This window comes from Isoptericola sp. NPDC057559, assembly GCF_042801555.1.
In the GTDB taxonomy this organism is placed as follows: domain Bacteria; phylum Actinomycetota; class Actinomycetes; order Actinomycetales; family Cellulomonadaceae; genus Isoptericola.
On sequence record NZ_JBHVFQ010000024.1, the window covers coordinates 1 to 57671 of the forward strand.

Consider the following 57671-nt stretch of genomic DNA (forward strand, 5'->3'; position numbering starts at 1 on the left):
GGTTCGCCGCCGGGGTTGCCGTCGGGGTCGCTGAGCTGGACGGTGACGTCCTCGCCCGGGGTGAAGCCGTCGCCCGTGACCGTGGTGCTGCCGCCCGCGGTCACGGTGCCCGGGTCCACGGCGACGGTCGGGGCCGCCGTGACGGCCAGCGGGCCCTCGGCGGTGGCGCCCGAGGAGTCCGTGGCGACGACGGTGTGGTCGCCGGGCTCCGCGTCCGCGGGGACGGGGACCTCGGCGGTGATCGTGCCGTCGTCGCCCGCGGTCACGGTCACCAGGTCTCCGACGGGGTTGCCGTCGGGGTCGGTGAGCTGGACGGTGACGTCCTCGCCGGGGGTGAAGCCGTCGCCGGTGACGGTCGTGGTGCCGCCGGCCGGGACGGTGCCCGGGTCGACGCCGATCGTCGGCGCCGCGGTGACGGTCAGCGGGCCCTCGGCGGTGGCGCCGGACGGGTCCGTGGCGACGACGGTGTGGTCGCCCGGCGTCGCGTCGGCCGGTACCGGGACGTCGACGGTGAATCCGCCGTCGTCGCCCGCGGTGACGGTGACGGGGTCGCCGACGGGGGTGCCGTTGGGGTCGGTGAGCTGGACGGTGACGTCCTCGCCCGGGGTGAAGCCGTCGCCGGTGACGGTGGTGGTGCCGCCGGCCGGGACGGTGCCCGGGTCGGCGGTGACCGTCGGGGCCGCGGTCACCTCGAGCGGCGCGGTGGCCGTGGCGCCGCTGACGTCCTGCGCCGTGACCGTGTGGTCGCCGGCGGGGGCGTCGGAGGGGACGGGGACGTCGACGACGAAGCCGCCGTCGTCGCCCGCCGTGGCCGTGACCGGGTCGCCGACGGTGTTGCCGTCCGGACCGGTGAGCTGCACCGCGACCTCGGAACCCGGTGTGAAGCCGGAGCCCGTGACGGTGGTGGTGCCGCCAGCCGGGAGCGACCCCGGGTCGGGGACGAGGGCCGGCGCGGCGGTGACCACGAGCCCGGTCTCCGCGGTCGCGCCGGAGGAGTCCTCCGCCACGACGGTGTAGTCGCCGGGCTCCGCGTCCGCGGGGACGGGGATCTCGGCGGTGATGGTGCCGTCGTCGCCCGCGGTGACGGTGACGGGGTCGCCGACGGGGGTGCCGTCGGGGTCGGTGAGCTGGACGGTGACGTCCTCGCCCGGGGTGAAGCCGTCGCCGGTGACGGTGGTGGTGCCGCCGGCCGGGACGGTGCCCGGGTCGACGTCGATCGTCGGCGCGGCGGTGACCACGAGCCCCGCCTCCGCGGTCGCGCCGGAGGAGTCCGTGGCGACGACGGTGTGGTCGCCCGGGGTGGCGTCGGCGGGGACGGTGAGGTCGGCGGTGATGGTGCCGTCGTCGCCCGCGGTGACGGTGACGGGGTCGCCGACGGGGGCACCCGCGTCGTCGGTGAGCTGGACGGTGACGTCCTCGCCGGGGGTGAAGCCGTCGCCGGTGACGGTGGTGGTGCCGCCGGCCGGGACGGTGCCCGGGTCGACGCCGACCGTCGGGGCGACGGTCACCTGGAGCGGGGCGGTGGCCTCGGCGCCGGTGACGTCGGTCGCGACGACCGCGAGGTCGCCCGGGGTCGCGTCCGCCGGGACGGGGACGTCGACGGTGATGGTGCCGTCGTCGCCCGCGGTGGTCGTGACGGGGTCGCCGACCGGGTCGCCGCTCCCGTCGGTCAGCTGCACCGAGACGTCGGAGCCCGGCGTGAACCCGGAGCCCGTGGCGGTGGTGGTGCCGCCGGCCGGCACGGTGCCCGGGTCGACGGCGACGGTCGGGGCCGCCGTGACGACCAGCGGTGCCTCGGCGGTGGCGCCCGTGGCGTCCGTGGCGACGACGGTGTGGTCGCCCGGGGTGGCGTCGGCGGGGACGGGCAGGTCGACGGTGATGGTGCCGTCGTCGCCCGCGGTGGCCGTGACGGGGTCGCCGACCGGGTCGCCGTCGCCGTCCGTGAGCTGCACCGTGACGTCGGAGCCCGGCGTGAACCCGGAGCCCGTGGCGGTGGTGGTGCCGCCCGCCGGGACGGTGCCCGGGTCGGCGACCAGCGTCGGCGCCGCGGTGACCGTCAGGGGAGCGTCGGCGGTGGCGCCGGTGGAGTCCGTGGCGACGACGGTGTGGTCGCCCGGGGTGGCGTCGGCGGGGACGGTGAGGTCGGCGGTGATGGTGCCGTCCTCACCCGCGGTGGTCGTGACCGGGTCGCCCACGGGGGCACCCGCGTCGTCGGTGAGCTGGACGGTGACGTCCTCGCCGGGGGTGAAGCCCCCGCCCGTGACGGCGGTGGTGCCGCCGGCCGGGACGGTGCCCGGGTCGACGGCGACCGACGGCGGACCGGTCACGGCGAGGTCCGCCTGCGCGGTGGCGCCGCTGACGTCGGTCGCCACGACCGTGTATGGGCCGCTGGGCGTGTCGCCCGCGACGGTCAGGGGCGTGGTGATCGCTCCGCCTGGCCCGGCGGTCACGGTGACCGGGTCGCCGACCGCGCCGCCGCCGGCGTCGGTGAGCTGCACGGTGACGTCGGAGCCCGGCGTGAATCCTTCGCCGGTGACGGTGGTGGTGCCGCCGGCCGGGACGGTGCCCGGGTCGGCGGAGAGCGTCGGGGCGGCGGTGATGGTCAGGGCCGCGGAGGCGGTCGCCCCGGTGACGTCCGTCGCCACGACCGAGTGCGGGCCCGGGTCGGTCCCCGCGCCCGTGGGCAGGGACACTTCGATCGCGCCCGCGTCGTCGGCGGTCGTGGTGACCGGGCCACCGACGGGCACGCCGTCGGAGTCGGTGAGCTGCACGGAGACCTCGGAGCCCGGGGTGAACCCCGTGCCCGTCACGGTCGTCGTGCCGCCGGCCGGGACGGTGCCCGGGTCGACGGCGACCGTCGGGGCGTCGGTGACGGCCAGAGGCGTCTCGGCGGTGAGGCCCGAGACGTCGGTCGCGACCACGGTGTACGCGCCGGGCGTCGTGCCCGCGCCGGTGGGCAGGTCGACCTCGATCGCGCCCGCGTCGTCGGCGGTCGTGGTGACGGGGTCGCCGACGGCGGCGCCGGTCCCGTCCGTGAGCTGCACGGTGACGTCCCCGCCGGGCGTGAACCCGGTCCCGGTGACGGTGGTGGTGCCGCCGGCCGGGACGGTGCCCGGGTCGGCGGCGACGGCCGGGTCGATGACGGAGAGGTCGGCCTGCGCGCTGGCGCCGGTGACGTCGGTCGCGACGACGGTGTACGCACCCGGGTCCGCGCCGTCCGGCACTGTCAGCGGCGTCGTGACCGCGCCGTCGGCGGTCGCGGGGACGGTGACGGGGTCGCCGACGGCGTTGCCGTCGGGGTCGGTGAGCTGGACGGTGACGTCGGAGCCCGGGGTGAAGCCCGCCCCGGTGACGGTCGTCGTGCCGCCCGGGACCACCGTCGCCGGGTCGAGCGCGACCGAGGGCGCGTCGGTCACCGTGAGGGTCGTGTCGGCCGTGGCGCCCGTCGAGGCGTCCGTGGCCACGACGGTGTACCCGCCGGCGGCGGTCCCCGCCGCGGTGGGCAGGTCGACGGAGAGGGTGCCGTCGTCGCCGGCCGTGCCGGTCACGGGGTCGCCGACGGGGGCGCCGGAGCCGTCGGTCAGCTGGACCAAGACGTCGCCGCCGGGGGTGAAGTTCTCGCCCGTGACGGTGGTGGTGCCGCCGGCCGGGACGATGGCCGGGTCCGCCACGATGGCGGGGGCGGCCGTGACGGCCAGCGGCGTGGTCGGCGTGACGCCGGACGGGTCGCCGGAGGCGGTCACCGCGTAGTCGCCGGCCGGGGTGGCCGCGGCCACGGGCAGCGGGACCGTGAAGGTGCCGGACCCGTCCGTGGTGACGGGGACCGGGTCGCCGACGGGAGCGCCGTCGGAGTCCGTGAGCTGCACGGTCAGGTCGGTGTCGGGGGAGAAGCCCGTGCCCGAGATCGCGGTCTGGGCGCCCGCCTGGACCGTCGTGGGGTCGGCGGCGATCGTCGGGGCCTCCACCGCGCGCACGCTCGCCGAGGCGAGGTTCACGGTGGCGAGGTCGTCACCCGTGCCCAGCGAGAGCAGGCGCAGCGACAGGGCGCGCTCGGTGAACGACTCCGTGCCCGTCGGGTCCTGGTCGGGCAGGTCGCCCGGCTGCTCCTGCACGTTGCCGGTGAGGGAGACGACGCCGGTGAGCACGTCCAGCACGGGGCCGACCACGTCCGCCGCGAGCGATCCCGTGATGCCGTCGAGCGTCGTCTCCAGCGTGTCGACCAGGGTGAACACCGCCCCGACCGGGGCGAGGAGGGCGTTCACGACGGCGGACGCGAGCGCCTGGGTGGAGCCGAGCCCGAGGGCCCCGAGCAGGGTGTTGACGAGCGCCGTGCTGCCGAGGACCTCGATGTCCGCGGTCGCCTGGCCGGCGTCGATCTCGCCGAGGCTGGCGTCCAGGTCGATGTTCAGGACGTCCTGCCACGTCAGGGCGAACGCCTGGAAGGCGATGTGCACGTCGACCGCGGTGGCTTCGACGGCGCCCCGGACGCCGTCGGCGACGTCCTGCACGACGGAGGTGATGGTGCTGGTCACCGCGTCGGAGATCGCGGCGACGACGTCGCCGTCGAGGATCTCGTAGTTCGCGGGCAGCGCGTTGAGGTCGGGCAGGTCGGGGTTGTCGTTGAGCAGCTGCTCGAGGTCGACCCTGACCTCGCCGGTCTGGAGGTTGACCTGGACCGCCCCGTCGCCCACGAAGCCCGTGGGCAGGGCCTGCGTGAGGTTGGGGACGGTCACGTCCACGGTGCCGGTGGAGCGCGCGACACCGAGGTTGACGTTGATCAGCCCGTTGAGGGCCGTGGTGAGCGTCGTCTCGAGCCCGTTCAGGGACGTCTGCACGGGGGTGATGGCGTCCTGCAGCTGCGTGTAGACGTCGCCGACCAGCGGGCTGGTCAGGTCCACGGTGGCGCCGGCGACCTGGTAGGCCCCGGTCGCGGCGGCGCCGGGCTCGGCCTGCGCGGTCGCGGACAGCGCGCCGAGCGACAGGTCGAGCTGCGAGACGGTGGAGTCGCGGAGGGCCTCGGGCACCAGGGGCGTCAGGGTCACGGTGGCGTCGGCCGGGAACTGCTCCGACCCGCCGACCGAGATCGCGCCCTGGTCGGTCACGGCCCCCGAGGCGGAGGTCGACCCGTCGGCGTCGGCACCCGCGTACTGGTTCACGGCCCCGAGCTCGATGATGCCGCCCGGGCCGAACAGCTGGAGCGTGTCGGTGAGGTCGACGTCGAGCGTGTTGAGCACGTCGGCGGCGAGCGGGTTCGTCTCGGGCGAGGCGCCCGACGGGTAGGCGGCGTCGGCGCCCTCGACCGTGGCGATCGAGTCGAGGTCCACGTTCCCGAGGACGACGTCGCCGCCGAGGAACTTGCCCAGCGACTCCGACACGTCGGTGGGCGCCGCGGACGCGCTCGGGGCGCCCGCGAAGGCGAGCGCCCCGAGCACGGCGGCGGAGGTCACGCCGGCGGTGAGGTTCCGCAGGGCGCCCCCGCGCCGTCGGGAGCGTGGCGGGGGAGCCGCACCGTTCCCGTGAGCTGTCGAACGACCCTGCTTCGCATGACGGCGCGCACGTGCCATCGGTCTCCCCCTTGGACCTTGACTGCGGCACACCGTCGTTGGTGGCCTCGGGCGCCAACATAGGTTGCTCGGGTCATGCAGGCATCGCGAAGGACAAATGCACCCGGGTGCAACATTCGGGCATCGGGGGCAGGTGTCGCGGAGGGGGCGACGGGGGCGGAACGGACCTCTCAGGCGTTGGTGACGGTGAGTGCCACGTTGTGCCCGCCGAACCCGAACGAGTTGTTGATCGCGACGATGTCGCCGTCGGGGAGCCGCTCGGGGGTGTCGCGCACGAGGGGCACCTGGAGCTCGGGATCCGGGTTCTCCACGTTGATCGTGGGCGGCGCGAGGCGCTCCGACACGGCCTTGACGGTGAAGAGGGTCTCGAGCGCGCCGGCGCCGCCCAGCAGGTGGCCGGTCATCGACTTGGTGGCCGAGAGGCGCACGTGGTCGGCCTCCCCGCCCATGAGGGTGCGGATCGACGCGGTCTCGGTGAGGTCGCCGACCTTGGTGGACGTGGCGTGCGCGTTCACGTGGACGACGTCGAGCGAGGTGGCACCGGCATCCTCGAGCGCGCGACGCATCGCGGAGACCTGCCCGGTGCCCTCGGGGTCCGGGGAGGTGATGTGGTAGGCGTCGGCGGACAGGCCCAGGCCGGCGATCTTCGCGTAGACGCGCGCCCCGCGGGCCACGGCGTGCTCGGCGCTCTCGAGCACCAGCACGGCGGCGCCCTCGCCGATGACGAAGCCGTCGCGGTCGATGTCGTAGGGGCGCGACGCGTGCTGCGGGTCGTCGTTGCGCAGCGAGAGGGTGCGCGAGGCCGCGAAGGCGGCGATCGGCATCGGGTGGATCGTGGCCTCGGTGCCGCCGCACACGACGACGTCGGCGCGGCCGTTGCGGATCATGTCCACGCCGTACCCGATGGCCTCGGCGCCCGAGGCGCAGGCGGAGACGAGGGCGTGCGCCCCGGCCTTGGCGCCGAACTCGAGCGAGACGTACGCGGCGGGGGAGTTGGGCATGAGCATCGGGACCGTCATGGGGAGCATGCGGCGGGCGCCGCGCTCCTTGAGGGTGTCCCAGCCGTCCAGCGTGGTCCAGATGCCGCCGATGCCGGACGACACGACCGCGCCGAGACGCTCGCCGTCGACCTCGGGGGCGCCGGCGTCCTGCCAGGCCTCGCGGGCCGCGACCATCGCGTACTGCGTGGACGGGTCCATGCGCTTGGTCTCGGGGCGGGAGAGCACCTGGTCGGGTGTGACCTTGATGGTGGCGGCGAAGGTGACCGGGAGCCCGTACTTCTCCGCCCAGTCGTTGTCGAGGGGGCGCGCACCCGACTCTCCCGCGAGGGCCGCGGCCCAGGTGCTGGGGGCGTCGCCACCGAGCGGGGTGGTGGCGCCGAGGCCGGTGACGACGACGTCGCGCGAGGCGGGGGCGGCAGTCATGGGTGGGTCACTCCTGAGGTGAGAGCGGGTGTGGGGTGAGGGCTGCTCGATCAGGTTGCCGGGCGGGCCGGGTGCTCCCGGCCCGCCCGCGCGGCGGGGCGTGCGCCCCGCGGGCGTCACGCGGCCTGCGCACCCTCGATGTACGAGACGGCGTCGCCGACGGTGGTGAGGTTCTTGACCTCGTCGTCCGGGATGCGGACGCCGAACTTGTCCTCGGCGTGGGTCACGATCGTCATCATCGACAGCGAGTCGATGTCGAGGTCGTCCGTGAAGGACTTCTCGCTCGCGACCGCGTCCGTGGGCAGACCGGTCTCCTCGGCGACGATCTCGGCAAGACCCTCGAGGATCTCCTGGGAGGTGTAAGCCATGGGGTGCGTCTCTCCTTGAACGGGGTACCGGCCGTCCGGCACCGTGGGGTGTTGCGGTGCGATTGTCCCGCACCACGGGGGTCGGTCACGACCTCGGGCGCAGATCCGGGCGGATCCTGGCCGGGGCGGAACCGGAGGCTAGGGCAGCACCACGACCTGTGCCGCGTAGACGAGGCCCGCGCCGAAGCCGATCTGCAGGGCCAGGTCGCCGGAGCGGGCCTGCCCCTCGGCCAGCAGCCGCTCGGTGGCGAGCGGGATCGACGCGGCCGACGTGTTGCCGGTGTCGGCGATGTCACGCGCCACGACGACGCTCTCGGGCAGCCGCAGCTGCTTCACGAGCTGGTCGATGATGCGCATGTTCGCCTGGTGCGGCACGAAGACCTGGACGTCCTCGGGCTCGACGCCCGCCTCCGCCATCGCCTTGGCCGCGATCGGGGCCATCTGGAAGCTGGCCCACTTGAACACGGTCGGGCCGTCCTGGCGGAGCGTCGGCCAGCCGGCCGTGGGCTCCGCGCGCAGGTCGGACCAGCCGCGGGTCTGCGAGATGGCCTGCGACTTGGCGCCGTCCGAGCCCCACACGGTCGGGCCGATGCCCGGGGTGTCCGACGGGCCCACGACGGCGGCGCCCGCGCCGTCGCCGAGCAGGAACGAGATCGACCGGTCGGTGGGGTCGACGAAGTCCGACATCTTCTCGGCGCCGATCACGAGCACGTTCCGCGCGGCGCCGGAACGCACGAGGGCGTCGGCCTGGCCGATCCCATACGCGTAGCCGGCGCAGGCGGCGGACACGTCGTAGGCCGCGGCGGGCGTCGCGCCCAGGCGCTCGGCGAGGACGGCGGCCCCCGCGGGCGTCTGGTGGAAGTACGTCACCGTGGACAGGATCACGACGTCGACGTCGGCGCCGGTGAGCCCGGCGGCGTCGAGCGCCCTGCGGGCCGCGGCCTCCGCCAGGTCGAGCACGTCGACGTCCGCGGCGGCGTACCGACGCGTGACGATCCCGGTGCGCTGGCGGATCCACTCGTCCGACGAGTCGATCGGGCCGGCCACGTCGTCGTTGGTCACGACGCGCTCGCCGCGCTCGCCGGCCACGGCCAGGATCCGCGAGAAGCGGACGGGCTCGGCCTGGCGGAGCGTCGGGCGGGCCCCGGTGCGGGGGTGGGTCACGCGGAGGTCTCCGCGCCACCCGCGACGGAGTGGCGGGCGATGAGGTCGCGGGCCGCCTCGATGTCCTCGGGGGACTTCACCGCGACCGACTCGACGCCCTTGAGCGCGCGCTTGGCCAGGCCGGTGAGGACGCCGCCGGGGGCGAGCTCGAGGATGCCGGTGACGCCGCGCTCGGCGAGCGTCGCCTGGCAGAGGTCCCAGCGCACCGGCGCGGTGACCTGGGCCGCGAGGCGGGCCAGGACGTCCGTGGCGGTGCCGTGGCCGTGCGAGCCCGGCGCGAGCGCGTCGTAGGAGGCGCCGTCCGCGTCGGACAGCAGCGGCAGGCGCGGGTCGGTGGCGAGCCAGCCGGTCGCGACCTGCTCGAACGCCACGCGGGCCGTCTCCATGAAGGGCGTGTGGAACGCGCCGGCGACCTGCAGGGGGATGACGCGGGCGCGCGTCGGCGGGTCGGCGGCCAGCGCGGCGAGGCGCTCCAGGTCGCCGGCGGCCACGACCTGGCCGCCGCCGTTGACGTTGGCCGGGAACAGCCCGGCCGCCTCGATGGAGGCGAGCACCTCGTCGGGGTCGCCGCCCACGACGGCGCTCATGCCCGACGGCGCGGCCGCGGCGGCCTCCGCCATCGCCCGGGCGCGGTGGGAGACCAGGCCGACGGCCCCGGCGTCGTCGAGCGCGCCCGACACGGCGGCCGCGCTGAGCTCGCCGACGGAGTGCCCGGCGGTGACGTCCACGACCTCGGTCGTCGGGCGCCCGTCGAGGATCGCGCGGAGCGCGAGCAGCGAGGTCGACACGATGAGCGGCTGGGCCACGGCGGTGTCACGGATCGTGTCGGCGTCCGACGTCGTCCCGTGCTGGGCGAGGTCGGTCCCGGCCGCGGCCGAGAAGGAGTCGAGCAGGTCGGCGGTGCCGGGCAGCTCCAGCCAGGGGCTGAGCATCCCGGGGGTCTGAGAGCCCTGTCCAGGGCAGACGACGGCGAGCACGGACCCACGGTGCCACCCCGGGCGCCAGGAGCGTCGTCGCGACCCGCACGAACCTCGCGGAAGGCGATTGTGGGAATCCTCCAACGGCGGGGTCAGCCGGCGACGGCGCCGCCCTCGAGCTGGCCGAGCGCCAGCGCGATCTGCAGCACGAACGACTCGCGCGCGTCGAGGGGGTCCCACCCGGTGATCTCCGAGACCTTGCGCAGGCGGTACCGCACCGTGTTGGGGTGCACGTAGAGGCGGCGCGCCGCCGCCTCGAGCGAACGGCCGGTGCCGAGGTAGGCGGACAGGGTCTCCAGCACCGACCCGGACGCCTCCTGCAGCGGCCGGAAGGCCTGGGCCACCAGGGTGCGCCGGGCCGTGACGTCGCCGGTCAGGACGCGCTCGGGCAGGATCTCGTCGGCCAGCACGGGGCGCGGGGCCTGCGGCCAGGCGGGCGCGGCGGCGAGGCCGGCCAGGGCGGCGGCGGCGGACGCCGGCGCGTCGGAGACGTCGGGCACCACGCCGCCGATCACCACGGGGCCGGGGCCGAACCGGTCCAGCAGCGACGTGGCCGCCGCGACCAGGTCGCCCTCGCCGCCCAGCACCAGGACCAGCCGGTCGCCGTGGATCCCGACGAGGGCGTCGCCCGCGGCGCGGCGGGCCAGCCGGCGCAGCTCGGCCGTACGGACGTCGTCGAGCCGCGTCGTCGCCTCGCCCACGACGACGAGCGCCTGGCCACGACCGCTCCAGCCGAGCGCCGAGACGCGCGAGCGCAGCGAGTCGTCGCCGTCGCCCCGCACGAGGGCGTCCACGACCAGGGCCTCGAGGCGTGCGTCCCAGGCGCCGCGGACCTCTGCCGCCCGGGCGTACACCTCGGCGGCGGAGAACGCGATCTCGCGGGAGTAGCGCAGCACCGCCTCGCGCAGCTCGCGCTCGTACCCGGGGGCGGCGATCTCGTCGGAGTGCTGCTCCACGACGTCGACCATGAGGCGGACGAGCTGCAGGGTGTGCTGCAGGGAGATCGAGCGCGTGAGCTCGGGCGGCGCCGCCGCGAACATCTCGCCCACGCCGTGGGGGGTGGGCGTGGGCTCGGCGAACCAGCTCACGAAGGCGTTGATGCCGGACTGCGCCACGAGGGCCACGTAGGAGCGGTCCTCGGCCGGGAGCTGCCGGTACCAGTGGACCTCCTCGTCGAGGCGGCGCATCGCCGCCGAGGTGAGCACCCCCAGGTGCTCGCGCACCCGCGCGACGTTCTCGCCGCGGCTGACGGGCGTCGGCCCCCCACCCGTCGAGGTGCTGCCGTCGCCGGCGTCCGTCCCGCTGACCGTGGACGTCGGTGTGCCGCTGCTCGTCATGGGTCGAGGATACGGGCGAGGTTGTGGGGAGTGCACAAACGGACCCGGTCGGCGCGGGCCCCGGCCGGTGCGGGGGACATTGGATAGTGTCGGTCCATGGCCCTCTTGCCCCGGCTCCGGCAGCTGCTGCGTCGGCCCTTCTCCGCGTCCACGGTCGCGGCACGCCGTCCGACGCCCTCGCAGCCGCACGGCGAGCACCTGCACGAGGACGCCCTGCGCACCATCCTCACCGACGACCCGAACGACGCCCGCGCGTTCCGGGCGCTCGCCGAGATCGTGCGCCGGCGGGCGGCGCAGACCCCGAACCCCGAGGACCCGCTCACCGCGCCGCCGGAGGAGGCCCGGCAGCGGGCCGCCGACCTCGCCGTCTGGTCGCTGGCGGAGGAGCTCGCCGGCCACCCGCGCGCCTGGCGCCCGCTGCTCGAGCTGGGGCGCCTGTCCGTGGCCGACGACCCGGAGGGTGCCTCCCGCCGGCTGGCCACGGCCGCCTCGCGGGAGCCGAGCGGCGAGGCGCTCGCCGAGGGGCTGGCGATCCTGCGCGAGGCGGGCATGCCGACCGAGGCGCTCGGGCTGGGCGTCGGCCACTGGCGGGCGCGCGAGCACACGCCGGAGGTGGGCCGCCACCTCGTGCTGGCCGCCCTCGAGGCCGACCGCGTCGCCGAGGCCCGCCAGCACCTCGCGTCGCTCGAGCTGCACCCCGGCACGGAGGAGCTGCGCGCCGAGCTCGGCCGCGCCGTCGCCGCGCGCGAGCAGACCTCGCCGCGGTAGCCCTGGCGGGGCTGGCGGGTCCCCGGACGCGAGGAGGCCCCGAGCCGTACGGCTCGGGGCCTCCTCGCTACCTCGGCGGGCGGGTCAGCTGTCGCCGCCCGCGACGCCGGAGGTGCCGGCGTTCACGTCGAGCAGGCGGTACTTCTCGACCGCCTTGGCGACCACGTCGGCCGGGACCTCGCCGCGGCGGGCGAGCTGCTGCAGCGTCTTCACGACCATCGACGGACCGTCGATGAGGAAGAAGCGGCGCGCGGCGGCACGCGTGTCGGAGAAGCCGAAGCCGTCCGCCCCGAGCACCGCGTAGTCGCCGGGCACCCAGGCGCGGATCTGGTCGGGCACCAGGTGGTCGTAGTCGCTCGTCGCGACGAACGGGCCCTGGGCGCCCGACAGCTTCTGCGTCACGTACGGGGTACGCGGCTCGGCGGCCGGGTCGACGAGGGCGTCCTTCTCCGCGGCGAGCGCGTCACGACGCAGCTCGTTCCAGGAGGTCACCGACCACACGTCGGCCGACACGCCCCAGTCCTCGGCGAGGAGCTGCTGCGCCTCGAGCGCCCACGGCACGCCCACGCCGGAGGCGAGGAGCTGCGCCTTGGGGCCCTCGGCGCCGGACGTCGAGATCCGGTGGATGCCGCGGAGGATGCCGTCGACGTCCACGTCCTCCGGCTCGGCCGGCTGGATCATCGGCTCGTTGTACACCGTGAGGTAGTACATGACGTTCTGGTCGCGGCCGTCGGACCCGTCGCCGTACATGCGCTCGATGCCGTCGCGCACGATGTGGCGGATCTCGTAGCCGAACGCCGGGTCGTACTGGACCATCGCCGTGTTGGTGCCGGCGATGAGCGGCGAGTGGCCGTCGGCGTGCTGCAGGCCCTCACCCGTGAGGGTGGTGCGGCCGGCCGTGGCGCCGATGATGAAGCCGCGGGCGAGCTGGTCGCCGGCCGCCCAGAACTGGTCGCCGGTCCGCTGGAAGCCGAACATCGAGTAGAAGATGTAGACCGGCACCATGGCCTCGCCGTGCGTCGCGTACGACGTGCCGACGGACTGGAACGCGGCGGCCGAACCCGCCTCGTTGATGCCGGTGTGCATGATCTGCCCGGCCTCGGACTCCTTGTAGCTCAGCATGAGCTCGCGGTCCACGGCGAGGTAGTTCTGCCCCTGCGTGTTGAAGATCTTGGCGCTCGGGAAGATCGCGTCCAGACCGAAGGTGCGGGCCTCGTCGGGGATGATCGGCACGATGCGCTTGCCGAACTCCTTGTCCTTGATGAGGTCCTTGAGCAGGCGCACGAAGGCCATGGTGCTGGCGACGTGCTGCGTGCCCGAGCCCTTCTTGAGGATCTCGTAGGCCTTCGGCTCCGGGAGCGTGAGCGGCTTCGGCGTCGCGCGACGCTCGGGCAGGAACCCGCCCAGGTGCCGGCGGCGCTCCAGCATGTACTGGATCGCCTCGTCGTCCATCCCCGGGTGGAAGTACGGGGGCAGGTACGGGTCGGCGTCGATCTGCTCGTCCGTCAGCGGGATGCGCAGGTTGTCGCGCAGCGCCTTGAGGTCCTCGTTCTTGACCTTCTTCATCTGGTGCGTGGCGTTGCGGCCCGCGAAGCTCGAGCCGAGGGCGTAGCCCTTGACCGTCTGCGCCAGGATGACCGTCGGCTGGCCCGTATGGGCGCGCGCGGCCGAGTACGCCGCGTAGATCTTGCGGTAGTCGTGGCCGCCGCGCTTCATGTTCCAGATGTCGTCGTCGGTCATGTTCTCGACGAGCGCCTTGGTCCGCGGGTCGCGGCCGAAGAAGTGCTCGCGGATGAACGCGCCGGACTCCGCACGGTAGGTCTGGTAGTCGCCGTCGGGCGTGGCGTTCATGAGGTTGACCAGCGCGCGGTCCTTGTCCGCGTTGAGCAGGGCGTCCCACTCGCGGCCCCAGATCACCTTGATGACGTTCCAGCCGGCGCCCTTGAACTGGGCCTCCAGCTCCTGGATGATCTTGCCGTTTCCGCGGACCGGGCCGTCGAGGCGCTGCAGGTTGCAGTTCACGACGAAGGTCAGGTTGTCCAGCGACTGGTGCGCCGCGAGCTGCAGCATGCCGCGCGACTCCGGCTCGTCCATCTCGCCGTCGCCGAGGAACGCCCAGACGTCCTGCTGGCTCGTGTCCTTGATCCCGCGGTTGTGCAGGTACCGGTTGGTCCACGCCTGGTAGATCGCGGAGGCCGGGCCGAGGCCCATGGAGACCGTCGGGAACTCCCAGAAGTCCGGCAGCATCCGCGGGTGCGGGTAGGAGGGCAGGCCGCCGCCGGCGTGCGACTTCTCCTGGCGGAAGCCGTCCAGCGTCTCGGCGGACATGCGGCCCTCGAGGAAGCTGCGGGCGTACTGGCCGGGCGAGGAGTGGCCCTGGAAGTACACCTGGTCGCCGCCGCCGGGGTGGTCCTTGCCGCGGAAGAAGTGGTTGAGGCCCACCTCGTACAGCGTCGCCACCGACGCGTACGACGAGATGTGGCCGCCCACCGCGACCTCCGGGCGCTGCGCGCGCGTCACCATGACGGCGGCGTTCCAGCGGATCCACGAGCGGTAGCGCCGCTCCATGGCCTCGTCGCCCGGGAAGTACGGCTCGTCGTGCACGGCGATCGAGTTGACGTACGGCGTCGCCACCGACGCGGGGATGTGCACGTTGCGCTCCCGCGCGCGGCGCAGCAGGTTCAGCATGACGTAGCGCGCCCGCGGGCCGCCCTTGTCGTCGATCAGGCCGTCGAACGACTCGACCCACTCGCCGGTCTCGGCGGGGTCGATGTCCGGGACGGCGCTGAGCAGGCCGTTGATCAACGGTCCGGTCTCGTCGTACGAAGCCACCAGCAACCTCTCTCATCTGCGGACGGTGTGCGGCACATGGTCGCCGCCCCGGTCCGTGTCAGGCATCCCGTCGTGAGGGCACCGCGACGCGTGGTCGCGACGGTGCGGCCCCCGAACGGGTGGTCATCACTCATTGTGTCCCCAGACGGCTCGGGGGAACACCATCAGGCGGTCAAGGATCCGTGATCTACGTCATGCCGGGCCTACCGGTTGTTGCGGAGGTCACTGTCCCGTCCCGGCATCCGGCAAACCTGGAGGCCACCCGGGGGTTGCCGGGCGGCGCCGCTTCCGGTGGACTACGTTGGCGCACACGACCGAAGAGCGCTTCGCGCGCGCGTCGGTATTCGTCAGACGGAGAGGAACGAAGGTCCAACGTGGGTAAGCAGGCGGAATCCCCGGTAGCTCGATTCGGGTTCGCCCCCGGCCAGGTGGTGCAGGAGTTCGGATGGGGCGACGACGTCGACGACGCGCTCCGTGCGGCGGTCGAGGAGGTCGTCGGCGGTGAGCTCGTCGACGAGGACTACGACGACGTCACCGACGGCGTCATCGTGTGGTGGCGTGACGACGACGGCGACCTCACGGACATGCTGGTCGACGTGCTGACCGTGCTGGACGACGGCGGGCTGGTCTGGCTGCTCACGCCGAAGCCCGGACGCGACGGCCACGTGGGGCACGACGAGATCCAGGAGGCCGCGACCACGGCCGGCCTGCACGCCACCAGCACCTTCGCCGTCGCGCCGGACTGGTCGGCCACGAAGCTCGCCAACCGCGGTCGCGGGCGCTGAGCCGGTGAGCGGTACCGCCCCCGAGGTGCGGTGGCGGCCCGGCGACCCCGCCCCCGACTTCACGCTCCCGGACACGCACGGGACCCCCGTGCACCTGGCCGACCTCCGGGGCGAGAACGTGCTGGTCGTGTTCTACCCGTTCGCCTTCTCGGGCATCTGTACGGGCGAGCTGTGCGAGCTGCGCGACAACATCGAGGACTTCGAGGCCGCGGGCGTGCGCCTGCTGGCCGTCTCGACCGACCCCGTCTTCGCGCTCAAGGCGTGGCAGGAGCAGGAGGGGTTCGGCTTCGACCTGCTCAGCGACTTCTGGCCGCACGGGGCCGTCGCGGAGTCCTACGGCGTCCTCGACGCCGGCAGCGGGCACGCCCTGCGCGGGTCGTTCCTCGTCGACGTCGACGGGATCGTGCGCTGGTCGGTCGTCAACCCGCGCGGGCAGCGTCGTGACCTGGAGTCCTACCGGGCGGCGCTCGCCGAGCTCTGACGCGGCCGGCGCCGGCGGCGGCGCGGCGCTGGTACCGGCGGGACCCCGGCGCCCGGTATTCTTTCCTGCGCTGCCCAGGGCCTGTAGCTCAGCTGGTCAGAGCGCCACGCTTACACCGTGGATGTCGGGGGTTCGAGTCCCTCCGGGCCCACCCTCGGCGCCGCCGCGCCGCTGACCTGCCGCTTCACCCGCCAGCGCCGCCGGGAGCGATGGTGACCCGCCCGGCGCGGGGGTAGAACGAAGCCATGGAGCGGGTGCGGGTCTACCTCCTCGACGACCACGAGCTGGTGCGGCGCGGTCTGGAGAGCCTGTTCGAGACCGAGGACGGCCTCGAGGTCGTGGGCAGCTCCGGGACGGCGGCCGAGGCGATGCGGGAGATCCCGCGCGCCCGGCCCGACGTCGCGCTGCTCGACGTGCGGCTGCAGGACGGCTCCGGGATCGAGGTCTGCCGCGAGCTGCACTCGTCGGTGCCGGGGCTCCGGGCGCTGATGCTCACGTCGTACGACGACGACGAGGCGCTGTTCTCGGCGATCATGGCGGGCGCGGCCGGCTACCTGCTGAAGGTGATCAGCGGGTCCGACGTCGTCGACGCGGTGCGCCGGGTGGCCGCCGGCCAGTCCTTGATCGACCCGGCCCTGACGGCGCGCGTGCTGGAGCGGCTGCGCGCCGGGCCCGCGCAGGCTCCCGCGCTGGCGGTGCTGAGCGCGCAGGAGCACAAGGTGCTGACCCTGATCGCGGAGGGCCTGACGAACCGGCAGATCGGGGCGCAGATGTTCCTCTCCGAGAAGACGGTGAAGAACTACGTGTCGAACATCCTCACGAAGCTCGACCTGGAGTCGAGGACGCAGGCCGCCGTCCTGGCGACCCGGCTGCTGGGAGCGCCCGAGAACGGCCCTGCCTGACGGGCGCCCCTCAGGCGGGGGCGGCGGGGCCGCCGGCACCGCGCACCGGCACGCGCCAGGTGAGCACGCTGCCGCGCGGCGCGCGGGGCGCGAGCTCGAGGGTCCCGCCGAGCTCGCGGGCACGGTCGGCGAGGTTGAGCAGCCCGCCGCGCGCCGCCGCGGGGTCGAAGCCGCGGCCGTCGTCGCCGACCGTGCAGGTCAGCTCGCCGGTGGTCGCGACGACGTCGACCCAGACGGTGCCGGCGGCCGCGTGCCGCGCGCTGTTGGACAGCCCCTCGCGCAGGACCGCGACCACGTGGTGGTGCAGCGCGCCGTCGACGACCGTGTCGACGGGCCCCTCGATCCGCAGCACCGGGGGGCGGTCCAGCACCCGGGCGTACTCCGCCACGAGCGTCTGGACCTTGGAACGCAGGGAGTCCTGCCGGCCGTGGGCCGGCCGCAGCTCGGCGATCGAGTGCCGCACCTCGCGGATGGTGGCGTCGAGGTCGTCGGTCACGGTGCGCAGGCGCTCGCGCACGTCCGGCGGGGAGCGCCGCTCGATGGCCGTGATCTGCAGCCCGAGCGCGAACAGCCGCTGGGTGACGACGTCGTGCAGGTCGCGCGCGATGCGGTTGCGCTCCGCGAGGACGGCGATCTCCTGCTGCATGGCCCTGGTGTGCCGCCGCTCCAGGACGAGGGACGCCTGGCCCGCGAAGGCGGTGACGAAGTCGGACTCCTCGGTGAGGTTCTCCGCGTAGCCGCGGCCGGGCAGCACGACGACGAGCGCGCCCCGGGTGAGCGTGTCGATGGAGAGCCGGGTCATGACGGCCTCGCCGTCGTCCGGCACCTCGGCCCAGCGGGTCTCGCTGCTCGCCATCGCGAGCATGAGGGCGGGGTGCAGGTCGGCCAGCGTGCGCGCGGGGTCGCGGGACAGGTCGCCGACGGCGGCGCGGACCGTGAACGTCCGCAGCGCGTCGGCCGGGTCGGGGGCGATCGCCAGCGCGGTCCGGCCGCCCGACGCCCGCAGGGCCGCGCGCAGCACGGCGTCGACGGCCTCGTCCGTCCCCGCGGCGCGCAGGACCGCCGCGGGCACGGCGGCGGTCGCCTCCAGCCAGCGCGCGCGCCGCTCGGCCGTGAGGAGCAGGTGGGCGTGGTCGACGGCGAGGCCGGCCAGGCTCGCGAGCGCGGCGACCGCGCGCTCGTCGTCGGCCGTGAAGGTCGGGCCGGTGGTCTTGTCCGTGAGGTACAGGTTGCCGAAGACGTGGCCCCGCACCTTCACGGGCAGCCCGAGGAAGGTGGTCATCGGGGGGTGCCCCGGCGGGAAGCCCGAGGACGACGGGTGCCGGGACAGGTCGTCGAGGCGCAGGGCCTCCTGGTGGACGATGAGGTGGCCGAGGAGCCCGCGCCCCGTCGGCAGGGGCCCGATCCGTGCGCGCTCCTCGTCGGTGACACCCTCGGCGACGAACTCGACGAGGTGCCGCCGGGAGCGGCCGATCACGCCGAGCGCCCCGTAGCGCGCGCCGGACAGCGCGCACGCGGCCCGCACCACGCCGACCAGCAGGTCGCGCAGGTCGAAGTCGGCCGCGGGGCCGCTGACCGCCTGCAGGACGGCGTCCTGCACCTCTTCCGAGGTCCTGTCCACGTGTGGAGCGTATTCCGGCCGTTCCCGCCGGGCACGGCCGACCCCCGGGGGGCGCCCGGGGGCGGTCGGGTGCGGCCCCGTCACACCAGGACGGGCCATCGACGGACCAGCGACGTGCGCTGCCACCAGCCGCCGAGCCCGAGGGTGCGTCCGGCGTCACCGAGCGCGAGGGCGACCAGGACCAGCGCGTAGACCAGGTGGTCGTCCATGAACGGGTTGTTCGCGGGCGGCAGGACCGCGGACCACATGAGCACCAGCAGGAGGGCGCCGGTCACGGCCGCGACACGCATGCCGATGCCGAGGATCAGCGCCAGACCGAGGCCCAGCAGCCCGACCATGAACAGCCAGTCCACCCACGCCTGACCGGCGAGGCCCTGGTAGAAGTCGGCGAACGGGCCGGCCGTGGCGTTCCCGAGGAACCCGGCGGTGGGCTGGCCGCCCTGGAGCCAGGCGCCGTCGGCCGGCGTCTCGTGGCCGAGGCCGAACAGCTTGTCGAGGAAGGCCCACAGGAAGATCCAGCCGAGGCAGATCCTGATGACGCCGCCGACGTACCGCAGGGCCCGCCGCGCCCCCGGCGAGATCCCGGTCGACGCCTCGTCGGGGCCGCCCGGTCGCGCGACGACCGGGGGAGCCGCGTCGTGACGACTCTCGTGCGTGCTGCTGCTCATGATGGCGATCCTCCTGAGGACGGGCCGCCGACCGACGCGGCGGCGGGGGCTCCGGCGACCGGGGCGGTGGCCGGGACGAGGAGCTGTCCGTCGTCGGCGGGCTCCGTCGCCCGCCCTTCCTCGGCGTGCGCGCGGGACGCCTCCATCGGCGGCCGCGGCGGGACGACCTCGACCGGGCACCGGGCGTGCTGGAGCACGGCCCGGGTCACGCTGCCGAGGACGGCGGCCATCATCCGCGCGCCGAGGGCGCCGTGCCCGTGGCGGCCCATGACCAGGAGGTCGGCGTCCGCGGAGCGGCGCACCAGGGTGTCGGCCACGCCCGCGTACTCGAGGTGGTTCTCGAACGGCACGTCGGGGTGCGCGCGGGCGGCGTCCGCCACGAGGGCGTCGACGATGCCGTGCGCCTGCGCGCCCCACTCCTCCTGGACCGCCCACTCGTCGACGAGGTAGCTGTAGAACGGGTCCAGGCGCCAGCAGTGCAGGACCTCCACGCGGGCGGAGCGCTGCGCGGCCACCGCGAAGGCGTGCGCGAGGACCTCCGGCGAGCACCGCGACCCGTCGACGGCGGCGACGACCCGGCCGCGGTCGTCGTCCTGCGCCCAGCCCTCGGGCACGCTCACGACGGGGCAGACGGCCCTCGCCACGACGCCGAATGTCGTGCTGCCCGTGAACATCCGCTCGACGAAGGGTGCGGAGCGGTGGCCGAGGACGACGAGGCGCGCCTGACCGCCCGCCGCGGCGAGGAGCTCGACCGCGGGCCCGAGGGCCACCTGGAGCCGCGTCGCGACCCTGCCGTCCGACAGGTCCTCCACGAGGTCGCGCGCCTCGGCGAGCAGCTGGTGCCCGACGTCGACCAGCGGGTCGCCGCGGAGCACGGGCAGCATGGGGCCGACCGGCACGACCTCGTGGATCGCGTTGATCAGCCACAGCGAGCACCCGTCCCGCTCGGCCTGGCGGACGGCGAACGCCAGGGCCCGTGCGGACTCCGGCGACCCGTCGACGCCGACGACGATCGGGCGGTCCTGCCTGGTGTCCATCGGAAGCTCCGGTCCCTCGTGGGTCGTGGACGTCTCGCTGACCCCACTCTTCGCCGGGGCGGGCCCGCTGGGCAGGGCCGTCGGCCGGGTCCCCGCCAGGGCCGTTGGTCACGGCGCGGACCCTGCCCGCGCTCCGTGGTGGCCCGGCCGGCCGGGACCTTCGCCTCTGGCAGCCCGCCGGTCGCGCGTCGCACCGTGGGACCCATGGCGGGCGACGACGGGCGCATCGGACGGATCATCGACGCGGGGACGCGGGCGCCGAGCGTGCACAACACCCAGCCCTGGGCCGTGCGGGTGCACGACGAGCGGCACCTGAGCCTGCGGGCCGACCCGGCGCGCCGGCTGCCGCGCACGGACCCGCAGGGCCGGGAGATGTTCGTCAGCTGCGGGGCGTTCCTCCTGAACCTGCGCGTGGCCGCCGCGCACGAGGGCCTGGACGCGCACGCCCGGCTCGTGCCGGACCCCGACGACCCGATGCTCGTCGCCCGCGTCGCGCTGGGCCCGCTCACCGCTCCGGGCTTCTTCGACCCGCACCTGTACGCCGCGATCGGCGCGCGCCGTACGGCGCGCGGGTCGAGGGTCTCGACGCCGCTCGACCCGGCCACGGTCGCGCTGCTGGGGCGCGCCGTGGCGCTCGAGCAGGCCGGCCTCGTCCTGGTCGGCCCGCGTGCCCCCGCCCACGGGGCGCTGGTGACCGCGATGCGCCGGGCCGAGGCCTTCGTCGTGCTGGACGGGGAGCGGCAGGAGGAGGACCGGGACTGGCTCGGCGTCCCGCGCGGCGGGCCGGACGGGGTGCCGGCCGACGCCATGGGGACGTGGTTCCGCGAACCGGTGCGCGACGTGCCCCCGGCGGGTCGCGACGAGGCCTCCGGGGCGCGGACCTTCGAGAGCGGCGCCACGGCCGTCATCGTCACGACCCGTGCGGACGGCCCGCGCGACTGGGTCGTCGCCGGCCAGGCCCTGGAGCGGATGCTCCTGGTCGCCACCACCCGGGGCGTCCAGGCGTCGTTCGCCACCCGGGTGCTGGAGGACCCCGCCACGCGCGCCGAGCTGGAGCGCGCGTGCTGCCCGGAGTCCCGGGCGCAGATGCTCCTGCGCCTCGGGTACGGCACGGGCGCGCCCGCGACGCCGCGCCGCGACCTGGACGACGTCGTCCTCGGCCCCGCGCCGGGCCCCGCGCTCGAACGTGACCGACACTGAGGTGGACCGACCACCGACCCGACCACCGACCCGACCGCCGGGAGGACCGCCGTGCTCGCCGCCGACATCATGACCACCGCCGTGGCCACCGTCGGGCCGGACGCCCGGGTGGAGGACGCGCTGCGGCAGCTGGGCGACCGCGCGGTGACCGCGCTCCCGGTCGTCGACGGCGACCGGCGCCTCGTGGGCATCGTGAGCGAGGCCGACCTCCTGGCGAGCGGGGTCGCGCGGGACCCCCGGGCGACCCTGCGGCGGGACGACGCGCCCGGCGCCGACCCCGCCCTGGTCGAGACGAGGGTGGGCGACGTCATGACGCGCGCCGTGATCACCGCCGCGCCGAACCAGGACGTCGCGGCCCTGGTCGGGACGATGCTCGCCCACGGCATCCGCTCCGTCCCCGTCGTCCTGGGGTCGCGCGTGGTCGGGATGCTCAGCCGCAGCGACGTGGTCCGCGCGCTGGCGCGCCGGGACGAGCAGGTGCGCCGGGACGTCGTGGCGCAGCTGCGGGGCGCCGGGCTCGACGACGGCGGCTGCGTGGTGGAGGACGGCGTCGTGCGGCTCAGCGGCGGGACGCCCGCCGACCTCCGCCTGGCGTCGTCGCTCGCGCGCACGGTGGCCGGCGTGCGCGCGGTCGTCGTGGACCCGCCGCTGAGCTGACCCGCCCCGTCAGCTCTTGAGGATCTCGCCGAACCGCTCGAGCACCAGCGGCGCGTGCCTCGGCACGCCCGTCATGGGCACGACCTCGACCGGGACGCCGGGTCGCCCCAGCACCGCCCGGGTGGTGGGGCCGAGCCGGCCCGGGTGCTCGAGGTCCCGTCTCCGGCGGGCCAGGAGCAGGACGTCGGCGGAGGCCGCGGCGTCGACCAGCTGCGCCGCCGGCCGGCCGGGCACGACCGTGACCTCGACCTCGACGTCCGGGAAGCTCGCCCGCCAGTCGGCGACCGTCGACTCCAGCAGCTGGGTGGCCGCCACCACCCACTCGCCGGTGACGGCCCGGTGGTGGTCGAGGGCCGCGTAGGCGTCGGGCACGTGCCAGACGTGCACCACCTGCAGCAGCGCGCCCCGCGAGGAGGCCAGCGGGAAGGCGTACGACAGGAGCTCGGCCCCGGCCGGCTCGATGCCCGCGACCACCCGACCGTGCTCGGTCGGCCGCCAGTCCCCGTCCACCACCGCCACGGGCACCGTGGCGCGTGCCGCGACGCCGGCCGTCGTGGTGCCGGTGTAGACCCGGTCGGGTCCCTGCCGCGTCTCGCGGCCGAGCACGACGAGGCTGCCGGAGGCCCCGGCGACGGCGATCTCGACCACCCGCCGCCCCTGGCGCAGCACGCCCTCGACGTCGAGCTCCGGGGCCGCGGCGCGCGCCTCGGCGACCGCGCGGCCGAGGATCTCGCGCGCAGTGCCCAGCAGGTCCTCGCGGGGGTAGTTCATGTAAGGCATCGACCCGCCGACGGGCAGCGTCGCGGGGGCGACGTGGACGACGCGCACGCCGGCCCGCCGTCGCCGTGCCTCGTGGAGCGCGTACCGGACGGCTCCGGCGCTGCGGTCGGTGCCGTCGACGGCGACGACGACGGGCGACGGGCGTTCGCGGGTGTTCATGGTGGCGTCCTTCCGGGTCGGGCCGGAGGGCGTGCCGGGGCGGACCCGTCGCACCTCGGCGGGACCCGCGGCGCGTCCCTCGGTGCCCAGCCTGGCAGGGGCTCGGGCGGCGGGACAGGGCCGTTGGTCACCGGTCGTCGGGACGCGGGCCCAGGGGGAGTCCGGGCCGATCGACCTGGGACGGTGCGGTCAGGAGGTGGTGCCGGCGTCGCCGCCCGTGCCGCCCGTGCCGCCGGCGTCGCCGGTGGGCGTGGGGTCGGGCTCCGCGGGGGCGGTGGTGGTCGGGTCGGGGTCCGGCTCGACGTCGGTGGGCGTGGGGTCCGGCTCGGTCGGCTCGTCGGTGGGCGTCGGCTTCGACGTCGGCGTCGGCGTGCTCGTCGGCGTGGGCTTGGCGGTGGGCGTGGGGGTCGCGGTGGGCGTCGGCGTGTCGGTGGGCGTCGGCGTGGGGGTCGGCGTGCTGGTCGCCGTCGGCCGCGGCCGTGACGTCTGACCCGTCTCCGGCTGCGTGGGCGGCGCGGTGGTGGGCTCGGTCGCCGTCGTGCTGGGCGACGGCGACGGGCTGTGGGTCGCGGGGACGACCGGGCGGCCGTCGTCCGGGTCGCGGAGCGACCAGAACGCGAACGCGCCCGCGGACGCCAGGAGGAGCGCGAGCACGACGACGATCGCGATGCGGCGGCCCCGACGCGCGGGCTCCTCGGCAGCGTCCTCGCCGGCGCCCGGGGCGGGGGGTCCGCCGGCGGGCGTCTCCTCGCCGGGAGCGTCGGGCGGGAGCTCCGACGGCGGCACGGCGCCGAGCTGGCGCGTGCGCTGGACCTCGGCGTCCGCGGCCGCCGCCGCGCCCGCGGCGGCGGCCATCCCGATCACCGCCGTGCGGTGCGGGTCGTCCTCGGCGATCTGGCCGAGCGTCTGGGTCTGGTCGCCGTCGGGTGTTCCGGGTGCCGCGGGCGCCGCCGGTGCGGTGGGTGCCACCGCGGCGGCCCCCAGGACGGCGGTGCCGCCCGTGCCGAGGAGCGTCGCGACGGCGCCCTCCATCGCGGCGGTCGACGCGTACCGGCGGGCCGGGTTCTTGGCCATCGCCCGGGCCACGAACCGGTCCACGGCGGCGGGGACGGCGGGGCGTCGGGCGGACGGAGCGGGAACGGGCGCCTCGACGTGGGCGCGCAGGACGTCGGCGGGCCGCGCCCGCTCGTACGGCGGGTGCCCGGTGAGGGCGAAGTACGCCAGCGCGCCGGCCGAGTACAGGTCGCTGCGGGCGTCGAGCGGCTTGCCCCGCGCCTGCTCGGGCGACATGTAGGCCGCGGAGCCGGTGACGAGGTCGCCGTCGCCGTCGCCGCCCCCGGGACCCGCGAGGCCCAGGTCGAGCAGCCCGACGGACATCGTGCCGTCCTCGTGCCGGTCGACCACGACGTTGCGCGGCCCGACGTCGCGGTGCACCAGCCCCGCGGCGTGCACGGCGCCGAGGCCGTCGAGCAGCCCGGCCACCACGGCGAGCGCCTCCTGCCAGGGCAGGCCCGTGCCGGCCGCCAGCTCCGAGAGGGGGACGCCGGGGAGGTGGCGCATCAGGAGCCAGGGGACGTTCGCGCCCGCGACCTCGTCCTCGCCGGTGTCGAGGACCTTCGCGACGCCCGGATGGTCCACCTCGGCGGACGCCGCGATCTCGCTGGCGAGCGCCGTGCGGGCCACCTCGTCGTCGACCAGGTGGGGGTGGAGGACCTTGACGAGCAGCTCCGGCTCGTCGGCCTCGGCCGCCTCGGCCGGCTCGTCGCCGTCGGCGGGGGCGTCGCTCTCGCCGGGCGCCTCGCGCGGCAGGCGCGAGGCCTCGTAGACGGTGTAGGTGCCGCCCGTGCCGAGGATGTCGCCGAGCACGTACTTCCCGCCGAGCACCACGTGCCCGCCTGCCGACTCCTCGGTCGGTTCCTCCGGTGTCATGCGGTCACCGCTGCCGGGGCTGGACGTCGTGGTGGGCGGCCGCGCGCGGGGGAGCCGGGGGCGCGGCGAACTCGGTCATTTCAGTCATGGGCCTTCACAGGATAGGTGGTGGAGGCACGAGGTGCACGACCGGGTCTTCCGGTGGACTCAACTATCAGGTAACCTGCCTGCTAGTTATCCGACGATGGTTGACGAGTTCGAGGAGGAACGCGGTATGGGCGCTGGACCGGACCGAGGCCTGTCGGTCAACGAGCGCCTGGTGGTGGACCTGCTCCTCGACCACGGACCTCTCGCCCGGCCGGCGATCGCCCGCGCGGCGGCCCTCTCGCGCCCCGCCACCGGCGACCTCGTGCAGCGGCTCCTCGACCGCGGGCTCCTCGTGACCGCCGGCGAGGCCGAGACCGTCCAGCGCGGGCCCAACGCCATGACCTACGAGGTGCGGCGGGACCTCGCGCACGTCGCCGGCGTGGAGATGCAGCCGACCCGCGTGCAGGTGGCCGTCGCCGACGTGACGGGCGCCGTGGTCGCCGAGGTCGAGGCGGAGCACGGCTCCGGGGACCGCGCGGAGGACCTGGTGGCGCGCGTCCTGGGGGAGGCCTCGGCCCAGGTCGGGATCTCCACGACGGCGCTGCGGAGCGTCGTCGTCGGGACGCCCGGCGTGGTCACCCCGGCCGGAGACATCGACTTCGTCTCCGGCCACGCGGACTGGGGCGCGGGCCAGCTGGCCCGCCTGGAGAGCGCGGTCGGTGCGCCCGTGCGCCTCGAGAACGACGTGAACCTCGCCGCCCTGGCCGAGCAGCGCCTCGGCGCGGGCCGGGAGTCCCGGAGCTTCGCGCTGATGCGGTGTGACGAAGGCCTCGGCGTGGGCATCGTCCTGGACGGCGAGCTGCTGCGCGGCGCCCACGGGTACGCGGGCGAGGTCGGCTACGTCCCGTGGGGCCGGCCCTACGGCCGGCCCGAGGCCGGCTTCCAGTCGCTGGTCGCCCGGGCCCGCCTCGCCGACCTGCTCGCGACGCACGACGTCCTGGACGCGACGCCCGAGGAGATGCTGGCCGACCCGTCGCGCCACCCCGACGTGAACGCCACCTACCTCGCCGAGGTCGCGGAGCGCTTCGCGCTCCTGTGCCTCACGGTCTGCGCGGTGCTGGACCCCGAGCGGCTGGTCCTGTCCGGCACCGTCGCCGCCGCCGGCGGGGAACGGCTCACGGACGCGATCGCCGGCAACCTCCACGACATGTCCCCGATGCGGCCGGCGGTGAGCGTCACGGCGCTCGGCGCCGGTGCGGTCGTCGCGGGCGCGGTCACCACCGCGCTCGCCCTCGCGCGGGAGGAGCTCTTCGGAGTCCCGGACCGTGTGCCCGTGCTCGGCGTCGTGCCCTGACGACGCCGAGCCGGCAGGTGCCGCGCGTCGGGACATGACCCGACGCGGACAACCGACGTCGCGAGTTGCCGCTCGCGACTGCCGGTCGGGCCGAGGCCCGGACCGGCGCGAACCCCGAAGAGAGGATCGACATGGAACTTAACACCCGTGCCCGGGGAGGGGCCCGACGCAGCGCGGCGTTGCGTGCCACGGCACTCGTCGCCCCGGCGCTGCTGCTGGCGGCCTGCGGTATCGGCGGTGGGTCGGGCGGCGGCGACGCCGCCACCATGGCCGGACCCTGCGAGCTGTCCGACGAGGTGACGAGCGGCGAGCCCGTCACCGGCGAGCCGCAGGGCGAGATCGTGCTCCAGACGACGGCCTTGAAGTCGTCGTTCAGCGAGTACTTCGACGGGGTCATCGACGCCTTCGAGAAGAAGTACCCGGGGGTGACGGTGACCTGGCAGGACGACCCCGGTGACGCGACGTTCACCCAGCGCCTCGTCACCGACGCGCAGTCGTGCGCGCTCCCCGACGTCCTGAACCTCAACCAGACGACGGCCTACGCCCTGTACAAGGAGAACTTCCTCCTCGACCTGTCCACGGCCGCGCCCGACGCGGGCGCCGACTTCATCCCGTCCCTGTGGGACTCGATGACGTTCCCCGGCTCGGACCACCACTACGTCATGCCCTGGTACTGGGGCCTGCTCGGCATCCAGACCTTCAACACCGACCTCATGACGAAGGTGGGGCTCGACCCGTCGACGCCGCCGACGACGATCATGGAGCAGTTCGACCAGTCGGCGGCGGTCGCCGAGGGCTCCGACGGCCAGGCCTACGCCTTCGCCGCCAACCCGTTCACCCGCGTGCCGTCCGACTGGCAGTTCATGGACGCGGCGATCACCACCGAGGACGAGTCGGAGTTCACCTTCGCCGACGACCCGAAGGTGCTCGCATGGGTGCAGAAGTACGCGGAGCTGTACCGGGACGGCGCGCTGCCCAAGGACACGCTGTCCAGCGACGTCGACGTCACGCAGCTCTACTCCGCCGGCGACGTCGTGTGGGGCTCGAGCATCCCCTCCTACCTGCGGTACGTGCAGGAGACCAACGAGACGACCTACGGCAAGACGGGCGTCGCCCCGCTGCTGGACGCCCGTGGCGCCGCCATCGCCGAGAGCCAGCTCGTCGCCGTGCCCTCCACGAGCAAGAACCCCGCCACCGCGCTGGCGTTCGCGCGGTTCCTGCTCGACCCGGAGAACCAGAAGGCGTTCGTCTCCGACGAGCGGGTCTCGAACTTCCCGTCCACGACCGACTCGATGGACATCCCGAAGTTCACCGACATCTCCGGCGACACGCCGCTCGACCAGGCCAACCGCCTCTCGGTGGAGCTCTCGCAGGAGGCGACCAACGCCTTCATCTACAACTGGTCCGACGCGGTGCAGTCGGCCGTCGTGTCCGAGCTGCAGCTCGCCATCTCCGGGAAGAAGGGCGCCCAGGAGGCCCTGGACGCCGCCCAGGAGAAGGCGAACCGGATCCTCGCCGACCAGGACTGACGGTGGCGACGACGAGCCCGGCGGAGGCCGGGACCCTGGCGGCCGACCGGCCGCGGACCGAGGGGCGGGGGCGCGCCCGGCGCTCCCGCCCGACCTCGGGGGCTGCGCTCTACCGTGCGTGGTGGGTGCCCCTGCTCTGGATCCTGCCCACGGTCGTCGTGATCGGGGTGTTCGGGATCTTCCCGTTCGTCAACACCGTGCTGCTGTCGTTCACGGACGCGCGCCCGCTGGGCGGCGGCGGCGACTTCGTCGGGTGGGAGAACTACGCCCGGCTGCTGGGGGACCCCGACTTCTGGCTGGCCACCCGCAACAGCGTGGTCTACGCGGTGATCGCCGTCCCCCTGCTCGTGGTGCTGCCGCTGGTCGCGGCCCAGCTCGTCTACCGGAAGCTGCCCGGCATCGGGTTCTTCCGCGCGGCCTACTACACGCCCGTGGTCGCCTCGATGGTGGCCGTCGCGCTCGTGTGGCAGAACCTCCTGAACGAGCGCGGCCCGATCAACACGGCGCTCGAGAAGTTCGGCCTGATCCACTCGCCGATCCCGTTCCTGTCGGACACCACGCTCCTGCTGCTGTCCGCCATCGCGCTCACCGTCTGGAAGGGGATCGGCTGGTACATGATCTTCTACCTCGCGGCGCTCGCGAACGTGCCCGGCGCCCTGTACGAGGCCGCCGAGCTGGACGGCGCGGGACCGGTGCGGCGCTTCGTGCACATCACCGTGCCCGGGGTGCGGCTGACGATGCTGCTGGTCGGGATCATGTCCGGCATCGGGTCGCTGCGGGTGTTCACCGAGATCTACGTGCTCGGCGGGGCCACGGGCGGGCCCGGCGGCGCGGACCGCACGCTGCCCTTCTACATCCGCGACACGGCGCTCGACCCGGTCTCCGGCAACGCGGGCTACGGCGCGGCCGTCTCCGTGGCGCTCTTCGTCCTGACCATCGGGCTCGCGATCGCCTCCCACAAGCTCGGCGGATCGGAGGACGACCAGTGACCGCCACCACCACACCCCCCGGCGTCGCGCCGGCCGCCGCGACCCGCCCCGACGGGCCGACCCGACGGCGCTCGCCGGTGCAGACCTGGCGGGACAAGGGCCGGCAGCGCGCGGTGCTCGTGCGCTACCTGGTGCTGCTGCTCGTCCTCGGGATCAGCGTGGGCCCGATCGTGTGGCAGCTCGCGTCGTCCCTCAAGGGACCGGCCGACGCCATCTTCGGCGCGTCCGCCACGTTCCTGCCGCGGGACCCCAGCCTGGACGCGTACCGCACGGTGTTCGACCAGGTGCCGATGCTGCAGTACATGCGCAACAGCCTGATCATGTGCGTGCTGACGGTGACGTCCCAGGTCGTCTTCCCGACGCTCGCCGGCTACATGCTGTCGCGGGTCGCCTGGGCAGGCCGCCGGGTCTTCTACTGGCTGCTCATCCTGTCGATGATGTTCCCGTTCGAGTCGATCATGGTGTCGCTCTACATGATGGTCCGGGACATGGGGCTCAGCGACAGCTTCGTCGGCGTCTGGCTCCCCGGGGCCATCGCCGCGGTCAACGTCCTCATCATGCGGGCCACGTTCGCCGCCGTGCCGAACGAGGTCGAGGAGGCCGCGCTGCTCGACGGCGCGAACGAGTGGACCAGGTTCCGCCGCATCTTCCTGCCCGCGGCCAAGGGGTCGATGGTCGTGGTGGTCATCAACTCGTTCATCTCGGCCTGGGACGACTTCCTGTGGCCGTTCATCGTGCTGCGCAGCGAGGAGCACTTCACCCTCGCGCTCGGCCTGGCGCGGCTCTCCGCGTCCGCCCTCTCGTTCGACCCCCGCGTCATCATGGCGGGGTCGATCATCGCCATCGCGCCCATCATGGTGCTCTTCGTCGTGCTCCAGCGGTACTTCTTCCGCGGAGTGGAATCAGGTGCAATCAAGTGATCTCTCCCTCACCGCAGCAGCTCGCCTGGCAGGACCTGGGCGTGGGCGTCTTCTTCCACGTGGGGGTCAACACCTTCCACGGCAAGGAGTGGAGCGACGGCACGCTCGACGCCGCCTCCTTCGACCCGACCGAGCTGGACGCCGCGCAGTGGGTCGAGGTGGCCCGGTCCGCTGGCGCCCGCTACGTCGTCGTGACCGCCAAGCACCACGACGGGTTCTGCCTCTGGCCGACCCGCACGACCGACTACTCGGTGGCCTCGTCCCCGTGGAGGGGCGGCCGGGGCGACGTCGTCGGCGAGCTGGCCGAGGCGTGCCGCGCGGCGGGCCTGGGCCTCGGGGTGTACCTGTCGCCCTGGGACCGGCACGCGCCGGAGTACGCCGACCCGGAGGTCTACACCCGCCTCTACGCCGAGCAGCTCCGCGAGCTGTGCACCTGGTACGGGCCGCTCGTCGAGCTCTGGTTCGACGGCGCGGGGTCCGAGGGCTACGCCTACGACTGGCCGGCCATCATGGCCGTGGCCCGGGAGCACCAGCCGGACGCCATGGTGTTCAACATGGGCGACCCGACGATCCGGTGGGTGGGCAACGAGGACGGTCTCGCGTCCGACCCGGTCGAGTACGTCGTCGACCACACGCAGATGAGCAACTACACCGTGGTGACCTCCGAGTTCACCGAGGCCCTCTACCTGCCGCCGGAGTGCGACGTCTCGATCCGGCGCGGCTGGTTCTGGGCCCCGGACGACGAGCCGAAGTCGCTCGAGCACCTGCTCGCCATCTACTACCGGTCGGTGGGGCTCGGCGCGAACCTGCTGCTGAACCTGCCGCCGGACGTCCGGGGCCTGATCCCCGACGAGGACGCCGCGCGGGTCCGAGAGCTCGGCGCCGAGGTGGAGCGCCGGTTCGGCACGCCGGTGGCGGCCGGGACGCCGTCGGACCCGGCGCCTGCGGGCCACGACGGTGACGTCGTGACCTGGACCGTGCGCTTCGACGGGCCCGTCGAGCTGGACCACCTGCGGCTGCGGGAGGACCTGCGCGAGGGCCAGCGAGCGACGGCGCACACGGTGCGGGCCGGGGGCCGGGTGCTGGCCTCCGGCGGGACGGTCGGAGCGGGCCGGATCCACCTCGTCGAGCCGGTGACGGTCGACGGGCTCACGGTGGAGCTCGCCGGGGACGGCGCCCGCCTGACGGGCGTCGAGGCGTTCCGCACCGGCGTCACGTCGGTGCCGGAGGTCCCCGCGGGGTACCTCGCCCCGACCGACTACCCGGAGGTGTGAGCGTGCTGCGCACCGTGGACCTCGGCGGTCCCGCATGGGTGGTGCGCCCGGTGGGCGCGCTCGCCGAGGGAGCGCCCGACCGGACCGCCGCCGGGTGGGAGGTACCCGCCGTCGTGCCCGGGTGCGTGCACACCGACCTGCTGCGGGCGGGCGTGATCCCGGACCCCCTGCAGGGCGGCAACGAGGCGGCGGTCCAGTGGGTCGGGCTCACCGACTGGGAGTACACGACCCGCGTCGAGCTGGAGGAGGCGCCGGCGCAGGGCGAGCGCCGGCACCTCGTGCTCGACGGGCTGCAGACCGTCGCGACCGTGACCGTCAACGGCGCGGAGGTCGCCGCCACGCGGAACATGCACCGCCGGTACCGGGTGGACGTCACGGACGTCGTCGCGCCGGGGGACAACGAGCTGCGCGTGCGGTTCGCGTCGTCCGCGCGCGCGATGCTCGACGCGGCCGGCGACGACCCGCTGCCCTACGACTGGGCCTACCCGTACAACGAGCTGCGGACGATGGCCTGCGAGGTCGGGTGGGACTGGGGCCCGACCCTGGTGTCGGCGGGGATCTGGCGCCCCGTCCGGCTCGAGCGGTGGCACACCGCCCGCGCGGAGGTCGACGTGACCACGACGACGTCGGCCGACCTCGCCCGGGGTGTCCTCGTCGTCGGACTCGACGTCGAGACCGCCCCGCAGGGCGCGCACGCCGGCGGCCTGGAGGTGGAGGTCGTGCTCGCCCGGCCGGGCGACGCGGCGCCCGCGACGACGTGGCGCCGCCCGGTCGGGCCCGGGCGGAACCGCCTCGAGCTCGACGTGGAGCGCCCCGAGCCGTGGTGGCCCCGCGGGTACGGCGAGGCGGCGCTGCACGACGTCGCGGTGCGACTCGTGGACGCCGCCGGTCGCGTGCTGCAGGAGGACCACCGCCGCGTCGGCTTCCGGCACGTCGCCGTCGACACGACGCCGGACGAGCACGGGCGGGCGTTCACGGTGCGGGTCAACGACCGGCCCGTGTTCTGCAAGGGCGCGAACTGGATCCCGGACGACGTCCTCGTCTCCCGGATGACGCCCGCCCGCTACGCCGAGCGCGTCGGGCAGGCCGTCGACGCGCACATGAACACCCTGCGCGTGTGGGGCGGCGGCATCTACGAGGACGAGGCCTTCTACGCCGCCTGCGACGAGCTCGGCGTCCTCGTCTGGCAGGACTTCGCCTTCGCGTGCGCCGCCTACCCCGAGCACGATGAGATGCGGGCGGAGGTCGCCGCCGAGGCCGACGACGTGGTGCGGCGGCTCGCCGCGCACCCGAGCGTCGTCGTGTGGAACGGCGCGAACGAGTGCGTCCTCGGCTGGGAGGACTGGGGTTGGCGCGCGCAGGTGCGCGACCGGGCCTGGGGCGAGGGGTACTACCGCGAGGTGCTGCCCGCGGCCGTCGCCGCGCACGCGCCCGGCGCGGTGTACGTGGCGAACAGCCCCGTCGCGTCCGAGCCCGGGGTCCACCCCCAGGTGCCCGGTGACGGCCCGGTGCACCTGTGGGACCCGTGGAACCTCTTCGACTACGCCCACTACCGGGACGAGATCCCCCGGTTCGTCGCGGAGTTCGGCTACCAGGCACCGGCGACCTGGCCGACGCTCGCCGAGGCGCTCGGCACCGTCCCGGACCGGCCCGACGACGCCGCCCTCGCGGCGCGGCAGAAGCAGCCGGCGGGGCAGCGGAACCTCGTCGACCGGCTCGCCGGCCGGTTCCCCGACCCGGCGGCGCTCGCCGCCGGCACCGAGCGCTGGCACCTGGCGACCGGGCTCAACCAGGCGCACGCGCTGCGGTCCGGCATCGAGCACTTCCGGTCCTGGTGGCCCCGGACCGCCGGTGCCCTGGTCTGGCAGCTGAACGACGTCTGGCCGGCCCTGTCGTGGTCGCTCGTCGACCACGGCGGCCGCCCCAAGCCGGCCTGGTACGCCGTCCGCCGGGCCTTCGCCGACCGGCTGGTGACGATCCAGCCGCGAGAGGCCGGGCTCGCCGTCGTGCTCGTCAACGACACCGACGAGGTCTGGGCCGACCTGCTCACGGTGCGCCGCGCGCACGTCCTCGACGGCGAGGTCGCCCGCGAGGCGCGGGAGGTGGTCGTGCCGGCGCGGTCCGTCCTCACGGTCCGGGTGGGCCCGGGCATCACCCAGGCGGGCCACCGGCGGGAGGAGCTCGTGGTCGCGGAGACATCGCCGGCCGGGGACGGGGCCGACGGCGCGCACCGCGCCGTGCACGCCTTCGTCCGCGACGACGGCATGCGGTGGCCGGCGCCCGCGGTGACGCACACCGTCGAGCGGCGCGGGGAGGACCTGCTGGTGCGCCTGGAGGCCGGCGTCGCCGTCGCCGACGTGCAGGTCGAGTCGCCGGGCCTGCGCGCGGACGCCGCGCTGGGCACCCTGCTGCCCGGCGAGCGGGCCACCGTCGTCCTGCGCCCCGAACGCCCGGGGACGGGCGGCCTCGACGCCGACCCCCCGATCCGGGTCCGCACCAGGAACGAGCTCTTCCATGCCTGAGGCGACCCGCGCCCCCGCCCACGACGCCACCGAGGCGAGGCTGGACGCCCTGGTCGCCGGCCTCACCCTGCGGGAGAAGGTGGGCCAGCTCAACCAGCGGCTGCTCGGGTGGCAGGCCGTCGAGCGCGTCGGTGGCGGGTACCGCCTCACGGACACGTTCCACGCCGAGGTCGAGAGGTGGGGAGGGCTGGGCGCCCTCTACGGGCTCTTCCGGGCCGACGCCTGGTCCGGCCGGGACTGGGAGACCGGGGTGCTGCCGCAGGACCGGGCGGAGGTCGCGGCCCTGGTGGCGGACGCCGTGCGTGCCGCGTCGTCGCACGGCATCGGCGCCCTCGTGGTCGAGGAGGCGCCGCACGGCCACCAGGCGCTCGGGGGTCCGCTCCTGCCGACCAACCTCGCGGTCGGCTCGGCCTGGGACCCGGACCTCTTCGCGGAGGCGGCCGAGGCGGTCTCGGCCCTGCTCCGGGCCGACGGCGTGCACCTGGCGCTCGTCTCCGCGCTCGACCTGCTGCGCGACCCGCGGTGGGGGCGCAGCGAGGAGTGCTTCTCCGAGGACCCGGACCTGTCCGCGGCGCTCGCGGCCGCCCTCGTGGAGGGGATGCAGGGCACGGACCGCGCCCGGGTCCGTGCGGGCGAGGGCGTCGGCGTCGTGCTCAAGCACCTCGCCGGGCAGGGCGAGGGCGTCGGCGGGCGCAACGGCCACTCCGCGTCCCTCGGTCCGCGCGACCTGGCCGCGCTGCACCTGCGCGCGGCCCGCGCCGGCGTCGACGCGGGCGCCCTCGGGCTCATGGCGGCCTACAACGACATCGACGGGATCCCGTGCCTGGCGAACGCCGGCCTGCTGACCGGCACGCTGCGCGACGACTGGGGCTTCGACGGCCTCGTGATGGCGGACGGCAAGGCCGTGGACCGGCTCGTGGAGATCCTCGGCGAGCCGCGCGCCGCGGCCGCGGCGGCGCTGTCGGCCGGCGTCGACCTGAGCCTGTGGGACGAGTCGTACACGCGGCTCGAGGAGGCGGTCGACGACGATCCCGCGCTCCACGGTGCGATCGACGCGGCCTGTCGGCGCGTGCTCCGGGTCAAGGCCGAGCTGGGCCTGCTCGGAGACGCCGTGGACGGTGGCCGCCCCGCCGCCCGCGACCGCGTCGACCTGGCGGATCGCGCGCTGGGACTGTCCGAGGCGCTCGCCGAGCGCTCGGCCGTCCTCCTGCGCCGGGGCCCGCTGCCGTGGGCGCCGCGCGAGGGCGCACGGTGGGTCGTCGCCGGTCCGCACGCCGACCTCGCGACCTCGCTCCTGGGCGACTACGTGCCTCCCCTGCGGCCCGACGAGGCGGTGTCCGTCGCACAGGCCCTGGAGGGCCGGCTCGCGCCGGACGGGGCCGACGTCGCGCTCGTGCCGGGCGTGCCCGCGGCGGACGACCTCCGGGGGGCGGACGTCGTCGTCGCCGTCGTCGGGGGGACCAGCCACCGCGAGCCGGACGAGCAGTTCGCCGACAACGGTGCCTCCGCCGGAGCGACCGCCGCCGACTGCGGCGAGGGCGTCGACCGCGCCGACCTGCGCCTGCCCGCCGGCCAGGACGGGTTCCTGCGGCGGCTGCGCGGCGAGGTCGACGCCGTCGACGCCGGGCACGCCGGGGACGGCGGGCGGAGGCCGTGGCTCGTGGCGGTCGTCGTCGCGGGGCGCCCCTACGACCTGTCCGGTGTGCTCGCCACGGCCGACGCCGTGCTGCTGGCCTGGTACCCGGGCCCGCGGGGCGGCCGGGCGCTGGCGCGCCTGCTCGTCGGCGACGCGCAGCCGGTCGGCCGGCTGCCGGTGACGCTCCCGGCGGGAACGGGCGTGGTGCCGGCGCGGTGGAACGAACGGATGACGCCCGACGGGGTCTACCACGACGCGCCCACCGCGGCGCTCGCCACCGTGGGCGCCGGCTCGGGCTACGCCGACGTCGGCCTGCTGGGCTGGCGCGTCGCCGCGCGCGACGGGGGCCTCGTCGTCGAGGTGGACGTCCTCGGCCGCGCGGCGGGCGGCGCGGTGGCGTGGACGGGACCGGCGGAGGAGGTGGTGCGCGTGGTCGTGCGGCGCCGGGGCTCGCTCGAGTGGACGCGGCCCGAGCTGGCGGCGTTCGCGCGGGTCCGCGTGCGGCCGGGGGAGCGGGCGACGGTGGTGCTCACCGTTCCCCGCGACCGGGCGTTCGTCGCCGAGCCCGCGCCCCTGGCCCTGGTCGAGACCGACCTGACCGTCGTGGTGGGCACGCGGTCCGAGCGGCGCACGGTGGCCCCGGAGGCCGCGCCGGCACGCTGAGCGCCGTGGTGCCTCAGGCGCGCACCACGGCGGCCAGGACCGCGTCGTGCAGGTCCCGGTCGGCGAGGACGAGCCGCACGGCGCCGGGGTCGGGGTTGCCGGCGTCGGGCCCGCGCCACACGAGCCGCAGGCCGGCCTTCTCCGCCGTCGCGCGCGACGCGGCGTTGTGCTCCAGCAGGAACGCGACGACGGGGACGTCGGGCCGGCGCTCCGCGGCGAGGTCGAGGGCCGCCCGGGAGAGCTCGACGGCGAACCCGTGGCCCTGCTGCTCGGGGGACAGGCGGTAGTAGAGGTTGAGCGCACCGGTGGGGCGCAGCCGCACGCCCCCGATCCCGACGAACGTGCCGTCGTCGCGTCGCCGGACCGTCCAGTAGCCGATGCCGTCGCGCTCCCAGTCGGCCGCGAAGCCCTCCACCTGACCGGCGGTCTGCTCGCGGCTGGTGTGCCGCCCGACGGGGTAGTGCACCCACACGCGCGGGTCGGCGTGCAGGTCGTGCAGCGCGTCGAGGTCGGCGAGCGTGACCGGCGCGAGGTCGAGGCGGTCGGTGGCGTGGTGCCCGGAGGCCGGGGTCCCGGTGGCGTGGTGCGAGGTCACGGCGTGACGCTACGGGCCGGTACCGACAGGCGGGTCACCCCTCGTCGAGGTCGGCCAGCGCGCTCTCGATCGCGCGGTGGAACGTGGGGTAGGCGTAGATCATGTGGCGCAGCTCGGCGACGGGCACCCGTGCCTGCACCGCGAGCGTGAGGACGGCGAGGATCTCGCCGCCCGCCGGGCCGGCGACGGTCGCCCCGACCAGCACCCCGGCGTCGGCGTCCTCCACCAGCTTCACCAGGCCCGCGTTGCCCGGCCCGTGCACGAAGCCGCGCGAGGAGGCGGCCAGGTCGGTGCTGCCGGTGCGGACGGTGAGCCCCGCGCCGCGGGCGGCGGACTCGGTGAGGCCGACGCCGCCGATCTCCGGGTCCGTGAACGTCACGTGCGGGACGGCGCGGTAGTCCGCCCGCTCGCCGTCCTCGCTCCCGTCCGCGCTCCCGACGCCCCCGACCGTGCCGAGGATGTCCGCGACGGCGATGCGCGCCTGGTACATCGAGACGTGCGTGAACGCCCCCTTGCCCGTGACGTCGCCGATCACCCAGACGCCGTCGGCGGCGCGGAGGCGGTCGTCGACGGCGATCGTGCGGCCGGTGTCGTCGATGCCCGCCGCGGCGACCCCGAGCCCGCGCAGGTCGGTGCGGCGCCCCGCCGCGACCAGCAGCCGCTCGGAGACGAGCTGCGTGCCGTCACCGAGGGTGAGCGTGAACCCGGAGCCGTCGTGGCTCACCCCGGTGACCTTCGCGTCGGTGCGCACGCCGATGCCCTCGGCGGCGAACCGGCCGGCCAGCAGCTGGCTCGCCTCCGGCTCGTCGAGCGCGAGGAGGCGCGGCCCGGCCTCGACGACCTCGACCGCGGTGCCGAACCGCGCGAAGACCTGCGCGAGCTCGCAGCCGATGGCCCCGCCGCCGAGCACCGTGAGGGACGCCGGCGCCTCGGTGGCGCGCACCGCGTCCCGGTTGGTCCAGTACGGCGTGCCGGCCAGGCCCTCGACGGGCGGCACCGCGGGCTCCGTGCCCGGGTTGAGGAGCACGCCCCGCGCGGCGCGGAACCGGCGCTCGCCGTCGGCGGTGTCGACCACCACCTCGCGGGGCCCGACGAGGCGGCCGCGGCCCCGCACCACGCGGGCGCCGGCCTTCTCCAGCCGCTCGACCGCCGCGGTGTCGTCCCAGTCCGCGGTGGCGTCGTCGCGCACCCGTCGCGCGACCGGCGCCCAGTCCGGCGTGACGTCGACGCGCCCGGTGAGCGTGCCGGCGCGCCGGGCCTCGGCGAGGGCGTCCGACGCGCGCACCATCATCTTGGTCGGGATGCAGCCGTAGTAGGGGCACTCGCCGCCCACGAGGCGGGCCTCCACGGCCACCACGTCCAGCCCGGCACGCGCCAGGCGGCCGGTCGCGTCCTCGCCCCCAGGGCCGGTGCCGATCACCACCACGTCGACGGTCTCGACGGACGGTGCGGCGGGTGACGTGGCGGTCATCGGTCCTCCTCGCTCGGGGTGGCCCCCGGGATGCCGGGGCGGCCTCGCACAGCGCACCACATCGGCGTCCTGGTCGCGCGGCGACACACGCGTCGGTGGCGCGGGGCAGGATGGCGGCGTGCACGTCGTCCTGACCCGAGAGCCCGGCGGCACGGTCCGCGTGCACGACGGTGCGCCTCGCGCCGTGCCGGCCGCCGACCTGCCGGCCCTCGTCGTCGACGGCGAGTCCGCCGGCCGCGACGCGCCCCGTCCGCGCTGGACGTGGGACGACACGAACCGCTGGTACCCCGCCCTGCTGCGCGCCGGGGTCCGGGTGGAGCGCGCGCACGACCTGCGGCTGGTGCACAGGATCCTGCGGCACTCCGCCCCCGCGGCCGGCTCGGCGCTCGCCGCCGCGCCGCCCGGCGTCTGGGACGCCATGGCGCCCACCCCGGCGGGCACCGTGCCGTCGGTGGGGGCGCGCCGGCCGCCGCAGGACGACGCGCTCTTCGACCTCGCCGGCCCGGCACCGTCCGCCCCGACGGCGGAGGCGGAGGGGTGGGACCCGGCCGTGGAGCTGGGGCTCCAGGAGGACGCGGTGCGCGGGTCCGCCGCGCCCGGGCGCCTGCGCCTGCTCGCGGCGGGGGAGTCGGCGGGCGCCCTGGTGGCCGCCGAGATGCACCACGCCGGGCTGCCGTGGCGCGGCGACGTGCACGACGCGATCCTCACCGAGGCCCTGGGCCCGCGTCCCCCGGAAGGGCAGCGGCCCGTGCGGCTCGAGGAGCTCGCGCGGCAGATCCGCACGGCGCTCGACGCCCCGCCGTCCCTCAACCCCGACTCGCACCCCGACCTGCTCAAGGCGATGCAGTACGCCGGCGTGGGGGCCCGCAGCCTGCGCAAGTGGGAGCTGTCGACGATCGACCACCCGGTGGTCGCGCCGCTGCTGGAGTACAAGAACCTGTACCGCCTGCTCACGGCCAACGGCTGGCACTGGCTCGACGAGTGGGTGACCGACGGCCGCTTCCGCACCGAGTACGTGGTGGGCGGCGTGGTCACGGGCCGCTGGGCGTCGACGGGCGGTGGCGCGCTGCAGCTGCCCAAGGGGGTGCGGCGCGCCGTCGTCGCCGACCCGGGCTGGTGCCTCGTCGTGGCGGACGTCGCGCAGCTCGAGCCGCGCGTGCTGGCGGGCATGGCGGGCGACGAGGCGATGGCGGGCGCGGGCCGGGCGGGCGACCTGTACGCGGGCATCGTCGCGTCGGGGGCGGTGCCGACCCGCGAGCTCGCCAAGGTGGGCATGCTCGGCGCGATGTACGGCGGCACGACCGGGGCCAGCGCCCAGGTGCTGCCGAGGCTCGGCCGAGAGTACCCGCGCGCGATCGCGCTGGTGGAGGAGGCGGCCCGCACCGGTGAGCGCGGCGGGGTCGTCTCGACGTGGCTCGGGCGGTCGTCGCCGGCGCCCGGCTCGGCCTGGGACGAGGCGCAGGCGGGCGCCTTCGCGGACGACGCCGGCGCCGACGCCGCGGCGCGCGCCCGGTCGGTCACGCGGTCGTGGGGCAGGTTCACCCGCAACTTCGTGGTGCAGGGCACCGCCGCGGAGTGGGCGCTGTGCTGGATGGCGTCGATCCGGCGGCGGCTCTGGGCGCTCGGCACGGCGCCGGAGGCCCGCCCGGGCCTGGCGCCCGCGCCGTTCGCCGACCGGCCCCACCTCGCGTTCTTCCTGCACGACGAGGTCGTGGTGCACGCGCCCCTCGAGCTCGCCGACGCCGTCGCCGCCGAGGTGCGGGCCGCGGCCGAGGAGGCCGGCCGGCTGCTCTTCGGCGACTTCCCGGTCGACTTCCCGCTGACGGTCGCGACCGTCGACTCGTACGCCGACGCCAAATGACCGTCCCCGGCTTTAGGGTCGGGCCATGACCACCGGCACCACAGACAGCGCCCCCGCCCTGCGCGACGTCGTCGCCGTCCTCGAGGACCTGTACCCGCCGGCGACGGCGGAGGGCTGGGACGCCGTCGGGCTGGCCCTGGGCGACCCGGCCGCGCCGGTGCGCAAGGTGCTGCTCGCCGTCGACCCGGTGGCCGAGGTCGTCGACGAGGCGATCGCGTGGGGCGCGGACCTGCTGGTCACCCACCACCCGCTGTTCCTGCGGCCGGTGCACTCGGTGGCGGCCACCACGTTCAAGGGCGACGTCGTGCACCGCCTGCTGACGGCCGGCTGCGGCCTGTACGTGGCGCACACCAACGCCGACTCCGCGCCGCGCGGGGTCGCGGACGCGCTGGCCGACCTGGTCGGCATCGGCGAGCGCCGGCCCCTGGTCGCGCGGGACGACGCGGACGGCGTCGAGCGGGGGATCGGGCGCGTGGGCCGGCTGGCCGAGCCGACGACGCTCGGGGCGTTCGCCGAGCGCGTCGCCGCCGTGCTGCCCGCCACGGCGCAGGGCGTGCGGGTGGCGGGCGACCTGGACGCCCCGGTCACGACGGCCGCCGTGGTGGGCGGGTCGGGCGACTCGCTGTTCGACGCCGTCCGCGCGGCCGCCGTCGACGTGTACGTGACCGCGGACCTGCGCCACCACCCGGCCTCCGAGCTGCGCGAGCGCGCCGTCTTCGAGGCCAGCGGCACGGACGCCCCGTCGGCGACGCCGTACCTCGTCGACGTGGCGCACTTCGCGAGCGAGTGGCCGTGGCTGCGGTACGCCTCGGAGGATCTTCTGGGGCGGCTGCCAGAGGGTACGGTGACCACCAGGGTGAGCACGATCGGCACCGACCCGTGGACCGCGCGGGTGGCGAGCACGGCTCGCTGACGCCGCCGAGCCCCCGACCAGCTGAACACACGCGAGAGGACCCACCCGTGGCCACTGCACCGTCCGAGGACCAGCGCCGACTGCTCGAGGTCCAGGCCTTCGACACGCGGCTGCAGCAGCTCGTCCACCAGCGCCGGAACCATCCGTCGCTGGCCACGATCGCGGAGCTCGACGGGCGCATGGGCGACCTGCACACCTCGCTCGTCGACTCCCGCACCGCGGTGGGCGACCTCGAGCGCGAGGTCGCGAAGGCGGAGGCGGACGTCGCGCAGGTGCGCACGCGCGCGGCGAAGGACCAGCAGAAGCTCGACTCCGGCGCCCTGTCCGCGAAGGACTCCCAGGCCCTCGTCAGCGAGCTCGAGTCCCTCGCGCGCCGGCAGTCGGTGCTGGAGGACACGGAGCTCGAGGTGATGGAGCGGCTCGAGGCGCACCAGGGCGCGCTCGCCGAGGTGGAGTCCGCGCACGCGGAGCTCCAGGCCGCCAAGGACGCCGCGGTCGCCGAGCGCGACGCGGCGTGGGCGGAGATCAACGCGACGGGGTCGACGGTCAAGGCGGAGCGCGAGGCGGCCGCGGCGGGACTCGACGCGGGCCTGCTCGCCCTGTACGACAAGCTGCGCGCGCAGCTCGGCGGCGTGGGAGCCGCGGCACTGCGCGGCGGCCGGTGCGAGGGCTGCCGGCTCGAGCTCAACCCGGGCGACCTCGCGGCCGCCAAGGGCGCGCCGAAGGACCAGATCGTGCGTTGCGAGGAGTGCGGCCGCATCCTCGTGCGCCTGCCCGACGAGGGCGCGGCGGCCTGATGGCCCGCCCGTCGGGGGCGAGCCCGCTGGACCCTGCCGCCACCCGGACGGTCGTCCTGGTGCGGCACGGCGTCACGGCCCTGACGGAGGCGCGCGCCTATTCCGGCGGCAGCGTCCCCGGTCCGTCGCTCAGCCCGCGCGGGCGCACCCAGGCGGCGCGCGCCGCGGACGCCGTCTTCCGGATCGGCAAGGACCTGTGGCCCGACCTGCCCCGCGCCGGTGCCCTGGTCGCGTCGCCGATCGTGCGCGCGGTCGAGACGGCCGCCTCGATCGGACGCCGGACCGGGCAGCACGTGCGCACGGACGCGCGGTTCGCCGAGGGCGACTTCGGGGCCTGGGAGGGCCTGACGCCCGAGGCCATCGCCGACGGCTGGCCGGACGAGCTGGCGGCGTGGACCGCGACCGGCACCGCCCGCGCCCCGGGCGGCGAGTCGTACCAGGACGTGGGGGAGCGGGCCTGGCCGGGCCTGCGTGACGTCGTGGCCGCGGCCGACCCGGCCGCCTCGAGCGTCGTCGTCGCGCACACGGTGACGATCCGCGCCCTGGTGGGCCGCGCGCTCGGCGCCCCGCCGGCGTCGTGGCCCCGGCTGCGGGTGCCGCCGTGCTCGCTCACGGTGCTGCGGTTCGCCACGGCGGCCGGCGGCGACGAGCCCGCCCTCGCCGAGGTCACCGTGACCGGGTTCCCGACCGACGTCTGAGGACGGCCGCCGGGGCCGCCGGGGCCGCCCGTCAGCGCTTCGGCGGCTTGGGCGGGGTCGCGAGCGCCAGGTCGACGCCGCGGGCCACCCAGCCGTGCAGCGCGGCCTCGTCGGCCGTGACCGACGGGGGCACCCCGACCATGCCGTGCATGACGCGCTCGCCCATCCGCAGCTCGTGCGCGCCGTCGGCGAGGGCGTCGTCGTAGCCGTCCGTGCCGACGCGCACCATCAGCTCGTCGCGCGTGATCCCGACGGCCATGTGCGTGTGCACCATGAACGCCAGGCCGCCGAACATCTTCTGCTCGGTGAAGTCGGCGCGCTCGCCGACGGCGTCGCGCACGCGGGCGGCGAGGTCCTCGTCGTAGGCCATGCGGCCAGTGTGCGCCGGGTGGGCTCGATCCCGCCCGCCGGCCGGGCGGTCAGGCGATGACGACCTCGAGCGTGCGCGGCCCGCGTCGCGTGGCGGCGTCGTGCAGCGTCGCCTCGACCATCCGGTACGACAGGCCGGTGCCCACCTCGGTGCCGATGACCTGGCCGTCGAGCTCGCGGGCGGCGTCGAGGAGGGTGGCGGCGGTGGTCGGCGCGGGGCCGGAGCGGCGCAGCAGGTGGCCGGTGAGCACGCCGCGCGTGTGCTTGGCGTTGTGCGAGACGACCGTGCGCCTGCCGTCGGCCTCCCGCACCACCCGCACGGTCACCCAGTCGGCGGCTCCCTCGCCCGTCGTGACGGGCTTCCACGCGGCCAGGTAGGTCGCGGAGCGGCAGTCGACGACGACGTCGCCCGCGGCCCGCGCGTCGAGCGCCGCGGCCAGGTGCGGGCGCCACGCGGCGGCGAGCTTGCCCACCCCCGGCAGGTCGACACCCATCGAGAGCCGGTAGGCGGGGATGAGGTCGGCGGGGGAGACGGCGCCCCACAGCCCGGAGAACACGCGCACGTCGCGGGCGGCGACGCCCGTGAGGTCGGCGGGGAGGTCGGCCAGGCCCGCGGCGGCGTACAGGACCCCCGTGTACACGCGGGAGGCGGCCGCGGTGGGCGCGGCCTTGAGCTCGGTGTTGCGCGCGACCTCGTCGCCGAGCGACGCACCCACGCCCAGGAGGTCGGTGGCGTCCGGCCGGGCGCTCGCGGCGGCGAGCGCGTCGAGCACCGCGCGGCGCTGGTCGGTGAGGTGTTCCGCCGCCGTGAGTCGGGCCAGGTCGACCGGGGCGGCACCCTCGGGCGCGGGGGTCTTGCCCTCGGAGGGCGGCAGGCAGATCAGCACCCCGACACCCTAAGCGGGCGCGCCCCGCGGGCGGTCACCGGGACGTCACCGGGGGAGCGCGACCGGCTCGTCCCACTCGACGCGGTAGTCGGTGACCCAGTCGTGGGTGGCGCGCGCGGCGGCGCGGCCCACCAGCGGCAGGACGACCCGGTCGCGCAGCGTGCGCGTGGCGAGGCTCGGGATCTTGAGGTTCGCGGTGCGCCGGGCCTGGGCGACGAGCCGCTCCACCCGCCGGCGTCGCAGCCCCTCGAAGGCCGCGAACGCGGCGGCGGGGTCGCCGACGTCGCGCAGGCAGCGGGCCAGGACGAGGCCGTCCTCGACCGCGAGCGACGCGCCCTGGCCGGACGTCGGGGAGATGGCGTGCGCGGCGTCGCCGACGAGCCCTAGTGGGCCGCGGTGCCACACCGGGACCTGGGGCAGGTCGCGGGTGCTCCACGGGCCGAGGACCTCGGGGGTCGCGTCGAGCAGCGCGAGGGCCGGCGACGCGTCGTCGGAGAGGAGGCGCCGCAGCTCGGCGCGCCAGACCTCGGGGGACCGGGCGGCCAGGTCGGCGTCGGAGGGCTCGGCGGCGTGCGGGACGTTCGCGAACCACCACACGTCGCCGGGCCCGCGCCGGACGTAGGCGAAGAACGCGCGCCTCCCGAAGACCATGGTGAAGACGCCGTCGGGGCCGTCCACGTGCACGCCGCGCGCGTAGCCGCCCGTGTTGAGCAGGCCGGTGTAGCGCGGGGCGGGAGTCGCCGGGTCGAGGATCCGCCGCGTGCGGGAGCCGATGCCGTCGGCCCCGACGAGCAGGTCGGCCGTGGTCTCGCTGCCGTCGGCGAAGGCGGCCGTGACCCGGCCGTCGGCGCGGACCTCGGCGTCGACGAGGCGGCGGCCGTGCTCGACCACGATGCCGCGCCGCTCCGCCTCGTCGCGCAGGGCGGCGTAGAGGTCGGACCTCCGCACCGTCTGGCTGCGCAGCCCGCCGGCGGGAGAGCCCAGGGGGATGGTGGCCAGCAGCCGGCCCGCGGCGTTGCGCATCTGCATGGTGGGGGTGTCGAAGCCGCCCAGCGCTGCGGGGTCGACGCCGAGCACCCCGAGCGCGTGCAGGCCGTTCGGCGCGACGGTGAGGAACGCCCCCGCGTCGTCCGCCGAGCGGTCGTGGGCCTCGGCGACGCGCACGCCGATGCCGGCCTTCTGCAGTGCCATGGCGGTCGCCGGCCCGGCGACCCCGCCTCCGATCACCAGTGCATCCATGACGACACCATAAAATGGATAGCCATAAAATGGCAAGTGGAGGGTCGACGACCTAGGCTGTGCCCGTGACCGACCGACCCCGCTCGCCGCTGGCGATGGTGCTGCTCGCGCTCCTCGCCGAGCAGCCGATGCACGCCTACCGGATGCAGCGACTGCTCAAGACGCGCCAGAAGGACGCCGTCGTCAACGTGGCGCGCAGCAACAGCGTCTACCAGGCGCTCGACCGGCTGGAGCGCGACGGGTACGTGGCCGTGCACGAGAAGGTCGCCGCCGACTCCGCGCCCGCGCGCGTCGTGTACGCCCTCACCGACGCCGGGCGCGACGTGCTGTGGCAGTGGATGGACGCCGCGCTGGCCGCGCCCGCCCGCGAGTTCCCGGAGTTCCGGGCCGTGCTCGCTGTCATCGCCCTGCACGACCCCGCCGCCGTCGCCGACCGGCTCGAGGAGCGGGCCGCGCACCTGGAGGCGGCGCTCGCGGCGGCCGAGGCCGAGGACGACGTCGTCGCGGGGATGGGCCTGCCGCGGGTGCTCATGCTCGAGCACGAGCACTTCGTCGTCGTGACCAGGGCCGAGCTCGCCTGGGTGCGGGGCGTCGTCGCCGACCTGCGCTCCGGTGCGCTGACCTGGGACGCCGACCAGATGCGCGCCACCAGCGCCGCCCACGACCGCGCCTGAGCCGCCGCGGCGTCCGTCTGCTGGGATGCCCCTGGGCCGTGCCGCGGGGCCTCCGCTAGCGTCGCCGGGCATGGTCCACGTGAAGGTCTACGGCAACCGTTCGGTGTGGGGTCAGCGGCGCGCGGAGGTCTCCGACGCCGTGCACGCGGCGCTGGTCGGGGCCTGGCAGATCCCGGAGGAGAAGCGGTTCCACCGCTTCCTGCTGCTCGACGACGGTGACCTGGTCGCGCCGCGCTCGGACGACTACCTGATGATCGAGATCGTCGCGTTCGCCGGGCGCTCGCGGGAGGCGAAGCGGGAGCTGATCCGCCGCGTCTACGACGACGTCGCCCCCGCGCTCGGCGTGGACGCCGACGACGTCGAGCTCGTCGTCATCGAGTCGCCCGCCGAGAGCTGGGGCATCCGCGGGCGGTCGGGGGACGAGCTGTCGCTCGGCTACAAGGTCGACGTCTGAAGCCGCAGGCGGGACCGCATAGACTGTGCGGCGCGGACGAGTCGGTCGGACGGTCGCGTCGGCGGTGCCCTCGGGCGTCGTCGCCGAGGAACGTCCGGGCTCCGAAGGGCGAGGTGGTGGCTAACGGCCACCCGGGGTGACCCGCGGGACAGTGCCACAGAAAACAGACCGCCGTCGCCGGGCGACCGGAGGCGGTAAGGGTGAAACGGTGGTGTAAGAGACCACCAGCGCGGCCGGTGACGGTCGTGGCTCGGTAAACCCCACCTGGAGCAAGGTCAGACAGGGAGCGTTCGAGGGTTGCCCGCCCGATGCTCCCGGGTAGACCGCTCGAGCCCTGCGGCAACGCAGGGCCTAGATGGATGACCGTCGCCCGTGCCGGGGCAACCCGGCGCGGGAACAGAACCCGGCGTACAGACCGGCTCGTCCGCACTCATCTGCTCGCGGCCAGCACGGCCGCGAGGCCCGCGCGCAGGTCCTCCACGAAGAAGTCGGGGACCTCCAGCGACGGGAAGTGGCCGCCGCGCTCGGGCTCGGTCCAGCGGACGATCCGCCGGTAGCGCCGGTCCGCCCACGCGCGCGGGGTGCGCGACTCGATGTCGCCGGGATACATGGTGAGGGCGGAGGGGACGTCCACCCGCAGGTCGGGGTCGAGCGAGCCGGGGCTCTCGGCATAGATGCGGGCCGCCGAGGCGCCGGTCCGGGTGAGCCAGTACAGGGTGACGTCGTCGAGGATCCTGTCGCGCGAGATCGTCTCGAACGGGCTGTCCACGGTGTCGGACCACTCGGCGAACTTGTCGAGGAGCCAGGCGAGCAGGCCGACGGGCGAGTCGACGAGCGAGTAGCCGATGGTCTGCGGCCTCGTCGCCTGCTGCGTCGCGTACGCCCGGTGGTGGAGCCAGAAGTCGCGGGTCTCCTCGGTCCGCCGGCGCTCCTCCGTCGTCAGCCCGTCCGTCGTCATCCCGGGCGGTGCCAGGGCGAGCGTGGTGTGGATGCCGAGCACGTGCGCGGGGAACCTCCCGCCGAGGACCGCGGTGACGTTGCCACCCCAGTCGCCGCCGTGGGCGACGAACTCGTCGTAGCCGAGCCGGCCCATCAGCTCCACCCACGCGGCCGCGGTCTTCTCGACGCCCCATCCGGTGGTGGCCGGCCTGTCGCTGTAGCCGAAGCCTGGCAGCGACGGGACGACGACGTGGAACGCCGGCGCGTCGGGGTCTGGGGGGTCTGCCAGCTCGTCCACCACGTCGACGAACTCGGCGATGCTGCCCGGCCACCCGTGCGTGACGACCAGCGGTGTGGCGTCCGCGCGCGGCGAGCGGCGGTGCAGGAAGTGGATGCCCAGGCCGTCGATCGTCGTGCGGAACTGGCCGATCCCGTCCAGGCGGGCCTCGAACGCCCGCCAGTCGTACGCGGTGCGCCAGTGGTCCACGACGTCCACGAGGTCGGCGAGCGGCACGCCCTGGTCCCAACGGCGCGGGTCGGGCGCGGGGCGGCGGACCGTCTCGGGCTCCGGCAGCCGCGCCGCGGCCAGGCGTGCGCGGAGGTCGTCGAGCTCGGCGTCGGTGGCGCGGGACTCGAACGCCTGGACGTCGCCGGACAGGTGGGTCATGGGGGCTCCTGGTCGTCGCGAGGCCGGCCCCGCCGTCGTGGGCCGACCTCACGGTTCTACCAAGCGGTGCCGACACGCCTCGGCGGCGGCAGGGTGCGGCGCCGGGGGCGGGTGCCGCCCCCGGCGCGTCCGCCTCGGCCGGTGTCAGGCCGTGGCGCGCTCGGCCCCCTGCGCGTGCTCGAGCGCCCAGGTGAGGGCGTGGTCGGCGACCCGCTCCCACCCCGGCGCGCCGCAGGTCCAGTGGTCGCGGCCCTCGAACTCGTAGTACTCGGTGAGCGCCGGGGACTTCTCCCAGTGCTTGGCGTTCGACCGGTTCACGGAGGCCGGCATGATGTGGTCCTGCTCGCCGGCGATGAACAGCAGCGGCGCCCGGTCGGTCGAGAAGTCCACCCAGGTCTCCTGGTGCCCGGGCTTGAAGTTGGCGATGAGGCCGTAGTCCCAGACCCAGCGTCCGGGAGCCGGGATCGCGTACCGGTCCCACACCGCGCGCGACTCCTCCTCCGAGAGGGTGTTCGTGAACGCGTAGTGGAACTCTTCGGGCGTGAACCCGACGGCGCGGTGACGGTTCGCGGGGTTCTTCAGGGCCGGGAAGATCGACCTCGCCTGGGACGGCGGGGTGACCCGGACGCCCTCGGTCGGGGCCGAGTCGATGACCACGCCCGCGGCGCCGAGGCCCCGGGCCAGCAGCATCTGGGTGAGGAGGCCGCCGAAGGAGTGGCCCATGATGATCGGCGGGCGGTCCAGGGCGGTGATGACGCCGGCGAGGTGTTCGACGGTCTCGGGGACGGTGAGGTCCGCGATGACCTGCGGGTCCTCGCGCAGCGCCTCGACCTCGACCTCCAACCCCGGGTAGGCCGGGGTCACGACGGTGAGGCCCTTCTCCTGGTAGTGCTGGACCCAGCCCTCCCAGCTGCGGGGGGTCATCCAGAGGCCGTGGACGAGGACGACGGTGTCGGGTGCGGTGCTGCCTGAAGTGTCGGAGCTCATGGTCGTGGGGTCCCTCTCAGGAGTCGATGAACGCCAGCAGGTCCGCGTGCAGCCGGTCGCGGTCGGTGTCGGGCAGGGCGTGGCCGCTGCCCGGATACGTCAGGAGGCGGGCGTCGGCGATCAGCTCGACCGACCGCTTCCCCCCGACGTCGTAGGGCACGATCTGGTCGTCGTCGCCGTGGATCACGAGCGCGGGGACGTCGATCTTGGCCAGGTCGGGCCGGAAGTCCGTCGCGGAGAACGCCGCGATGCACTCGTAGGCGGCGCGGTGCCCGCACGCCATGCTCTGGAGCCAGAAGGCGTCGCGGAAGCCCTGGTCGACGTCGCCGCGGCGGTTGTGACCGAAGAACGGCCCGTCGGCCAGGTCCCGGTAGAGCTGCGACCGGTCCGCGCGCTCGCCCGCGCGGATCTGGTCGAACACCTCCATCGGCAGCCCGTCGGGGTTGTCGTCGGTCCGCACCATGAGGGGCGGGACGGCCGACACCAGGACGACGCGCGCGACGCGGTCCGTGCCGTGCCGTGCGACGTACCGCACCACCTCGCCGCCGCCGGTGGAGTGACCGACGAGGGTGAGGTCGTGCAGGTCGAGCGCGTCGACCAGGCACGCCAGGTCGTCGGCGTAGGTGTCCATCTCGTTGCCGTCCCAGGTGCGGCTCGACCGTCCGTGGCCCCGCCGGTCGTGCGCGATGGCGCGGTGGCCGTGCTCGGCGAGGAACAGGGCGGCGGCCGACCAGGCGTCGGAGTTGAGGGGCCAGCCGTGGCTGAGCAGGACGGGTGTCCCCTCGGTGCCCCAGTCGGTGTAGTAGATCTCGGCACCGTCGTCTGCGGTGATGTAGGGCACGGTGTGCCTCCCTTGCGCTGATCGGGACGAGGACGCTCCGAGCGTCCCCGTGCGCGGCCCCGCGCGGACCACGTGGTTCACGTAGTCCGAGGTTCCGGCCTACGGGGCGACGGGCTCGAAGTGCTCGGAGAGCTGTCGCCGGGACGTGACCCCGAGCTTCTGGAAGACCTTCCTCAGGTGGTAGTCGACGGTGTGGGGGCTGAGGAACAGGCGGGCCGCGATCTCGGCGTTGGTCCGTCCGGCCGCGGCCATCGTGGCGACGGCGCGTTCCTGCGTGGTCAGGTCCTGGCCGGACCTGGGCGCCGGCGCGCCCGCCGTGCCGCCGGCCGCCTCGAGCTCGGCGCGGATCCGGCCCTGGAAGACGGCGGCGCCGCTGCGGGTGGCGTGGTCCAGGGCGAGGTGGAGGTGCGCGGCGGCGTCCCGCCGTCGCCGGGCGCGGCGGAGCCACTCGCCGTAGACGAGGTGCGAGCGCGCGAGCTCGACGGTCGCGCCGGTGCGTGAGAGCGCGTCGACCGACGCCGCGTAGTGGGACTCGTCGTCGTCGGAGCCGGCGAGGGCGAGGGCGCGCTCGGCGAGGCCGCGGCACCATGCGGACCCGTTCGCCCCCGCGCGTGCGTCGAGGGCGGCTGCGGCGCGTGCCGCGTCCTCGGGCCGACCGCTCCGCACGGCCGCCTCGGCGTAGTCGGCGTAGTGGAGCGGGGTGACCTGCAGGAACGGGTCCTCGACGAGGGGATGCAGCCGTGCGAAGGCCCGTTCGTAGCGCCCCTCGGCGAGGTTGCGGACCGCGAGGGCGGCGGTGGCGGACGCCTCGACGCCGCCCCACCCGGACGCGGCGGCGCCCTGGCCGACGGCCTCCACGCTCTCTTCCGGGCTGCCGCTCCAGGCCATGACCGCGGCGTTGACGACGTTCTCGCCGTCGTAGCCCATCGCCCGGCGGACCTCGCGGACCGTAGCGTCGAAGGAGAGGGCGCGGCCCACCGTGCCGCCCATGAGCTCCGACAGCGCCCCGACCCAGAGCAGGGTGTCGAGCGCCTGCAGGGCGCCCGCGTCCCGGGCGGCGCGCATCGCCCGATCCAGCCCGGTCCGGCGCCCGGCCTCGTCCCAGAGGAAGGCGCCGATCGCCGCGATCAAGGTCCCCAGGTGGAGCAGGTCCCGGTCCGGCAGCGCGAGGATCGCGTCGAACGCCTCGCGCACCGGGCGCACGGCGCGGTCGTACGGCTCGAGGATCAGTGCGGACACACCGCGCAGGATCACGGAGGCGGCGCCGGGCGTCTCGGCCCCGGCCGCGAGCCGGCGTCCCAGCGTCGGGACGTCGACCCCGACGAGGAGCCGGTCCGCGCTGCTGCACCGTTCGAAGGCCTGCAGGAGGGCGCGCTGCTCCCGTTCGACGTCGTGGCCGTGGAACTCGTCGGCCGCCCGGAGCTGGTCGGAGGTGGCCGCCCGGACGCCGTCGGGATCTGCGACGAACAGGGCGGCGGCGCTGCGGACGAGGATCGCCCGGCCGCGCGTCACCCGGTCGAGGCCCTCGTCCCGGACGCCGGCGAGCAGGCGCACGGCGACGTCGGCGGCGCCCGCCTCCAGGGCGGCCTCGGCGGCCCCGACCAGCCGCTCGCCGCGCACCCGCCCGGCCGGCGTGAGCTCGGCCGCACGGGCGAGGATGCTGGCGCGCGACGACGAACCGCCACGCTGTGCCGCGAGGTGGGCGGCGCGCACGAGGCGTTGGGCGACGGCCTCGTCGGTCCCGCTCGCCGCGTGCGAGGCGTGCCACGCCTCGGTCTCGACGAGGCCGAGCTTCGCGGCGGCCTCCGCCAGCGCGCCGTGGACCCTCCGGCGCTCGGCCCGGGACGCCGACCCGTACACGGCGGAGCGGACGAGGGGGTGCCGGAACCCGACGGCCGGTTCGAGGTGCACGAGGCCCGCCGACTCCGCGTCGTCCTCGCGGGCCGGATCGATGGCGAGGGCCGCACCGGCGACCTCGAGCAGCTCCAGGTCGCCGGTGGAGTCGGTCGCCGCGAGCAGGAGCCAGCGCTGCGACTCCGGTGGCAGGTGCATGACGCGGCGCAGGTAGTGGGCCTCCAGGTGCTGCCCGACGGGCACCGGCTCGGGGCCGAGGCCGAGGTCGGTCATCTCCCGCAGCAGGGGATCGGCCGCCAGGTCGACCAGGGCCAGCGGGTTGCCGTCCGTCGCGCGGACGATCGCGGCGGTGGCGGTCGGGGTGAACGGCCCGGCCGCGGACCGGTTCAGCAGCGCCGCGGCCGGCTCGGGCGACAGCCCCGCGAGGGCGAGGACCGGCACCCCGCGCAGCACCGCGTCGAGCCCGCGCTCCTCGCGGCCGGCCAGGACCAGCGCCACGCGCTCCGCGCCGAGGCGGCGCGCGACGAACGCGAACGCCTCGAGGCTCTCGCGGTCGAGCAGGTGCGCGTCGTCGACGGCGCAGAGCAGGCCGGCCCTGGTGCTCGCGGCGGCGAGCAGGCTGAGCACCCCGAGGCCGACCAGGTAGCGGTCCGGCGGGGGCCCGTCGGCGGCGCCGGTGGCCACCCGGAGGCTGAGGCGCTGCCGCTCCGGGATCTCGGCCAGGTGCTCCCGCAGCAGTCCGGTGAGGCGCTCGACCGCCGCGTACGGCATGGACGACTCCGACTCGTAGCCGTCGAGGCGCAGCACCCGCGCCCCGGGCCCCGGCGACGCGTCGCGCAGCAGGGTCGTCTTGCCCATGCCGGGCTCGGCGAGGACCAGGAGTGCGCTGCCGTGCCCGTTGCGGGCCGCGCCGATCACCTCGGCGACCCTTCGCTGTTCGCTCTCGCGGCCGAGCAGGCCGCCGGTGCCGTGCACGAGCGACAGGATAAGGAAGCGCTCCCACGGCTGCGCGGCCGAGCACGAAGATCACCCGCGCCGGGCCCCGCCCACGCCGCAGTGCGGCGCGGGCAGGGCCCGGTCAGGGGCTGCGACGCCCGAGGTGGCTACCTCGCGGCCGCCTTGATGACCTGCAGGACCTGGAGGGGATGGCTGATCATCACCGCGTGCGAGGAGCGGATCTCCACCGTCGTCGCGCCGGCGCGCTTCGCCATGGCCCGCTCGGCCTCCGGGGGGATGGTGCGGTCGTCCTTCGCCACGACGTACCAGCTCGGGACGGACCTCCACGCCGGCTCGCCGGACGGCTCGAGCAGCGACGCGAGGGCGACCGGTCGCTGGGCACCGGCCAGCGTCTCGGCGAGACGTCGCGGGAGGTCCTGGGCGAACAGCCGCGGGTACCACTCGGGGTCGATGTACGCGTCGGCGTTCCCCTCCCCGGCGCCCGGGAAGGGCCGCAGCACCAGGTGGTCGGTCACCGTCGTGTGGCCCCCGCCGAGCGCGTTCGCCGCGGCGACGGTCTCGCCCTCGTCGAGCGCGTAGCCGGCCACGTACACGAGCGACTTCACCTGGTCGTTCCCGGTCGCCGCGTTCGTGATGACCGCACCGCCGTACGAGTGGCCCACGAGGACGATCGGGCCGTCCACCGTCGCGAGGAACTGCCGCAGGTACTCCGCGTCGTGCTCGATGCCCCGCAACGGGTTCGAGAAGGCCAGGACCGGGTAGCCCTCGTCCAGCAGCCGTTCGGCGACGACGGTCCACCCGCTCGAGTCGGCGAACGCCCCGTGGACGAGGACGACCGTGGGCCGGGGTGCGTGCGGGCGGCCTTCCGCGAGGGCGGCGGGCGCGCCCGAGGGGCCCGCCGACGCCGTGAGCGGAGCCAGACCGAGGACGGCGACGAGCACCGTGATGAGGGCCGCGACGACGCGGCGCGACCGGATCGCCTGCGAGGACTGCTCAGACATGGCATCTCCTTCGACGAGTTCAGGGGATCCCAGCCTCCGTGGCGTCGAGGCGACGCGGACCACGCGTCGCGCGTAGTCCGACGGCGTCACACGAGCGAGCGGAGGTACCGGCGGCGGTAGACCTTCTGGGCGACCAGGACCGCGGGGAACAGCGCCCGCCACGGGCCCCGGCCCGCGCGCGTGAGGGAGCGCAGCGTGAGGTGCACCGTCCCGTCGTCGTCCCGGTGCACGACGAACGCCTCCTCGCCGGCCACGGGATGACCGTCGAGGGTGCCGTAGGCGAGGGCGACGCGGCGGTTCGTCACGACGGTCTCGACCACCTGGACCGGCTCGCGCACCCGGAGGGGCCCGATCCGCGCGACGAGCCAGGAGCGCTCGCCCGCCCGCGCCGCCCGGCCCGGGGCGAGCGGCGGGTCGACGGCGAACCCGCTGCGGGTCTTCACGCCCCACGACAGGACCGCTGCCGACGCCTCGGCCCAGAGCCCGGGCCCGGAGCCCACCGGCACCGTGCGCTCGTACGCACGCCAGCCGGCGGGCGGGGTCCAGCGCGCGGCGGCGAGCGCCGTCCCGCCCACGACCTCGTAGGCGAAGCCCTTGCGGCCCAGGTGGTGCGCGGACAGGAGCACCAGGTCGCCCGGGTCACCGCCGGCACCCACGACGGCGGAGCGCACGACCTCCTCCTCGGCGGAGGTGAGCCGGAAGGCCGCGCCGGCGCCCGTGTCGTTCGCCTCCCACACGAGACGCCCGCCGTGGTCGACGGCCGAGCACCCGATGCTGAACGGCGCGAGCGTCAGGGCGAGGTCGAGCTCCTCGTCGGCGCGGGGGTCCAGCGACAGGGAGGTGCCCCGACGACCGCCCGCGGCGAGGCGCTGCTGGGCGGTGCGGACGGCGGGCCGCGCCTCCTCGGGCCACTCCTCGTCGGAGAGGACGTCGACGTCGACCCGGCCGAGCCGACCGCGCTGCGTGCGCAGCGCCGCGCGGGCCGCCGCCGCGGTGGCGGCGCGTCCGGCATCGTCGCGCACGGTGAACCAGCGTCCGTCGTCGCTCACCGCGTCGGTCACGGCGCCTATCGTGCCGCACCCCGCAGAGCCGGCGGGCGCCTCACGCGGGCTGGGCGGTCGTGCTCGGCGCAGCCGGCGCGGCGCGCATGCCCGGCAGCGCGGCGGCCACGACGGCGGCGACGGCGGCCGGGGCGAAGAGGATCCCGACGCTGAGGGCGCCGAGCAGGGTCATGAGGACGAGCAGCACCGCGGTCGTGACGCGCAGGGCGAGGAAGCCGCGGGCGCGCCGGGCGAGCAGCGGCAGGGCTGCGACGACCACCGGCAGGGCGAGGACGACGAGGATGCCGGGGCCGTTCACCTGCGCCAGCGTGGCGGTGGTCTCCGTCGTCCTGACCGCCGCGCCGGTGACAGGGTCGCCGGACATCTCCGCCGTGGACCCGGAGTACACCGGGAGCAGCGCAGCGACGACGAAGCCCGCGAGGGCGAGCACCAGCGTCACGACGGCGGCGACGCGGGCCGGGCCGCCCGCGGCGGGCCCCGGCGGGGCGGAGGGAGCGGGCTGGGTCATCGGTGACCTCCTCCGGGTCCGTGCGGCCCGGGTCGGGGTGCCGCCCGGGCGCGGCCTCCGGGCCAGTATGCGGGCGCGGTGGACCGCCCCGCACGCGCCCGGACCGCGCTCGCTGCGGATTCCCGGACCGCGCATGCGTGGTACCACGTACGCGGCGCCGTCGGACCGGTGGAGCGGGCGTGGGATGTGCAGGTCCTGATCGCTCGTCCGGAGGCACTCCGTGGACCGACGTCCCTCGCTCACCCCGCCCACCGTCGTACCCGGCGCCCCGCCCCACGGCACGCTCGACGCCCTGCCGGCACCTCCGCCTGCCGCGGTCGAGGTGGACGCGCGCGGTCCGGTGGTGCTGGTCCGGATGTCCGGTGAGGTCGACGCGACCTGTCTCGCCGAGGCGAGGCGGGCGCTCGGGGCGCTCGACGCGGTGGCCGGGCACCGTCCCGTCCTCGTGGACACCCACGACGTGACCTTCATGGACTCCTCGGGGATCGCGCTGCTGGAGCGCGTCGTGCGCCTGTGCCGGTCGGCCGCCGTCCCCGTGGCCCTGCTCGATCCGGCGACCACCGTCACCGAGGTGCTCGCCGTCCTCGGGCTGGACCGCTGGTTCCCCGTGGTGCGCTCCGACGCCCGCGCCCGCGCCTGACCCGGCCCGCCCGGGCACGATGGTCGGGCAGGCCACCACGACAGACCCGCGGGTGACACACGCCCGCGGCCACGACACCGAGGGGTGGAGATGAACGCACCGCAGAACGTCCTGGTCGGCGTCGACGGTTCGGAGGAGAGCCTGCACGCGCTCGACTGGGCCGCCGCCTACGCCCGCCGCGCCGCCGTGGAGCTGCACGTCCTCAGCGCATACACGCTGCCGGGGTTCACGGGCAGCTACAGCTTCGCCCAGGACATCCCGATGGTCGACGACCCGTACGCGAAGCGCTACGTCGAGGAGCTGCTGGCCCGGGCGCACGAGCGCGTCACCGCGACCGGGGTCCCCGCCACCACCGAGGTGACCATCGCCGATGCGACGACGGCGCTCGCGGAGCGGTCCGGGCGGTTCGGCCTCGTCGTCATCGGCGCCCGCGGCGCCGGCGGCTTCGTCGAGCGGCTGCTCGGCACGGTGTCGGCGAACCTGCCGGTACGGTCGGCGTGCCCGACGGTCGTCGTGCCGGGCCGCGCGAAGACGGACGACGACGGCGCGCTCTCCGTCGACGCCCTGGACCGCTTCGGCAAGGTCGTCGTGGGCGTCGACGGCTCGCGGTCCTCGGACGCGGCGCTCGACACGGCGCTCGCGCAGGCGCGCGCCTGGGGCGCCTCCGTCGAGCTCGTCCGCGCCGTCTCCCTCGTGGGCTGGAGCGGCTCCCCGTGGCTGGACCCGGGCTTCCGGGACTCCGTCCTCGGCGGTGTCCGCGAGGAGCTCGACCAGGACGTCGCCCGCCTGCGCGCGGCGCAGCCCGACGTGACCGTGACCGCCGACGTCGTCGAGGGGCACGCGTCCGACGTCCTGGTCGACGCCTCCGGCTCGGCCGACCTGCTCGTCGTCGGCTCGCGCGGACGCGGCGGCATCCGCGGCCTCCTGCTCGGCTCGACGAGCCAGGCGGTGCTGCGCCGCGCGGAGTGCCCCGTGCTGGTGCCCGCGCGCGTGTCGGAGCGCACGGACGGCGACTGATCGGGCGGGGAACACCCTGGGCTGCCTACCATCGGCGGCATGGTGACCCCCCGCACCCGTGTGGGCATCGTCGAGGACGAGGCCCTGATGCGAGGGATGCTCGAGCAGGCGCTGGCCGCGGAGGAGTCGCTGCACGTCGTCCACGCGGTGCCCGGGGTGACCGAGGCCCGACTGGTCTTCACCCCCGGGTCGTGCGACGTCGCGGTGCTGGACGTGAACCTCCCCGACGGCAACGGGGTCTCCCTGGGGGTGGCGCTGCAGCGGGCCGACCCGCGCCTCGCGGTCATGCTGCTGTCCAGCGAGGACGTCATGGGCCTGTTCACGGCCGTCCAGAGTGAGACGACCCGGCCGTGGAGCTACCTGTCCAAGCGATCGAGCTTCGCGCGCGACGTCCTGGTGCGCGCGGTCGTCGCGACGGCGCAGGGCCAGGTGGTGCTCGACCCGTACCTGGTGCAGCGCTCCACGCCGCGGCCCGGGTCGGCGGTCTCGGCGCTGACGCCCGCACAGTTCGGCGTGCTGCGGCTCGTGGCGGAGGGCCTGTCGAACCGCTCCACCGCCGACCGGCTCGGCATCAACGAGCGCTCTGTCGAGAGCCACCTCAAGTCGATCTACCAGCGTCTGGGCGTCGACGGCAGCGAGCACAACCGTCGTGTCGCGGCCGTGCTCGCGTTCCTCGAGCAGACGGGGCGCTCGTGGCGGGCCTGACGGCGCGGGCCGCGCCCGCCTCGGCGCAGGCCGCCCAGTCCGTCCCGTCGCGCGACCGCACGCGGATCGCCGTGGTGGTCGCCGGTGCCAACTTCGTCCTGTACTCGTTGATGACCGTGGCCGGGTGGGCCGGCTGGGGCGGGCTGCAGACCGCGATCACGCACGAGCACAGCGCCCTCGGAGTGGCCGTCGACGGCGTGGTCGTGCTTCTGGTGAACCTGGCGTTCGGCGCGGTCGTCATCGCCGGGACGCTCGCCTTCCGCGCCATGGCGCGCCGGTGGCCCGCCCGGATCCTCGTCGTGACGTGCGTGTCGGCGGTCGCCTCGGTGCCGCGGATCCTCGCGCTCGCCGCGATCAGCAGCACGCCTTCCGGGGGCGCTTACGTCGCGGCGGTCGGCACGCTCGGGCTCGCCGCGGGCGTCGTCGGGATGTCCGCAGGCCTGCTCGCCGCGTCGCTGGTGGACCGGGCCTGGACCGAGCAGCAGCGCCGCGAGGAGGAGGCGCTGCGCGCCGCCCGCGCCGTCGAGGAACTCCAGGACGAGGAGATCCGCGTGCGCCGCCTGGTTTTCGACCAGCTGCACGGCACGCTGCAGTTCCACCTCGTGACGGTGACTGCGGGACTGGACCAGGTGGCCGAGCAGCTGGAGGCGGCCGGCGACGCCCCGCGCGCCGCCGCGGTGCGGCGCTGGGCGGAGACCCTCGAGGAGATCCGCGAGGACGACGTGCGCTCGCTCAGCCACAGCGTCTTCCCGTCCGGCGCCGACCTGGGGCCGCAGGAGGCGATCGGGCTGCTGCTGCGGCGCCTGCCGCCGCAGGTCGACGCGTCGATCGAGCTCGGCGACCGGTACCGCGACCTGGTGGCCGAGGCGGGGCTGCGGATGCCGATGGCCGAGCGCCTCGTGGTGATCTACACGGTCGAGGAGGCGGTGACCAACGCGCTGCGGCATGGCCGGGCGCGCACGGTCACGG

General features: G+C 75.5%; 47 protein-coding genes, 1 tRNA gene and 1 other RNA gene (1 of these 49 running past the window's edge). 25 read left to right on the plus strand and 24 right to left on the minus strand.

Annotation, left to right across the window (positions count from 1 at the left end):
• The 6 genes from ACFU5J_RS17715 to ACFU5J_RS17740 form a co-directional block, all read right to left on the minus strand.
• The coding region (locus tag ACFU5J_RS17715; protein WP_430579606.1) for a choice-of-anchor G family protein at positions 1–5447 on the minus strand (5447 nt) is incomplete at its 3' end.
• Between the two features lie 287 nt (positions 5448–5734).
• Positions 5735–6988, minus strand: coding sequence for a beta-ketoacyl-[acyl-carrier-protein] synthase family protein (locus tag ACFU5J_RS17720; RefSeq protein ID WP_430579607.1), 1254 nt, complete (start codon positions 6986–6988; stop codon positions 5735–5737).
• Between the two features lie 116 nt (positions 6989–7104).
• Positions 7105–7356, minus strand: coding sequence for an acyl carrier protein (locus tag ACFU5J_RS17725; RefSeq protein ID WP_430579608.1), 252 nt, complete (start codon positions 7354–7356; stop codon positions 7105–7107).
• 138 nt (positions 7357–7494) lie between these two features.
• Entirely contained in the window at positions 7495–8520 is a 1026-nt protein-coding gene (locus ACFU5J_RS17730) for a beta-ketoacyl-ACP synthase III (protein ID WP_430576078.1), read from the minus strand.
• A complete protein-coding gene (locus ACFU5J_RS17735; RefSeq protein ID WP_430576077.1) occupies positions 8517–9497 on the minus strand; it encodes an ACP S-malonyltransferase in 981 nt (326 codons plus the stop codon). The genes ACFU5J_RS17730 and ACFU5J_RS17735 overlap by 4 nt, the downstream gene beginning before the upstream one ends.
• A 92-nt stretch (positions 9498–9589) precedes the next feature.
• Positions 9590–10834 (minus strand): PucR family transcriptional regulator, encoded by a 1245-nt coding sequence (locus ACFU5J_RS17740; protein ID WP_430579609.1) that lies wholly within the window; start codon positions 10832–10834, stop codon positions 9590–9592.
• A gap of 96 nt (positions 10835–10930) precedes the next feature.
• Between ACFU5J_RS17740 and ACFU5J_RS17745 the strand changes: the two genes are divergently transcribed.
• A complete protein-coding gene (locus tag ACFU5J_RS17745; protein WP_430579610.1) occupies positions 10931–11602 on the plus strand; it encodes a hypothetical protein in 672 nt (223 codons plus the stop codon).
• Between the two features lie 84 nt (positions 11603–11686).
• Here the strand turns inward: ACFU5J_RS17745 and aceE are convergent, their stop codons facing one another.
• Positions 11687–14434 carry a pyruvate dehydrogenase (acetyl-transferring), homodimeric type gene (gene aceE / locus ACFU5J_RS17750; RefSeq protein WP_430579611.1) on the minus strand — a complete coding sequence of 916 codons (2748 nt, stop codon included), beginning with the start codon at positions 14432–14434 and terminating at the stop codon, positions 11687–11689.
• A gap of 374 nt (positions 14435–14808) precedes the next feature.
• Here aceE and ACFU5J_RS17755 point away from each other — a divergent pair, with 374 nt between their 5' ends.
• From ACFU5J_RS17755 to ACFU5J_RS17770, 4 genes are all read left to right on the plus strand, one after another.
• Positions 14809–15219 (plus strand): DUF3052 domain-containing protein, encoded by a 411-nt coding sequence (locus tag ACFU5J_RS17755; protein ID WP_430576073.1) that lies wholly within the window; start codon positions 14809–14811, stop codon positions 15217–15219.
• 4 nt (positions 15220–15223) lie between these two features.
• Positions 15224–15700, plus strand: coding sequence for a peroxiredoxin (locus ACFU5J_RS17760; RefSeq protein WP_430579612.1), 477 nt, complete (start codon positions 15224–15226; stop codon positions 15698–15700).
• Between the two features lie 77 nt (positions 15701–15777).
• Positions 15778–15851: transfer RNA gene (locus tag ACFU5J_RS17765), tRNA-Val, on the plus strand.
• 94 nt (positions 15852–15945) lie between these two features.
• Positions 15946–16602, plus strand: coding sequence for a response regulator (locus ACFU5J_RS17770; protein WP_430579613.1), 657 nt, complete (start codon positions 15946–15948; stop codon positions 16600–16602).
• A gap of 10 nt (positions 16603–16612) precedes the next feature.
• Here the strand turns inward: ACFU5J_RS17770 and ACFU5J_RS17775 are convergent, their stop codons facing one another.
• The 3 genes from ACFU5J_RS17775 to ACFU5J_RS17785 form a co-directional block, all read right to left on the minus strand.
• Entirely contained in the window at positions 16613–18223 is a 1611-nt protein-coding gene (locus tag ACFU5J_RS17775; protein ID WP_430576070.1) for a GAF domain-containing sensor histidine kinase, read from the minus strand.
• 80 nt (positions 18224–18303) lie between these two features.
• A complete protein-coding gene (locus ACFU5J_RS17780) occupies positions 18304–18891 on the minus strand; it encodes a DoxX family membrane protein (protein WP_430576069.1) in 588 nt (195 codons plus the stop codon).
• Positions 18888–19928 (minus strand): universal stress protein, encoded by a 1041-nt coding sequence (locus ACFU5J_RS17785; protein ID WP_430579614.1) that lies wholly within the window; start codon positions 19926–19928, stop codon positions 18888–18890. The genes ACFU5J_RS17780 and ACFU5J_RS17785 overlap by 4 nt, the downstream gene beginning before the upstream one ends.
• Before the next feature lie 204 nt (positions 19929–20132).
• Here ACFU5J_RS17785 and ACFU5J_RS17790 point away from each other — a divergent pair, with 204 nt between their 5' ends.
• Together ACFU5J_RS17790 and ACFU5J_RS17795 are read left to right on the plus strand one after the other, a co-directional pair.
• On the plus strand, positions 20133–21128 hold the full coding sequence (locus ACFU5J_RS17790) for an Acg family FMN-binding oxidoreductase (protein WP_430579615.1): 996 nt from the start codon (positions 20133–20135) through the stop codon (positions 21126–21128).
• A 51-nt stretch (positions 21129–21179) separates the two neighbouring features.
• Positions 21180–21785 (plus strand): HPP family protein, encoded by a 606-nt coding sequence (locus tag ACFU5J_RS17795; protein ID WP_430576066.1) that lies wholly within the window; start codon positions 21180–21182, stop codon positions 21783–21785.
• 9 nt (positions 21786–21794) lie between these two features.
• Here the strand turns inward: ACFU5J_RS17795 and ACFU5J_RS17800 are convergent, their stop codons facing one another.
• Entirely contained in the window at positions 21795–22724 is a 930-nt protein-coding gene (locus tag ACFU5J_RS17800; RefSeq protein WP_430579616.1) for a universal stress protein, read from the minus strand.
• A 189-nt stretch (positions 22725–22913) separates the two neighbouring features.
• On the minus strand, positions 22914–24653 hold the full coding sequence (locus tag ACFU5J_RS17805; RefSeq protein WP_430579617.1) for a protein kinase: 1740 nt from the start codon (positions 24651–24653) through the stop codon (positions 22914–22916).
• A gap of 214 nt (positions 24654–24867) precedes the next feature.
• Between ACFU5J_RS17805 and ACFU5J_RS17810 the strand changes: the two genes are divergently transcribed.
• The 7 genes from ACFU5J_RS17810 (at position 24868) to ACFU5J_RS17840 (ending at position 35567) form a co-directional block, all read left to right on the plus strand.
• Positions 24868–26034: an ROK family protein gene (locus tag ACFU5J_RS17810; RefSeq protein WP_430579618.1), complete on the plus strand. Its 1167-nt coding sequence runs from the start codon at positions 24868–24870 to the stop codon at positions 26032–26034.
• 179 nt (positions 26035–26213) lie between these two features.
• Positions 26214–27563: an extracellular solute-binding protein gene (locus ACFU5J_RS17815; RefSeq protein WP_430579619.1), complete on the plus strand. Its 1350-nt coding sequence runs from the start codon at positions 26214–26216 to the stop codon at positions 27561–27563.
• Positions 27564–27565: 2 nt separating this feature from the next.
• The gene (locus tag ACFU5J_RS17820) at positions 27566–28552 is read left to right on the plus strand and encodes a carbohydrate ABC transporter permease (protein WP_430579620.1); all 987 of its coding nucleotides are present in this window, start codon (positions 27566–27568) and stop codon (positions 28550–28552) included.
• Positions 28549–29472, plus strand: coding sequence for a carbohydrate ABC transporter permease (locus ACFU5J_RS17825; protein WP_430576060.1), 924 nt, complete (start codon positions 28549–28551; stop codon positions 29470–29472). Before ACFU5J_RS17820 ends, ACFU5J_RS17825 begins: the two co-directional genes overlap by 4 nt.
• Positions 29469–30746, plus strand: coding sequence for an alpha-L-fucosidase (locus ACFU5J_RS17830; protein ID WP_430579621.1), 1278 nt, complete (start codon positions 29469–29471; stop codon positions 30744–30746). The genes ACFU5J_RS17825 and ACFU5J_RS17830 overlap by 4 nt, the downstream gene beginning before the upstream one ends.
• 2 nt (positions 30747–30748) lie before the next feature.
• Entirely contained in the window at positions 30749–33268 is a 2520-nt protein-coding gene (locus ACFU5J_RS17835; RefSeq protein ID WP_430579622.1) for a glycoside hydrolase family 2 protein, read from the plus strand.
• Positions 33261–35567, plus strand: coding sequence for a glycoside hydrolase family 3 N-terminal domain-containing protein (locus ACFU5J_RS17840; protein ID WP_430579623.1), 2307 nt, complete (start codon positions 33261–33263; stop codon positions 35565–35567). Before ACFU5J_RS17835 ends, ACFU5J_RS17840 begins: the two co-directional genes overlap by 8 nt.
• Before the next feature lie 13 nt (positions 35568–35580).
• Here the strand turns inward: ACFU5J_RS17840 and ACFU5J_RS17845 are convergent, their stop codons facing one another.
• Together ACFU5J_RS17845 and ACFU5J_RS17850 are read right to left on the minus strand one after the other, a co-directional pair.
• A complete protein-coding gene (locus ACFU5J_RS17845) occupies positions 35581–36162 on the minus strand; it encodes a GNAT family N-acetyltransferase (protein WP_430579624.1) in 582 nt (193 codons plus the stop codon).
• Positions 36163–36196: 34 nt separating this feature from the next.
• Complete coding sequence (locus ACFU5J_RS17850; RefSeq protein WP_430579625.1) at positions 36197–37633, minus strand: dihydrolipoyl dehydrogenase family protein; 1437 nt, start codon at positions 37631–37633, stop codon at positions 36197–36199.
• A gap of 118 nt (positions 37634–37751) precedes the next feature.
• Here ACFU5J_RS17850 and ACFU5J_RS17855 point away from each other — a divergent pair, with 118 nt between their 5' ends.
• Genes ACFU5J_RS17855 through ACFU5J_RS17870 form a run of 4 tightly spaced genes read left to right on the plus strand, consistent with a single transcriptional unit; the run spans position 37752 to position 41902 of the window.
• A complete protein-coding gene (locus ACFU5J_RS17855; protein WP_430579626.1) occupies positions 37752–39494 on the plus strand; it encodes a bifunctional 3'-5' exonuclease/DNA polymerase in 1743 nt (580 codons plus the stop codon).
• Between the two features lie 25 nt (positions 39495–39519).
• Positions 39520–40407, plus strand: coding sequence for a Nif3-like dinuclear metal center hexameric protein (locus ACFU5J_RS17860; RefSeq protein ID WP_430579627.1), 888 nt, complete (start codon positions 39520–39522; stop codon positions 40405–40407).
• A gap of 47 nt (positions 40408–40454) precedes the next feature.
• Positions 40455–41204 carry a zinc ribbon domain-containing protein gene (locus tag ACFU5J_RS17865; protein ID WP_430579628.1) on the plus strand — a complete coding sequence of 250 codons (750 nt, stop codon included), beginning with the start codon at positions 40455–40457 and terminating at the stop codon, positions 41202–41204.
• On the plus strand, positions 41204–41902 hold the full coding sequence (locus ACFU5J_RS17870) for a histidine phosphatase family protein (RefSeq protein WP_430576051.1): 699 nt from the start codon (positions 41204–41206) through the stop codon (positions 41900–41902). Before ACFU5J_RS17865 ends, ACFU5J_RS17870 begins: the two co-directional genes overlap by 1 nt.
• 31 nt (positions 41903–41933) lie before the next feature.
• On the opposite strand, the gene ACFU5J_RS17875 is transcribed toward ACFU5J_RS17870, so the two are convergent.
• The 3 genes from ACFU5J_RS17875 to ACFU5J_RS17885 are packed head-to-tail and all read right to left on the minus strand — an operon-like array spanning position 41934 to position 44397.
• Positions 41934–42272 (minus strand): TfoX/Sxy family protein, encoded by a 339-nt coding sequence (locus tag ACFU5J_RS17875; protein WP_430576050.1) that lies wholly within the window; start codon positions 42270–42272, stop codon positions 41934–41936.
• Between the two features lie 49 nt (positions 42273–42321).
• On the minus strand, positions 42322–43158 hold the full coding sequence (locus ACFU5J_RS17880; RefSeq protein WP_430579629.1) for a YaaA family protein: 837 nt from the start codon (positions 43156–43158) through the stop codon (positions 42322–42324).
• 45 nt (positions 43159–43203) lie between these two features.
• Positions 43204–44397, minus strand: coding sequence for an FAD-dependent monooxygenase (locus ACFU5J_RS17885; RefSeq protein WP_430579630.1), 1194 nt, complete (start codon positions 44395–44397; stop codon positions 43204–43206).
• Between the two features lie 65 nt (positions 44398–44462).
• On the opposite strand from ACFU5J_RS17885, the gene ACFU5J_RS17890 reads away from it, so the two are divergent.
• The 3 genes from ACFU5J_RS17890 to rnpB all read left to right on the plus strand — a co-directional run bounded on the left by ACFU5J_RS17890 (position 44463) and on the right by rnpB (position 45952).
• A complete protein-coding gene (locus ACFU5J_RS17890) occupies positions 44463–45071 on the plus strand; it encodes a PadR family transcriptional regulator (RefSeq protein WP_430579631.1) in 609 nt (202 codons plus the stop codon).
• A 70-nt stretch (positions 45072–45141) separates the two neighbouring features.
• A complete protein-coding gene (locus ACFU5J_RS17895) occupies positions 45142–45525 on the plus strand; it encodes a tautomerase family protein (protein WP_430579632.1) in 384 nt (127 codons plus the stop codon).
• Between the two features lie 37 nt (positions 45526–45562).
• Positions 45563–45952, plus strand: an RNA gene (rnpB, locus tag ACFU5J_RS17900) — RNase P RNA component class A.
• A gap of 3 nt (positions 45953–45955) precedes the next feature.
• Here rnpB and ACFU5J_RS17905 read toward each other — a convergent pair.
• From ACFU5J_RS17905 to ACFU5J_RS17935, 7 genes are all read right to left on the minus strand, one after another.
• Positions 45956–47131: an epoxide hydrolase family protein gene (locus ACFU5J_RS17905; protein WP_430579633.1), complete on the minus strand. Its 1176-nt coding sequence runs from the start codon at positions 47129–47131 to the stop codon at positions 45956–45958.
• 144 nt (positions 47132–47275) lie between these two features.
• Entirely contained in the window at positions 47276–48118 is an 843-nt protein-coding gene (locus tag ACFU5J_RS17910; protein ID WP_430579634.1) for an alpha/beta hydrolase, read from the minus strand.
• A 16-nt stretch (positions 48119–48134) separates the two neighbouring features.
• Complete coding sequence (locus ACFU5J_RS17915) at positions 48135–48959, minus strand: alpha/beta fold hydrolase (protein WP_430576043.1); 825 nt, start codon at positions 48957–48959, stop codon at positions 48135–48137.
• A gap of 99 nt (positions 48960–49058) precedes the next feature.
• Complete coding sequence (locus ACFU5J_RS17920) at positions 49059–51788, minus strand: LuxR C-terminal-related transcriptional regulator (protein WP_430579635.1); 2730 nt, start codon at positions 51786–51788, stop codon at positions 49059–49061.
• 128 nt (positions 51789–51916) lie between these two features.
• Positions 51917–52771, minus strand: coding sequence for an alpha/beta fold hydrolase (locus tag ACFU5J_RS17925; RefSeq protein WP_430576041.1), 855 nt, complete (start codon positions 52769–52771; stop codon positions 51917–51919).
• An 86-nt stretch (positions 52772–52857) separates the two neighbouring features.
• The gene (locus ACFU5J_RS17930) at positions 52858–53832 is read right to left on the minus strand and encodes a DUF1990 family protein (protein WP_430579636.1); all 975 of its coding nucleotides are present in this window, start codon (positions 53830–53832) and stop codon (positions 52858–52860) included.
• Between the two features lie 40 nt (positions 53833–53872).
• Entirely contained in the window at positions 53873–54340 is a 468-nt protein-coding gene (locus ACFU5J_RS17935) for a hypothetical protein (protein ID WP_430579637.1), read from the minus strand.
• Between the two features lie 220 nt (positions 54341–54560).
• On the opposite strand from ACFU5J_RS17935, the gene ACFU5J_RS17940 reads away from it, so the two are divergent.
• The 4 genes from ACFU5J_RS17940 to ACFU5J_RS17955 all read left to right on the plus strand — a co-directional run.
• The gene (locus tag ACFU5J_RS17940) at positions 54561–54980 is read left to right on the plus strand and encodes an STAS domain-containing protein (protein WP_430579638.1); all 420 of its coding nucleotides are present in this window, start codon (positions 54561–54563) and stop codon (positions 54978–54980) included.
• A 90-nt stretch (positions 54981–55070) separates the two neighbouring features.
• Entirely contained in the window at positions 55071–55997 is a 927-nt protein-coding gene (locus ACFU5J_RS17945; protein WP_430579639.1) for a universal stress protein, read from the plus strand.
• Positions 55998–56036: 39 nt separating this feature from the next.
• Positions 56037–56702 (plus strand): response regulator, encoded by a 666-nt coding sequence (locus tag ACFU5J_RS17950; RefSeq protein ID WP_430576036.1) that lies wholly within the window; start codon positions 56037–56039, stop codon positions 56700–56702.
• Positions 56690–57671 carry the 5' portion of a hypothetical protein gene (locus tag ACFU5J_RS17955; RefSeq protein WP_430579640.1) on the plus strand. Its footprint extends 236 nt past the window's final position, so only the first 982 of its 1218 coding nucleotides appear in the window; its start codon is at positions 56690–56692; the stop codon falls past the right edge of the window. Before ACFU5J_RS17950 ends, ACFU5J_RS17955 begins: the two co-directional genes overlap by 13 nt.

Bases quoted from the DNA above. Each gene is read 5' to 3' on its own strand.
- ACFU5J_RS17745 (WP_430579610.1), top strand. From the start codon at position 10,931: ATGGCCCTCTTGCCCCGGCTCCGGCAGCTGCTGCGTCGGCCCTTCTCC.
- ACFU5J_RS17805 (WP_430579617.1), bottom strand. From the start codon at position 24,653: ATGACACCGGAGGAACCGACCGAGGAGTCGGCAGGCGGGCACGTGGTG.
- ACFU5J_RS17770 (WP_430579613.1), top strand. From the start codon at position 15,946: ATGGAGCGGGTGCGGGTCTACCTCCTCGACGACCACGAGCTGGTGCGG.
- ACFU5J_RS17885 (WP_430579630.1), bottom strand. From the start codon at position 44,397: ATGGATGCACTGGTGATCGGAGGCGGGGTCGCCGGGCCGGCGACCGCC.
- ACFU5J_RS17785 (WP_430579614.1), bottom strand. From the start codon at position 19,928: ATGGACACCAGGCAGGACCGCCCGATCGTCGTCGGCGTCGACGGGTCG.
- ACFU5J_RS17850 (WP_430579625.1), bottom strand. From the start codon at position 37,633: ATGACCGCCACGTCACCCGCCGCACCGTCCGTCGAGACCGTCGACGTG.
- ACFU5J_RS17810 (WP_430579618.1), top strand. From the start codon at position 24,868: ATGGGCGCTGGACCGGACCGAGGCCTGTCGGTCAACGAGCGCCTGGTG.
- ACFU5J_RS17725 (WP_430579608.1), bottom strand. From the start codon at position 7,356: ATGGCTTACACCTCCCAGGAGATCCTCGAGGGTCTTGCCGAGATCGTC.
- ACFU5J_RS17780 (WP_430576069.1), bottom strand. From the start codon at position 18,891: ATGAGCAGCAGCACGCACGAGAGTCGTCACGACGCGGCTCCCCCGGTC.
- ACFU5J_RS17790 (WP_430579615.1), top strand. From the start codon at position 20,133: ATGGCGGGCGACGACGGGCGCATCGGACGGATCATCGACGCGGGGACG.
- ACFU5J_RS17860 (WP_430579627.1), top strand. From the start codon at position 39,520: ATGACCACCGGCACCACAGACAGCGCCCCCGCCCTGCGCGACGTCGTC.
- ACFU5J_RS17840 (WP_430579623.1), top strand. From the start codon at position 33,261: ATGCCTGAGGCGACCCGCGCCCCCGCCCACGACGCCACCGAGGCGAGG.
- ACFU5J_RS17925 (WP_430576041.1), bottom strand. From the start codon at position 52,771: ATGTCTGAGCAGTCCTCGCAGGCGATCCGGTCGCGCCGCGTCGTCGCG.
- ACFU5J_RS17740 (WP_430579609.1), bottom strand. From the start codon at position 10,834: ATGACGAGCAGCGGCACACCGACGTCCACGGTCAGCGGGACGGACGCC.
- ACFU5J_RS17950 (WP_430576036.1), top strand. From the start codon at position 56,037: ATGGTGACCCCCCGCACCCGTGTGGGCATCGTCGAGGACGAGGCCCTG.
- ACFU5J_RS17720 (WP_430579607.1), bottom strand. From the start codon at position 6,988: ATGACTGCCGCCCCCGCCTCGCGCGACGTCGTCGTCACCGGCCTCGGC.
- ACFU5J_RS17935 (WP_430579637.1), bottom strand. From the start codon at position 54,340: ATGACCCAGCCCGCTCCCTCCGCCCCGCCGGGGCCCGCCGCGGGCGGC.
- ACFU5J_RS17945 (WP_430579639.1), top strand. From the start codon at position 55,071: ATGAACGCACCGCAGAACGTCCTGGTCGGCGTCGACGGTTCGGAGGAG.
- ACFU5J_RS17905 (WP_430579633.1), bottom strand. From the start codon at position 47,131: ATGACCCACCTGTCCGGCGACGTCCAGGCGTTCGAGTCCCGCGCCACC.
- ACFU5J_RS17910 (WP_430579634.1), bottom strand. From the start codon at position 48,118: ATGAGCTCCGACACTTCAGGCAGCACCGCACCCGACACCGTCGTCCTC.
- ACFU5J_RS17875 (WP_430576050.1), bottom strand. From the start codon at position 42,272: ATGGCCTACGACGAGGACCTCGCCGCCCGCGTGCGCGACGCCGTCGGC.
- ACFU5J_RS17895 (WP_430579632.1), top strand. From the start codon at position 45,142: ATGGTCCACGTGAAGGTCTACGGCAACCGTTCGGTGTGGGGTCAGCGG.
- ACFU5J_RS17800 (WP_430579616.1), bottom strand. From the start codon at position 22,724: ATGAACACCCGCGAACGCCCGTCGCCCGTCGTCGTCGCCGTCGACGGC.
- ACFU5J_RS17870 (WP_430576051.1), top strand. From the start codon at position 41,204: ATGGCCCGCCCGTCGGGGGCGAGCCCGCTGGACCCTGCCGCCACCCGG.